The following is a 56,888-nucleotide window of genomic DNA, read 5'->3' as shown; positions in this document are numbered from 1 at the left end:
CCTGCTGGGCCTGATCACCGACCAACTCTTCCGATTCATCCGACTGAAGGTGGCGTCATGGGCGCAGTAGCGATCAAGCAGGAAGAAGCGGCCGTGACCGGTCAGGAACAAGCCAGGCCACCGCGCCTGCGGGTGGAGAACGTCAGCCTGCGCTACCGCACGCCCGAGGGCGGCACCTTCAGCGCGCTGGAGAGCGTCTCCTTCGAAGTGCCGGACCAGCAGTTCGCCGTCATCGTCGGTCCATCGGGCTGCGGCAAGTCGAGCCTGCTCTACCTCACCGCCGGCCTGGCCGAACCCACCGAAGGCGACATCTACGTCGGCGGGCAACTGGTCGACGGCCCGGGCGCCGACCGCGGCATGGTGTTCCAGAGCTACACCCTGTTCCCCTGGCTGACCGTGCGCCAGAACGTCGAGTTCGGCCTCAAGCGTCGCGGCATGCCGGCGGCCGAGCGCCGCGAGATCGTCGACTACTACCTCGACGAAGTCGGCCTGCGCCGCTTCGAGAACAACTATCCCAAGCAGCTTTCCGGCGGAATGATGCAGCGCGTGGCGATCGCCCGCGCGCTGGCCAACGACCCGCAGATCCTGCTGATGGACGAGCCCTTCGGCGCCCTCGACAGCCAGACCCGCATGCAGATGCAGCAACTGCTGCTGCGCGTGTGGGACCACAGCAAGAAGACCGTGGTGTTCGTCACCCACGACATCGACGAGGCCATCCTGCTGGGCGATCGCGTCTACGTCATGGGCGCACGCCCCGGCCGCATCAAGCGCATCCTCGACGTGCCCATCGAGCGCCCGCGCTCGCTGGACATGGTCATGGACCGCCAGTTCATCGAGATGAAGCGCGAGATCCTCGGGCTGCTGCACGACGACCTGGAAGAAGCGCACTGACCTGCCGCCGGCTGGCGCCCCCTGCAGGGCGCCGGCCGATGCGGTGATTCGCTGCAGCACCGTTCGGCCCCCTCTCCCTCGGGAGAGGGTTGGGGTGAGGGGTTCTGCCATTCACGCACGACTCCAAAGGGAGCCCCCATGTCCTCCTCCAACGATTCCACCTACGACTACCTCATCGTCGGCGCCGGTTCTGCCGGCTGCGTGCTGGCCAACCGCCTGAGCGCCGACCCGTCCGTGCGCGTCTGCCTGCTGGAAGCCGGCGGCAGCGATGCCAGCCCACGCGTGCAGACCCCCGCCGGCACCATCACGCTGTACAAGAGCAAGATCTTCAGCTGGAACTTCTATTCCGCGCCGCAGAAGCGCCTGAACAACCGCTCGCTGCACTGCCCGCGCGGCAAGGCCCTGGGCGGCTCCAGCTCGATGAACAGCATGATCTACATCCGTGGCCACGCCTCCGACTACGACCGCTGGGAGCAGGACGGCTGCCCCGGCTGGGGCTGGAAGGATGTACTGCCGTTCTTCAAGAAGTCCGAGCGCAACCTGCTGGGCCAGGACCCGGCGCTGCACGGCACCCTCGGCGAGCTGGTGGTGGACAAGCCGCGTGACCCCAACCCGTTGTCGAACCTGTTCATCAAGGCTGCCGAACACCTCGGCCTGCGCCGCAACGATGACTTCAACGGCCGCGAATTCGAGGGCGTGGGCATCTACAACGTGACCCAGAAGGACGCCAAGCGCCTGAGCAGCTACCGCGCCTTCGTCGCGCCGCTGCAGCGGCCGAACCTCACCGTGCTGACTGGCCGCCAGGTGGGTCGCCTGCTGCTGGAAGGCGAGCGCGTCACCGGCATCGAACTGCGCAGCGGCGAACGCCTGCTGGCGCGCCGCGAAGTGATTCTGTCGGCCGGCTCCCTCGGCTCGCCGCAGATTCTCCTGGCTTCGGGCATCGGTCCGGGCGAGGAATTGAAAGCTGCCGGCATCGCGGTCAAGCACGACCTGCCGGGCGTGGGCAAGAACCTCCAGGACCACCTCGACGGCCTGGTCACCGTGCGTTCGCCCAGCCCGTTGAGCCTGGGTTTCTCCCTGGGTTCGCTGCCGCAGATCCTGCTGTCGCCGTTCAAGTACCTGCTGGCGAAGAAGGGCTGGCTGACCACCAACTACGTCGAGGCCGGTGGCTTCGCCCGCACACCATTGGCCGATTCGCTGGCCGACGTGCAGTTCCACTTCGTCCCCGGTTACCGCAGCCACCGTGGCCGCCTGTTCGAGTGGGGCCATGGCTACGCCGTGCACACCTGCGTATTGCGTCCGAAGAGCATCGGCGAGCTGCGCGTGAAGCCCGGCGGCGACATCGAGATCGACTACAACTTCCTCGCCAACGAGGAAGACGGCCGCGTGCTGGTGGAAGGCGTGAAGCTGGCGCGCAAGATCCTCGCCCAGCCGGAGTTCGACAACATCCGCGGCGCCGAAATGCTCCCCGGCCCGCAGGTGCAGACCGATGAGCAACTGCTCGAGCACCTGCGCGAATACGCCGCCACCGTGTTCCACCCGGTGGGCACCTGCAAGATGGGTGAGGACGCGATGGCGGTGGTCGACCTGCGCCTGCGCGTGCACGGCCTGAAGGGCCTGCGCGTGGTGGACGCGTCGATCATGCCGACGCTGATCAGTGGCAACACCAACGCACCGTGCATCATGCTCGGCGAGCGCGCGGCGGCGATGATCCTGGAAGACAGCCGCATCTCCTCCACCGTTCCCGCCCGCGCCGTCCCCGCCTGACGGCACTTTGTAGGAGCGAGGGGGGCGCCTAGCCCTTGCTCGCGAACCAGCGCGGCTCATGGAGTCGCCGGCTGAATCCGTTCGCGAGCAAGCTCGCTCCTACAGTTCCTGCTTGCTCGATCGTAGGATGGGTGCCATCGGTTGTGCCTATGGATAGCGTTTCCTACAGCCCCAGCTCGCTCAGCGACGGATGCTCATCCGGCCGGCGCCCTTGCGGCCAGCGGAACAGGCGTTCGTCCTCGCTGATCGGCAGGTCATTGATGCTGGCGTGGCGCTCGAACATCAGGCCGTTCTCGTCGAAGGCCCAGTTCTCGTTGCCATAGGAGCGGAACCAGTTGCCCGAATCGTCGTGCCATTCGTAGGCGAAACGCACGGCGATGCGGTTCTCGGTAAACGCCCAGAGTTCCTTGATCAGCCGGTACTGCTGCTCGCGCACCCACTTGGCGGTGAGGAACTGGACGATCTGCTCGCGGCCCTGGACGAAGGTCGCGCGGTTGCGCCAGCGGCTGTCCGCTGTGTAGGCCAGCGACACGCGGTGCGGATCGCGGCTGTTCCAGCCGTCCTCGGCGAGGCGGACTTTCTGGATGGCGGTTTCGCGGGTGAAGGGCGGAAGAGGGGGACGGGCTTCGCTCATGGTGGCCTCCGAAAGGCAGTGGGGTTTGGAGCCTGGTCTCCATACTCCGCCCGAGCTGCCATGGGGTAAATGACGGCGATCCCACAGATATTGCCAATCGCTTTTGCTCTTTGTAGGAGCGAGCTTGCTCGCGAACAGCGTCAACCGGCGGCACTTTGGTTGGGCGGTTCGCGAGCAAGCTCGCTCCTACGGGTTTTCAGGCCTTGGCCACCGCCTTGCGCAACCCCACCCGATCCTGGCTCGGGCATACGCCAAATTTCGCCCGGTAACTGCGCGACAGGTAGGAAGGCGTCTCGAACCCGCAGGCCACGCCGATCTCCAGCACGCTCATGTCGGTCTGGCGCAGCAACTGGCGCGCCTTATCCAGGCGCAGGCCGAGGTAGAAGTTCGATGGCGTGTCGTTGAGGTGCAGGCGGAACAGGCGCTCCAGCTGGCGCCGGGTGACCTGGATGCGTTCGGCCAGCTCCAGCGTCGTCAGCGGTGGCTCGGTGTGGCGCTCCATCTCGCCGATCACCTGCACCAGCTTGCGGTTGGAGACGCCATAACGGCTGGCGACCTGCAGGCGCTGGTGGTCCTGGCGGGGGCGGATGCGCCCGACCACGAACTGCTCCGACACCTGCACGGCCAACTCCGGCCCATGGTCCTGGGCGATCAGGTCGAGCATCAGGTCGATGGACGCGGTGCCGCCGGCGGAGGTGATGCGCGGGCCGTCGATCTCGAACAGCTCCTGGGTCGCCTGCACCTGTGGATAAGTCTCCCGGAAGGCGTCCAGCGCTTCCCAGTGCACCGTGCAGCGCTGGCGCTGCAGCAATCCGGCCTCGGCCAGCGCGAAGCTGCCGGTGTCGATGCCACCCAGCGTCACGCCGTCACGATCCAGCCGTTTGAGCCAATGCAGCAGCGCCGGCGTGCAGGCGCGCAGCGGGTCGAAACCGGCCACCACCAGCAGCGTATCGCCTTCGCGCAGCGCTTCCAGGCCGCTGTCGGCGTTCATCGACATGCCGTTGCTGGCCAGCACCGGGCCGCCGTCCAGGCTCATCAGGTGCCAGCGGTACAGCTCGCCGCGGAAGCGGTTGGCCACCCGCAGCGGCTCGACGGCGGAAACGAAACCCATCACCGAAAAACCGGGCAACAGCAGGAACCAGAAGTCTTGGGACATGGCGGGTACCGTGCGATTGGAGGGCGGCGTAGTGGCAGCCTGCCCATGCTTATGGACCATGGACGTCGCCCTGGCAATCGGGGAGGTCGCTGCTGTGCAAGAGCTGGTCGCCACTGTGCGACTCACCGGGGCGGCGCCTGCGTAATTTGTTCTCCAGCCCCCGTGAGGGCCGCATGACGTACAACAACGATAACCAACGCCGCAAAGGCCTTGAGGGAGAAGTCATGAAGCTATCGATCCGAGCGTTCGGCTGTGCCGCGCTCATGCTCGCCGCCAGCACCACCTGGGCCGCCGAGCCCGCCCAGTGCCAGAACGTACGCATGGGCACGGTGAACTGGACCGACGTGGTGGCCAGCAGCGCCGTGGCCGAAGCCGTGCTCGACGGCCTGGGCTACAAGGTCAAGCAGACCAGCGCCTCGCAGCAGATCATCCTGGCCGGCATGGCCGACAAGCAGCTCGATGTCTTCCTCGGTTACTGGCAGCCGACCATGCAGCCGGTGGCCAAGCCCTACCTCGACAAGCAGCAACTCGACGTGATCACCCCGCCGACACTGCCCGATGCGCAGTCCACCTACGCCGTGCCGACCTACGTCTACGACGGCGGTCTGAAGACCTTCGCCGACATCGCCAAGTTCAAGGACAAGCTGGGCAACAAGATCTACCTGATCGAGCCCGGCAGCGGCTCCAACCGCATCACCGCGAAGATGATCGCCGACGACAAGTTCGGCCTGAAGGGCTTCCAGATCGTCGAATCCAGCGAGGCTGGCATGCTCACCGCGGTCAAGCGCGCCATCAAGCGCAAGCAGTGGGTGGTGTTCTTCGGCTGGAAGCCGCACCCGATGAACCTGCAGATCGACATGAAATACCTCACCGGCAGTGACGACGTATTCGGCCCGAACGAAGGCTCCGCCACCGTCTCGATCATGACCGCCGGCGGCTATCAGGCGCAGTGCGGCAACGTCGCCAAGCTGCTGCACAACCTCAAGTTCAGCAGCCAGCAGGTGAGCCAGGTGATGGTGCCGATCCTCGACCGCAGCCAGCCGGTGGATGCCGCCAAGGCCTGGCTGAAGCAGAACCCCGAGCCGCTCAAGGCCTGGCTCGACGGCGTGACCACCTTCGATGGCAAGGACGGCCTCGCCGCCGTACAGGCCTCGCTCAAATAACCCTCTACCAGCAACTCCCTGCGCGTCGCCTGGCGCGCAGTGGGTTCGTTCGACCTCAAGAAGGACAGCCACCGTGAACTACGAAGTCATTGTCACCTGCGCGGTGACCGGCGCCGGCGACACCGTCGGCAAGCACCCGGCCATTCCCGTCACCCCGAAGGAAATCGCCGCCGCCGCCATCGAGGCTGCCAAGGCCGGCGCCACCGTCGCCCACTGCCACGTCCGCGACCCGCAGACCGGCAAGCCCAGCCGCGACGTGAAGCTCTACCGCGAAGTGGTCGAGCGCATCCGCGAAAGCGACACCGACGTCATCATCAACCTCACCGCCGGCATGGGCGGCGACCTGCAGATCGGCCAGGGCGAACAGCCGCTGGAGTTCGGCGCCGGCACCGACCTGGTCGGCCCGCTGGAGCGCCTGAAGCATGTCGAGGAACTGTTGCCGGAAATCTGCACCCTGGACTGCGGCACCCTGAACTTCGGCGATGGCGACTTCATCTACGTCTCCACCCCGGCCCAACTGCGTGCCGGCGCCAAGCGCATCACCGAACTGGGCGTGAAGGCCGAGCTGGAAATCTTCGACACCGGCCACCTCTGGTTCGCCAGGCAGATGCTCAAGGAAGGCCTGCTGGAAGACCCGCTGATCCAGATCTGCCTCGGCATCCCGTGGGGCGCCCCGGCCGACACGACCACCATGAAGGCCATGGCCGACAACATCCCCGATGGCCTGACCTGGGCCGGCTTCGGCATCGGCCGCTCGCAGATGCCGATGGTCGCCCAGGCCATGCTGCTGGGCGGCAACGTGCGGGTCGGCCTGGAAGACAACATCTGGCTCGACCGCGGCGTGCACGCCACGAACGGCCAACTGGTCGAGCGTGCCATCGAGATCATCGAGCGCCTGGGCGGCCGCGCCCTGACTCCGGCCGAGGGGCGCAGGAAGATGAACCTCAAGCCGCGCTGATTTACGAGCCCCAACACCGTAGGGCGAATAACCCGGAATGGGTTATCCGCCGCCGCACCAAAACGGCGGATAACGCTGCGCGTTGTGCGCCCTACACAACTGATCGCCTGGCACCGACCTTGAACTGACTCTGTAGGAGCGAGCTTGCTCGCGAACCAGCCCCGCTGCGGACTTTGTTCGCGAGCAATAACGAGGGCGTCTCCCTCGCTCCTACAGGCCTACCGAAATCATAGGAGTGTCTTCATGCCCTTCATCACCGACATCAAAACCTTCGCCGCCCTCGGCAGCGGCGTCATCGGCAGCGGCTGGGTCGCCCGCGCCCTGGCCCACGGCCTCGACGTCATCGCGTGGGACCCGGCCCCTGGCGCCGAAGCCGCCCTGCGTGCGCGCATCGCCAATGCCTGGCCGGCGCTGGAAAAGGCCGGCCTTGCCCCCGGCGCCTCGCAGGACCGCCTGCGCTTTGTCGCCACCATCGAGGAATGCGTGCGCGACGCCGACTTCATCCAGGAAAGTGCCCCCGAACGCCTCGACCTGAAATGCGAGCTGCACGCCAAGATCAGCGCTGCCGCCAAGCCCAACGCCCTGATCGGCTCCAGCACCTCGGGCCTGCTGCCCAGCGAGTTCTACGCCGACGCCACGCACCCCGAACGCTGCGTGGTCGGCCACCCGTTCAACCCGGTGTACCTGCTGCCGCTGGTGGAAGTGGTGGGCGGTGCGAAGACCGCACCCGAGGCCGTCCAGGCCGCGATCAAGGTCTACGAATCCCTCGGCATGCGGCCGCTGCATGTGCGCAAGGAAGTCCCCGGCTTCATCGCCGACCGCCTGCTCGAAGCCCTCTGGCGCGAGGCGTTGCACCTGGTCAACGATGGCGTGGCCAGCACCGGCGAGATCGACGACGCAATCCGCTTCGGCGCCGGCTTGCGCTGGTCGTTCATGGGCACCTTCCTCACCTACACCCTGGCTGGCGGCAACGCCGGGATGCGCCACTTCATGGCCCAGTTCGGCCCGGCGCTGCAACTGCCCTGGACCTACCTGCCCGCTCCGGAGCTGACCGACACCCTGATCGACCGCGTGGTGGAGGGCACCAGCGAACAGCAAGGCTCGCGCAGCATCGCCGAGCTGGAACGCTACCGCGACGACTGCCTGCTGGCGGTGCTCGGCGCCATCAAGGACACCAAGTCCAAACACGGCTTCGCCTTCGCCGACTAACCTCTCTGATCACCGCCCACTCGGAACGGCTTCCTCTCTCTTCAGGGGGGGACGCCTAGTTAGAGGGATGGGGAGAGGGGACCTAAATAGAGAGCCGAAAATGCACGCCCTGAAAACCTGGGAAACCCCCATCCTCGCTGAGTGGACCGACTACAACGGCCACCTGCGCGACGCGTTCTACCTGCTGCTGTTCAGCTACGCCACCGACGCCCTGATGGACCACCTGGGCCTCGACGCGGAGCATCGCGCCGCCACCAACGATTCCCTGTTCACCCTCGAAGTGCACCTCAACTATCTGCACGAGGTGAAGGAGGGCGAGCAGGTCGAAGTGCGCACCCAGATGATCGCCCACGACCGCAAGCGCCTGCACGTTTTCCACAGCCTGCACCGTGCGGGTGAAGACCTCGCCCTGGCTGCCAGTGAACAGATGCTGCTGCACGTGAACCTCGACGGCGGTGCACGCTCGGCGCCCTTCGAAGGCGTGGTGCTGGAGCGCGTGCTGGCGCTGGCCGAAGCGCACCGCCCGCTGCCGCGTCCGGACTACGTCGGCCGCGTCATCGGCCTGCCGGGATGAGTGCTCCGTGACGCGGCGCTATCCGCTGTCCGCTGCCATGCAGGCGTTCATCGTGCGCACGCAGTCGATGGCCGTCGATGAGCCCTCGCTCGTCGCCCAGCGCGAAGGCTATGAGCGCATGGCAGAAGCTTTCTGCCCGCCACGCCCGCCGGGGCTGTGCATCAGCGAGGTGCTGCTGGAGGGCCTGCCGGAAATCCGCCTGTACCGGCCCGCTTCGCTGCCGCCGCCAAGCGGCTGGCCCACGGTGCTCTATCTGCACGGTGGCGGCTGGACGCTCGGCAATGCCGGCAGCCATGACGTCATCTGTGCGGAATTGGCCGTACAGCTACAGGCGCTGGTGGTTGCCGTCAGCTACCGACTGGCACCGGAGCATCCCTATCCTGCCGCTCTCCAGGATTGCCTGGCGGTCTGGCGTCGCCTGCGCTCCGGCAGGCTGGGCGAGCCGGTGGACAGCTCGCGTCTGGTGGTGGCCGGCGACAGCGCTGGCGGCAACCTGAGCGCCGCACTCTGCCTCGCCCTGCGCGACGCGGGTGAGCCGCTACCGGGTGCCCAGGCGCTGATCTACCCCGCACTCGGCGACCAGCCGACACCCTCGCGTACGCAATGCGCCGACGCGCCCCTGCTGACCAGCGAGGATGTGGATAACTGTTTGAACGCCTACCTGTCGCGGCCTTCCGATCGCCGCGATCCCCTTGCACTGCCGTTGCTGGCCGAAGACCTGCGCGGCCTGCCGCCGGCCTTCATCGCCGTCGCCGAGTTCGACCCGCTGCGCGACGACGGCGCGCTCTACCGTGATCGCCTGCGGGCCGATGGCGTGGAAGTGGAGTACTTCGCCGGGGCGGGACTGGTACACGGTTGCCTGCGCGCCCACGATGTTGCGGAAGTGGTGCAGCTGCGCACCGCCTTGCTGGGGGCCTTGCGCCGCCACCTGCGCTGAGCGCAAAAAAATCCCCTGCGGCGCCCGACGCGCGGCAGGGGACAAATCGAGCCGAAACAGGCTCTCAGTGTGCGAGGCCCCGCCAGCAATGCCGGTGCCGGCCAGCGGGGTATGCAGCCAGTCTGCGCGCCGTGTCGCCGCCCCGGTTAGCCGAAAACGACCTGTGCTTGCCCGCCGCGGACATTCCGTCGGACAGGTGCTTGCCGCGCCCCGCCGGGCTTACCAGAATCGAGGCAGACCCTGCCGCTCCCAAGGAGACCCGCGATGATGCACGCCGACCTGATCGACCAGGACGATTTCCGCGAACGCCTGCAAGCGCTGGGCTTCGCCGTGCCGCCGGACGTCACCGCGGAGCAGGCCTGCGAATACGCCGTGCGCGGCCTGACGCCGGAACGCTCGCTGGCACTGCGCCGCCTGGTGGAGGAAATGCTCGCCGGCAACGCCACCCTGCTGCCGGCCGTGCGCGAGGCCATCTCTCGCCAGCTGCTGCCGGCGCTGGTACCCAAGGCGTTGTGATCGCCGCTGGCGCCGGCCCTGCCTTCAGGGCTGGTCGGCGGCCACTTCCAGCGGTGACAGCGGGAAGGTGTCGCCAATCGGATCGCCCAGCAGGGCCAGGTAGCGTCGGCCCTGGTCTTCCACCGTGACCTTGCGCCCGCCATCCAGCGGCAGTGTCGGGCACAGCACGCGCAAGCCATTCCCTTCAGGCAACAGCAGGCCGTGGCGTGGCGCGCTTTCCTGCAGTTTGCTGCGCAGGCTGAGGCGGCAGGGGCGCGGCTGCGAGGACAGCCAGGCGCCGCGCAACTCGTAGCGTTCGCCGCCGAGCATGCGGAGGCTTTCCACCTGTGCCAGGTGCCAGGAGCTGCTGGCAGACTGACGGATGCCAAGCAACTCGCCGACGGCGGGCGGTGGCGAGCCCTCCCAGTGGCCAGTGAAGTGCCGGTCGCTGCTACGCGGCTGCGTCAGCGGCCAGACAGGTGGAAGGCTGGCCTTGAGCACCGGGCGGCTGAATTCGATGTCGTGCGGGTGCGCGACCACGTCGTCCAGTCCGCCGCGGCCGCCAGGTTGCTGGGCCCAGACATCGCTCACCTGTTGCTGGCGCTCGAAGTGGCGCGCATCGAGGCGGGTATCGTCAGCGACGCCCAGGTGCGCGAGCAGCGCCGGCAAGCCCCGGCACACGTGCCAGGGCTCGGCACCGGCACTGGCCTGGTTCCAGCAGGCGAGCAGGTGGGCATTCAGGTCAAAGGCTGCGTCGCCCGCACTCGCGGCGGTGAAGCGCTTGAGCATGTCCAGCAGTTCGTCGAGCTCCAGGGCGAGGCCGTGCTCATGGCTGGCAGCGTCGGGGTCGCGGAAGGGGCGGTCGACCTCGCGTTCGAGCCGCCAGTGGCTGCCAGGCTGCTCCGGTCGGATGTGCACGATGGAGGAGAAGACCTGGGTCGATTCGATCAGTGCCGGCAGGTATTGCACTGGTATCTCCTGCGGCCGGGAGCCAACCACGAGCAGGCAGTGCAGATAGCCAGCGGCGATGGTCTGGCTGCGCGGCTCGAACGCTTCGCCGTCGTCGATGGGCAGGTGCTGGACTTCGATTCGCAGGGCACGCCCGTACACCTGGTGCAGCAGGCTCCACAGCCCTGGCGGGGCGGGGTGGTGGTTCTGCAGGCAGTTGAAGTGGATTTCCTGCAGGCTGCGGACCATGCGTTGCATCAGCAGCGCGGCGGTCTTGCGCTCGGCGCGGCGGGTGCGCAGCAGGTGCCAGTAGCCACCGAGCAGCCGGCGGTGCAGGGCGAGGATGAGCTTTTCCGCCTTGTCGGCCCTGGCCTGTTCGAGCGCGCCGGTGTGCTCGCCGAAAAGGTCGGTGAGGTGGCGGCTGACGTCGAAGATTTCCGGGCGCAGGCGTTCGAGTTGGCGCAGCAGCTGAATGCCGGTCAGGCTCGCGTGGTCCTGTTCGATGGCCTTGCGATAGAGCTCCCGCGTTCGCTGGGCCAGGTATTCGAGGGCGGTGTCCATGTGTCCCGAGGTTCCGAAGGATGCTGGCGAACCCTTCGGAGACTGCGAGATTCAGCGCAGTATGAGATTCAGACGAATCTGAATGATGGGGACCAATGCGTCACAGGAATGAAAAAGGGAGGCCATTGGCCTCCCTTTTCGTTTCCCGGCTCCCTGGACTCAGAGCACCCGCACGCTGGCAAAGGTGGATTCGCCCTGGGCTTGGCTGAGCGCCGAGATGGCCGAGGAGTTGGGCATGAGGGCGAGGTCCTGCGGGATCGGCATGACCATGACCGGTTGGCCGATCGGCTGGCCCTGGCGCTCGTCGCGCGGCGGGATGCCGAAGTATTCGCGGTAGCACTTGGAGAAGTGCGGCGTGGAGACGAAGCCGCAGACCGAGGCGACTTCGATGATCGACATCGACGTCTGCTTGAGCAGCTGGCGCGCGCGGATCAGGCGCAGCTTCAGGTAGTAGCGCGACGGTGAGCAGTGCAGGTACTTCTGGAACAGGCGCTCGAGCTGGCGGCGCGAGACGTTGACGTAGACGGCGAGTTCGTCGAGGTCGATGGGCTCCTCGAGGTTGGCTTCCATCAGCGCGACGATTTCCTGCAGCTTGGGCTGGTTGGTGCCGAGCATGTGCTTGAGCGGCACGCGCTGGTGGTCCTGCTCGTTGCGGATGCGCTCGTAGATGAACATCTCGGAGATCGCCGCCGACAGCTCGCGACCGTGCTCGCGGCCGATCAGGTGCAGCATCATGTCCATCGGCGCGGTGCCGCCGGAGGAGGTGAAGCGGTTGCGGTCGATGGAGAACAGGCGGGTGCTCATGGCCACGCGAGGGAAGGCTTCCTGCATGGCGGCCAGGCATTCCCAGTGCACCGAGCAGTCGTAGCCGTCGAGCAGGCCGGCGCGGGCCAGGGCCCAGCTGCCGGTACACACGGCGCCTAGCTTGCGCCCCAGGCGTGCCTGGGCCTGGAGGAAGGTGGTGTGTTCGCGGGTGACGCTGCGCTGGATGCCGACGCCGCCGACCACGATCAGCGTGTCCATCTGCGGGGCGCTGTCGCAGGCCGCGTCAGGGGTGATCTGCAGGCCATCGCTGGCCCAGACCTGGCGGCCGTCGAGGCTCAGGGTGTGCCAGCGGTAGAGTTCGCGTCCGGACAGCTGGTTGGCCATGCGCAGCGGTTCCACCGCCGAGGCCAGGGAGATCAGGGTGAAGTTGTCCAGCAGCAGGAAGCCGATGGACTGCGGAGCTCGGTTTTGCGGCGGAACTCCGGGGTTGAACGCGTTCATTCAGTCACCTCACGCTAGTCACAGTCGCCTCACGGGAGGCGTTTCTTATGCTTGTTCTTCTGTTGGGAACTGCGCCGTGGGTTGGCCCCGGCTGTTCCTCTGATTGCTCGCTTCTACCAATAGCAAGGCAAATGCCGTGCCTAGGTTGAATGGCTGTTCAATTAAAAAAGAAAACGGCATGGGAATGCCGCTTTTGCAGGCCCGGATTGCGACGCCTCGAAGGTCGCAAATACGCATGGATCTTGGGCTGGGGTTTTTGGTAGCACTCACCGGTCACGCGACCGGCGGTGCTGTGCCCGGAACGGTAACGCCCTTTGCTTGTCGGGACGGGCGTTCCGCTTGCGCCATCAGGGGGCGCGCCGGGCCGGGCGTGGTCGATTCGGGGTCAGCACTCGATGATGCTGACGGCCAATCCGCCGCGCGAGGTTTCCTTGTACTTGTCGTGCATGTCGGCGCCGGTGTTGCGCATGGTGCGGATCACCTGGTCGAGGCTGATGAAGTGCTGGCCGTCACCACGCAGGGCCATCTGCGCGGCGTTGATGGCCTTCACCGCGGCGATGGCGTTGCGTTCGATGCAGGGCACCTGGACGAGGCCGCCGACCGGGTCGCAGGTCAGGCCGAGGTTGTGTTCCAGGCCGATCTCGGCGGCGTTCTCCACTTGTTCGGGAGAGGCGCCGAGCACTTCGGCGAGGCCCGCGGCAGCCATGGCACAGGCGGAGCCGACTTCGCCCTGGCAGCCGACTTCGGCGCCGGAGATGGAGGCGTTCTTCTTGCACAGGATGCCGACAGCGGCGGCGGCCAGGAAGTAGCGGGTGACGTCGTCGTCGCTGGCGTCCGGGTTGAAGCGCATGTAGTAGTGCAGCACCGCGGGGATGATGCCGGCCGCGCCGTTGGTGGGCGCGGTGACCATGCGCCCGCCGGCGGCGTTTTCCTCGTTCACCGCAAGGGCGAAGAGGTTGACCCATTCCATGGCCGAGAGCGTCGAGCCGATGACGTTGGGCTTGCCGATGTCCTGCAGGCTGCGGTGCAGGCGTGCGGCGCGGCGCTGCACGTTGAGGCCGCCGGGGAGGATGCCTTCCTGACTCAGGCCGTTGTTCACGCAGTCGCGCATGGCCTGCCAGATGACCTTGAGGCCTTCGCGGATGTCGGTTTCGCTGCGCCACATGCGCTCGTTGGCCATCATCAACTCGGACACGCGCAGGTTGTGGCGGCCACAGAGCATGAGCAGTTCGGCGGCGCTGGCGAAGTCGTAGGGCAGCACGGTGCTGTCGGTGTCGAGGCTGCCGGAGGCGGCCTGTTCCTCGTCGACCACGAAGCCGCCGCCGATGGAGTAGTAGGTGTCGCTGTGCAGCACGTGGTCGCCTTCGATGGCGGTCAGGCGCATGGCGTTGGGGTGGTAGGGCAGGTTCTCTTCGAGCAGGCGCATGTCGCGAATCCAGTCGAAGGGGATTGTTCTTTCGCCGGCCAGCAACAATCCGCCGCTCTTTCGAAGCTCGGCCATGCGCGGTTCGATCTGGCGCGGGTCGATGCGGTCCGGCCATTCGCCCATCAGTCCCATGATCACTGCGCGATCAGTGCCGTGGCCGACGCCCGTGGCGGACAGTGAGCCGTACAGGCGAACTTCCACGCGGCTGGTGCGTTCGAGCATCTGCCGCTCGCGCAGGGCGCCGACGAACAGCGCGGCGGCGCGCATGGGGCCGACCGTGTGCGAACTGGAAGGGCCGATACCGATCTTGAACAGGTCGAACACACTGATTGCCATGCCGGACTCCGGGCGAGCTGCGCATCCTTGAAGGAGCATCTCTTGAAGGGATGAGGAGGCACGTCCCTGTGCCCGCGATGCCCGGCCATGATCGACCCAAGTCCAGCACCGGCTGCGTCCATCGGCGACGCGGCCGTATCCATTAACGCCGCTTGCGCGCCCCGTCGGTGCAGGGCTCGGGAGCGCGTGTTCCGGCGCCGACGAAAGCTTGTCCCATTACGACATGAGCCGCGCGAACCACGACCGGTCGATAGGCGCGGGCGCTCGCGCTGTTCCATGATCCGCCACCGACGAACGGCAGCGTTCGCCCGTATCCACCCCCCTTCTCCGCAGTCAGAGGCTGGCCTCATGAAGAGTCTTGTGTCGTCGCTGTTGGCGTTATCCGTGGTACTACCGGGCGCTGCTCGCGCCGCCGAACCCAAATCCTGCGCCGTGGTGCGCTTCGCCGATGTCGGCTGGACCGACATCACCGTGACCACCGCGGTGACCCGCCTGGTGCTCAGCCACCAGGGCTACCGCACGCAGGTAGTGCGGCTGTCGGTGCCGGACACCTACAAGGCGATGGCGGAGAAGAAGATCGACGTGTTCCTCGGCAACTGGATGCCGAGCATGGCGAACGACATCAAGCCGTTCGCCGACAAGGGCCAGGTGGAAACCGTGGGCGCCAACCTCGAGGGCGCCAAGTACACCCTGGCGGTGCCGCGTTACGCGTACGAGGCCGGGCTGAAGACTTTTGCCGATATCGCAAAATTCAGGGAGCAGCTGGGCGGGCGCATCTACGGCATCGAGCCGGGCAACGATGGCAACCAGCTGATCCAGAAGATGATCAAGGAAAAGGCCTTCGGCCTGGGCGACTTCAAACTGGTGGAATCCAGCGAGGCCGACATGCTGGCCTACGTTAAGCGAGCCGGGGCCTTGAAGCAGCCCATCGTGTTCCTGGGCTGGGAACCGCACCCGATGAATACCCGAATCCAAATGAACTATCTGGAGGGAGGGGATTCCTACTTCGGTCCCAACTATGGCGGTGCGACGGTCTTCACCAACGTCAGAGCAGGCTATCTTCAGGAGTGCCCCAATGTCGCGCGGCTGCTGAAGAACCTGAAATTCGACCTGGCGATGGAGAACCAGTTGATGGATGCGGTGCTCAACGAGCGACGCAATCCCCGCCAGGCCGCCAAGAGTTGGTTGAAAGCCAACCCGCAGGTGCTCGATGGCTGGTTGCAGGGTGTCGCTCCCGGCTCATCGGGCGCGGCGCCAGGGGGCCAGAAAACCGCCGCCATGGATTGATCCGGGCCTCTGGAAGTCGCTGGAACCGGGCCTTTCCACTGGATGCGACATGGCTGGTGCTGAATACGACTTCGCCTGCACTGGATGCGACCCACCCGGTATGCGACGAAATTTTCCTGCTCCATGATCGTTTACGAAATGACAACAAAAGGGCCCACCCCAGGCCCCAACCATAATTCAGACCGCCGCGCCCCACCGTGGGCAGCGCCGGCGCCCCACCCCGCAGAGGAGTACGCTCATGAATGGTTTCAAGTCTTTGCTGCTGGCTGTGTCCATTTGCGCGCCGCTGGCGGTTCAGGCCGCTGAACCTGACTCGTGCGGCACGGTACGTTTCTCCGACGTCGGCTGGACCGACATCACCGTGACCACCGCTACTACCCGACAGGTGCTGGAGTCCCTTGGCTACAAGACCAAGGTGACCATGCTTTCCGTGCCGGTGACCTACAAGTCGCTGGCGAACAAGGATCTGGACGTCTTCCTCGGCAACTGGATGCCGAGCATGGCCAACGACATCAAGCCCTACGCCGACAACGGTTCGGTGGAGACGGTGAAAGCCAACCTCGAGGGCGCCAAGTACACCCTGGCCGTCACCCAGGCGGCCTATGACGGCGGCCTGAAGTCCTTCGCCGACATCGCCAAGTTCGCCGACAAGCTCGACAACAAGATCTACGGCATCGAGCCGGGCAACGACGGCAACCGCCTGGTCCAGGGCATGCTCGACAAGAACCAGTTCGGCCTGGGCAAGTTCAAGCTGGTGGAGTCCAGCGAAGCCGGCATGCTCTCGCAGGTCGGGCGCGCGGACCGGCGCAACCAGTGGATCGTGTTCCTGGGCTGGGAACCGCATCCGATGAACACCCGCTTCAAGATGAAGTACCTCGAAGGTGGCGATGACGTGTTCGGCCCCAACTATGGCGGCGCGACCATCTACACCAACGTGCGCAAGGGCTACGCCCAGGAATGTCCGAACGTCGGCAAGCTGCTGACCAACCTGACCTTCACCCTGGACATGGAGAACAAGCTCATGGACGCCGTGCTCAACGGGGGCAAGAAGCCCGAAGAGGCGGCCAAAGCCTGGTTGAAGGACCATCCGGAACTGCTCGACGCCTGGCTCGCCGGCGTGACTACCCGTGACGGCAAACCGGCCTTGGCGGCAGCCAAGGTGGCATTCGCGAAGTAATTGCCGTTGGCCGATTCCTCAAGCTTCTGATGGGCCCGCATTATGTTTCTGACTGACCACAAGCTACCGCTGGGCGAGCATATCGCCGCCTTCGTCGACTGGCTCACGCAACATGGCGCGTCGGTGTTCGACAAGATTTCCGACACCCTCGAGTTCCTCATCCACGGCGTCACCAACAGCCTGCTCTGGTTCAACCCGCTGGCGCTGATCGCGCTGATGGTCTTCCTGGTGTTCTACATCCAGCGCAGCTGGGGCCTTGCCGTATTCGCCCTGGCTTCGCTGCTGCTGATCCTCAACCTGGGGTACTGGCAGGAGACCATGGAGACCCTGGCGCAGGTGATCTTCGCCACGGTGGTGTGTATCGCCATCGGGGTGCCGCTGGGCATCCTGGCGGCGCACAAGCCCTGGTTCTACACCGGGCTCAGGCCACTGCTGGACCTGATGCAGACGGTACCCACCTTCGTCTACCTGATCCCCACCCTGACCCTGTTCGGCCTGGGTGTGGTTCCGGGCCTGATCTCCACGGTGATCTTCGCCATCGCCGCGCCCATCCGCCTGACCTGCCTGGGCATCCAGGACGTGCCGGCGGAACTGATGGACGCCGGCAAGGCCTTCGGCTGCTCGCGCTGGCAACTGCTGACGCGCATCGAGCTGCCGCATGCCATGCCGAGCATCGGCGCGGGGATCACCCAATGCATCATGTTGTCGCTGTCGATGGTGGTTATCGCCGCGCTGGTGGGTGCTGATGGCCTCGGCAAGCCGGTGGTCAACGCGCTCAACACCGCGGACATTTCCCTCGGCTTCGAGGCCGGTCTGGCCATCGTCCTGCTCGCCATCCTGCTCGACCGGGTGTGCAAGCAACGTTCGCTGCGGGGGAGGTAAGCACTATGTCGGCGATTCGATTCGAACATGTGGATGTGATTTTCGGCACCCACACCAAGGAGGCGCTCAAGCTGCTGGACAAGGGCCTGGGCCGCGAGGAAATCCTCAAGCGCACCGGCCAGGTACTGGGCGTGGAGGATGCCTGCCTGGACGTCAATCGCGGCGAGATCTGCGTGATGATGGGGCTCTCGGGCTCGGGCAAGTCCAGCCTGCTGCGCTGCATCAACGGCCTCAACCGGGTCAGCCGCGGCAAGCTGCTGATCGAGCACGAGGGCCAGCAGGTGGATATCGCCAACTGCTCGCCGGCGACGCTCAAGACCATGCGCACCAAGCGCATCGCCATGGTGTTCCAGAAGTTCGCGTTGATGCCCTGGCTGACCGTGGCCGAGAACATCGGCTTCGGCCTGGAGATGCAGGGCCGCCCGGCCAGCGAACGGAAGAAGGTGATCGACGAGAAGCTGGAGCTGGTCGGCCTGTCGCAGTGGCGCGACAAGCGTCCGGACTCGCTCTCCGGCGGCATGCAGCAGCGCGTCGGCCTGGCCCGTGCGCTGGCCATGGATGGCGACATCCTGCTGATGGACGAACCCTTCTCCGCGCTGGACCCGCTGATTCGCCAGCAATTGCAGGACGAACTGCTGGTGCTGCAACGGCAGCTGCACAAGACCATCGTCTTCGTCAGCCATGACCTGGACGAGGCGCTGAAGATCGGTACGCGCATCGCGATCATGAAGGACGGCCGCATCATCCAGCACGGCAAGCCCGAGGAAATCGTGCTCAGCCCGGCGGACGACTATGTGCGCACCTTCGTTGCCCACACCAACCCGCTCAACGTGCTCTGTGGCTCCAGCCTGATGCGTGGCCTGGACCAGTGCCGACGCCAGGCCGACGAGGTGTGCTTCGACCAGGGCCGCGATTGCTGGCTGGGCCTTACCGAGACCAACCAGATCAAGACCGCGCGCCAGGGCAGCAACATCATCGACCTGCAGCAATGGCGCCCGGGCGACCCGGTGGAGAAGCTCAAGCACGAGCCAACCCTGGTGGACGTCAATATCCGCATGCGCGACGCGCTGCAGATTCGCTACCAGACCGGCCACAAGCTGGTGCTGCAGGAGCAGAGCCGCGTGGTCGGCGTGCTCGGCGACAGCGAGCTGTACCACGCGCTGCTGGGCAAGAACCTGGGCTGATTCTTTCGGCTGAATGAAAACGCCGGCTCCCTGCGAGGGGAGCCGGCGTTTTCGTTGGTGCTCCTACAGGTCCGCGCTGTACCGCGTTTGCAGGATGGGTGGAGCGGAGCGATACCCATGCTGGCGGCGGGAGGGATCGATGGGTATCGCTTCGCTCCACGCCATCCTACGGTTCCCCCCGACTCTCAGTGCTTCAGGTCCGCCAACCCCTTGAGCAGTGCCTCGTGGAAGCGCTTCGGGTCCTGGATCTGCGGCGCGTGGCCCATGTCGTCGAACTCCACCAGGGTGGCGTTGGGGATCGCCTTGGCGGTCGCCTTGCCCAGTTCGGCGTAGTTGCCCAGCTTCGGCTTGAGCTCGGCCGGAGCGATGTCCTTGCCGATGGCGGTGTTGTCCTTGGTGCCGATCAGCAGCAGGGTCGGCATCTTCAGCTGGCCGAATTCGTAGACCACCGGCTGGGTGAAGATCATGTCGTAGAGCAGCGCCGAGTTCCACGCCACGCGCTCATGGCCGGCGCCGTTGAACAGGCCGGCGAGCATGTTCACCCACTTGTCGTACTCCGGCTTCCACTGGCCGGCGTAATAGGTGGCCTGCTCGTACTGGCGGATGCTGTCGGCGCTGGTCTTCAGCTCGCGCTCGTACCACTGGTCCGGGGTGCGGTAGGGGACGCCAAGGGCTTTCCAGTCTTCCAGGCCGATGGGGTTGACCATGGCCAGCTGCTCGACTTGCTGCGGATACATCAGCGCGTAGCGGGCGGCGAGCATGCCGCCGGTGGAGTGGCCCAGCAGGGTGATCTTGCCGATCTTCAGGTGGTCGAGCAGCGCGTGGGTGTTGGTCGCCAGCTGCTGGAAGCTGTACTGGTAGCGCTCGGGCTTGGTGGATTTGCAGAAGCCGATCTGGTCCGGTGCCACCACGCGGTAGCCAGCGTCGCTCAGCGCGGCGATGGTGGTTTCCCAGGTACCGGCGCAGAAATTCTTGCCGTGCAGCAGCACCACGGTGCGGCCGTTGGGCTGTTTCTTTGGCTTCACGTCGATATAGGCCATGTGCATGTGGTGGCCCTGGGACGCGAAGCTGTAGTGGCCGACCGGGTAGGCGTAGTTGAAACGCTCCAGTTCCGGGCCATAGGTGGGTTTGGATTCGGCGGCGTGCAGCGGCAGGGCGGCGGCCAACAGCAAGGCGGGAAGCCAGCGGCGGGGCATCGGGAAGCTCTCCTGGTGGTGGGGCACGGGTCAGACAGCGGAAACCGCCATAGGTTGGCAGATTTCCGGGCGTGTTGCCGCATTGGCGGCACGCCTTTTTGTAGGAGCGAGCTTGCTCGCGAACCTGGTGGGCACGGCGTAAGGTGTTCGCGAGCAAGCTCGCTCCTACAGGCTCGGGTCAGGCCGCGGTAGCGTCGCCGGTCAGCCAGTCGATGAACAGTGAGAACAGCTCCGCCTGGGAGTTGATCTCCAGCTTGGTATAGAGGTGCTTGCGGTGCATGCGCACCGTCTCGGGCGAGATATCCAGCACCCGTGCGCTGGATTTCACCGAGTGGCCGCGCAGTAGCAGGTGGGCAATTTCCCGTTCGCGCTCGGTCAGCCGGTCGGCGCCGAAGTTCATGAAGGCGGCGCGGATATGCCGGTTCAGCGGCGCCTGCTCGTCCGGGTCGTTGACACTCACACCGCGCCCGGCCAGCAGCAGGTCCAGCCCGCCATTGCGCTCGAACTGGCGGAACAGTTCGCGCACCAGCGGCAGCACGGTGGCCAGCAGGTCCAGCTGGGTTTCGCTGAAGCGCGCGCCGCTCCTGCCCTGGTACAGGCACAGCGAGACCTTGCGCGCCTCGCCCAGGTCGATGATGAAGTGGCAGTCCTCGGTGCAGCCGAACTTGAGGTAGTAGGTCTTGTAGTACTCGCTGGCGAAGAAATCGTCCGGGGCGATATCGGCCAGTGGGTAGAAGCCTTCGGTGAGGCCGTCTTCCATGGCCAGGCAGAAGGGGTCGAGCAGGTAGCCGCGGGCGTAGTAGCGGTCGATCAGCGCCTCGTGGTGCTCCGGGTCGATGCCGCGCTGGTACAGCGGTTGCGGCGGCTGGCCGCGCTGTTCCAGGCCGAGCATCACCGATTCCAGTGGTACCAGGCAGCCCAGGGCGTCTGCCAGGCGTTCGACGAAGACGACCTCGCCGACACTGGCCATGACGCGCGCCAGCCCCGCATGCCAGGCATGCAGGGCCAGTGCGTCGGACGTTTCGCTCAGTGCCTGAGATTCGCTCATGCCAGGCAGCATAAAGGGCTGCCGGGGTGTAGGCAAAATCCTAGGATCGATCATCAGTGCCCCGCGTAATCACCGCAGCGCTGGAGGTCAGCGGCGGCCTCCAGGATCGACTCGCGCAGGGTGTCGACGATCTCGTCGACCTGCGCGCGGGTGATGGTCAGCGGCGGCGACATCACGTTCAGGTGCACGATCGGCCGCACCAGCAACCCCTTGGCCTGGGCGCGCAGGTGGATCTTCTCGCCGATGTTCAGCTCCTCGGGGAAGAGCGCCTTGCTGCGCTTGTCGGCGACGAACTCGACGCAGGCCATCAGCTTCTGGCAGCGCACGCTGCCCACCAGCGGCAGGTCGGCCAGTTCCTGCAGACGCTGCTCCAGATAGCCGCCGACATCCTTCACGTGCTCCAGCAGATTCTCACGCTCGATGATCTCGATGTTCTTCAGCGCCGAGACGCAGCTCACCGGGTGCCCGCTGTAGGTGAAGCCGTGGGCGAAGCAACGGCCCTTGTCGGCTTCGCCGATCACCTTCCAGATGCGGTCGGAGAAGATGCACGCACCCAGCGGCAGGTAGCCGGAGGTCAGGCCCTTGGCGGTGGTGATGATGTCCGGCTGCATGCCGAACACGTCCTCGGAGGCGAAGAAGGCGCCGAGGCGGCCGAAGGAGGTCACCACTTCGTCGGCGACGTAGAGCACGTCGTACTTCTGGCACACCTGCCACATGCGCTGGTGGTAGCCCTTGGGCGGGATGATCACGCCGCCCGAGCCCATGATCGGCTCGGCGAAGAAGGCGGCGACCTTGTCTTCACCCAGTTCGAGAATCTTGTCTTCGAATTCCTTCACCAGGAATTCGAGGAAATCGCCCTCGGTCATCCCTTCCGGCGCGCGGTAGGGGTTGGGGCAGGAAATGTGGTGGATGACGTCCTTGAGGAAGTCGAACTCGGCCGGGTGGTCGGCGACCTTGCCGCCCAGCGACATGGTGAGGAAGGTCGAGCCGTGGTAGGCGTTGACCCGGCTGATGATGTGCTTCTTGTCATGCTTGCCGCGGCAGTTCTGGTAGTACTGGATCAGCCGGTAGGCGGTGTCCACGGCGGTGGAGCCGCCGGTAGTGAGGAACACGTGGTCCAGGTCGCCAGGGGCGAGCTGCGCGAGTTTTTCGCAGAGCTGGATGGCGGTGACGTTGGCCATGTCGCAGAAGGGGTTGGAGTAGGCCAGCTGGCGCACCTGCTCGGCGATGGCGTCGGCCATTTCCGCGCGGCCCAGGCCGATGTTGGTGCACCACATGCCGCCTACGGCATCCAGGTAGCGATTGCCCTTGGTGTCGTAGATGTAGGCGCCCTCGCCGGCGGCGATGTTCAGCGCACCGTTGACCCGGTGATCGTCGAACACGTGGTAGCCGTGCATGTAGTGGGCTTTGTCGGCGGCGACCAGCTGCTCGTCGTTGAACTGGGCGAAGAAGGCTGGGGTGGTGGTGGTCATTGTCTGTACCTCGAAATTACGGTTCGTCGTGCGAGTCCTTGCCCTCTCCCTGACCCTCCCCCTGAAGGGAGAGGGGACCGTTCGGAGTACTCGGTGACTACGTCGGTCATTGCGGGCACGCAGTCAGCGACATCACAGGAAGACGACTTCCTTGAACGTGGCTGCGGGCTGCCCCCTCTCCCTTCAGGGAGAGGGCTGGGGAGAGGGGGCTGTGGTCTTGCGCTATCAGGTCCCGGTCTTCACCGCGTTCCAGGTACGGGTGATCAGGCGGGTGGCCTTGGGGTTCTGCACTTTCTGGGTGAACAGGCGGGCGCGGGTCTCCGCGTCGGGGTAGATCGCCGGGTCGTTGCGCACTTCGGCGGCCAGCAGCGGGGTAGCGGCGGCGTTGCTGGAGGCGTAGCGGATGTAGTCGGCGACACCGGCAGCGACCTTGGGCTGCAGCATGTATTCGATGAACTTGTGGGCGTTTTCCACGTGCGGCGCGTCGGCCGGAATGTAGAAGTCGTCGAACCAGATCAGCGAGCCTTCCTTGGGCACGAAGTAGCCCAGCTTGACCTTGGCGCCGGCTTCGTCGGCGCGGGCCTGGGCGGTGGCGTAGTCGCCGGACCAGGTCATCGCCATGCACTGGTCGCCGTTGGCCAGGCCGTTGAGGTAGCTGGTGGAGTCGAACTTGCGGATATACGGGCGGATCGATTGCAGCAGGTCCTGGGCGGCCTTCAGGTCCTCGGGCAGCGCGCTGTTGGGGTCGCGCTTGAGGTAGGCCAGGGCCAGCGGGATCACATCGGTGGGGGAATCGATGATGGTCACCCCGCAATCGGCGAATTTCGACACGATCTTCGGATCGAACAGCATCGCCAGCGAGCCGATGGGCGCATCGGGCATGCGCTGCTTGATCTTGTCGATGTTGTAGGTGATGCCGTTGCTGCCCCAGGTGTAGGGCGCCGAGTACTTCACACCCGGATCGTAGTGGTCCAGGTGCTTGAGCACGTCCGGGTCGAGGTTGTTCCAGCTGGGCAGCTTGGACTTGTCCAGCGGCTGGAAGACGCCGGCCTTGAGCAGCGGCGGCACCAGGGCGGCATTGAGCACCACCAGGTCGTAGCCCGAGCGGCCGGGCAGCAACTTGCCCTGCACGGTCTCGTAGGAATCGAAGGTGTCGTAGACCACCTTGATCCCGGTTTCCTTCTCGAAGTCGGCAACGGTGTGCTCGCCGATGTAGTCGGTCCAGTTGTACAGCCGCAGCGTCTTCGCGCCGGCGGCATCCTCCCCGTGACCCAGTGCCGGCAAGGTCGCCAGCGCCGCGCTGAGTACTGCTGCGAGCGTTTTCTGCATGTCAGTCCCACCTTTGATTTTGTTATGGATTGGAGATATCGCGGATGAAGCCACTCTCGACCAGGGGCGGTGCCCGGACCATTCCCCGAACGGGTAGGTACTGGCGCCTAATCGAACAATCGTTCAGATTGGCCACCTGACACTTTAGGAGCCAGGCATGAACGAGGAAGTCCGCTTTACCCGACTGGAGCCGGAGCAGCGCAAGGCGCTGCTGATCGAGGCGACCCTCGCGTGCCTGAAGCGCCATGGCTTCCAGGGAGCTTCCATTCGCAAGATCTGCGCCGAAGCCGGCGTCTCGGTGGGGCTGATCAACCACCACTACTCGGGCAAGGACGAACTGGTGGCCGAGGCCTACCTGACCGTCACCGGGCGCGTGATGCAGTTGTTGCGCGAAGCCATCGCCGAGGCCGCGCCGGATGCGCGCGCGCGGCTGTCGGCGTTCTTCCGTGCGTCGTTCTGTGCCGAACTGCTCGACCCGCAACTGCTGGATGCGTGGCTCGCGTTCTGGGGTGCGGTGAAGACCGCCGAAGCGATCAACCAGGCGCATGACCATTCCTACGGTGAGTACCGCACCTTGCTGGCGCAGGCGCTGAAGGATCTGGCGCAGGAACAGGCATGGTCCGATTTCGACGCCGACCTCGCCGCCATTGCCCTCAGCGCCTTGCTCGATGGCTTGTGGCTGGAATCCGGGCTGAACCCCAATACCTTCACCCCGGAACAGGGCGTGCAGATCTGCGAGGCCTGGGTAGACGGCCTCCAGCATGGCGGCCGGCAGCGTTTCAGCCGGTCGCCGGCGGCCTGTTGATCGATTGTTCAGCGAGCGGTAACCTGCGGCCATCTGCAGGACCGCTCCTACAGCTCTACCTCCACGCATAACAAGAATTGCCCCGCCACGAGCGGTGGCGTCAGCAGGGTATTGCGATGACTTCCCGTGTACTGATCGTCGACGACGATCCGGTGGTTCGCGAGCTCCTCCAGGCCTACCTGGGCGAGGAGGGCTATGACGTGCTCTGTGCCGGCACCGCCGAACAGGCCGAGGCGAGCCTGGCCGAAGCCGAACAGGGCGGGCAGCCCATCGACCTGGTGATGCTCGACATCCGCTTGCCCGGCAAGGACGGCCTGACCCTGACCCGCGAGCTGCGCGTGCGCTCGGAGGTCGGCATCATCCTGATCACCGGCCGCAACGATGACATCGATCGCATCGTCGGCCTGGAGTGCGGCGCCGATGACTACGTGATCAAGCCGCTCAACCCGCGTGAGCTGGTGTCCCGCGCGAAGAACCTGATCCGCCGCGTGCGCCACGCCCGCCAACCCAACGCCATCTGTGTTCCGGGCGCCCGCCAGCACCACAAGCGCTTCGCCCAGTGGACACTGGACCCCGACCGCCGGCGCCTGATCGACCGCGATGGCAGCGAAACCCCGCTGACCCACGGCGAGTTCCAGCTGCTCGGCGTGTTCCTGCGCAACACCGGCCATACCCTGAGCCGCGACCAGCTGATGGACCAGATCCGCAACCGCGAATGGCTGCCCAACGACCGCTCCATCGACGTGCTGGTCGGCCGCCTGCGTCGCAAGCTGCGCGACGACCCGGCCGAGCCGGAGCTGATCATCACCATCCACGGCGCCGGCTACCTGTTCACCGCCACGCCTGCCGACACCTGAGCCTTACTCCGTGTTTCGAGCGCGTACCGTACGGCTCCCTCTCCCTTCGGAGCGGGGCGCGCAGCCAGGGCTGGGGAGAGGGAAACCCCCGCTCCAATTCCTCCTGTATTTCCTGGCTTTGCTCTTCTGCACGGCAACCCAAGCCGCCCAGCCCATCCGTTACTGCGACTACCCCGTCTACCCGCCCATCTCCTGGAGCGACGGCCACGAAGTACGCGGCCTGGCCCCGCAGACCGTGCGCAGCATCCTCGGCGAACTGGGCTACGAGGTGAAGACCGTGGTGCTGGGCAACTGGAAGCGTTGCCTGCTGGACGCCGCCGAAGGCCGCGTCGACATAGTGCTCGCCTACCAGACCCCGCAGCGCGACGACGGCCTGCTGTTCTCCCGCGTGCCGGTGCTGCGCGAGGAAGTGGCGATCTTCTACAACCGCCGCAAGCCGGTGCGTTTCGACCAGTTGGGCGACCTGGCGAATTACCGCGGCGGGCTGCTCTTCGGCGAGAGCTACGGGTCTGAGTTCGATCGTTTCGTCGCCGAGCACGGCAACGTCGAATGGGTCTCCGACAGCCGGCAGAACTTCGGCAAGCTGATTCGCCAGCGCATCGACTTTATCGCCCACGAGCGCCGCACCGGGACGCTGTTCGTCGAGCAGTTGGCGGGTGGGGAGGACATCGTCGCGCTGTCGAAACCGCTGACCGTGGACTACCTGCGCATCGCCGTCTCTCGCCATTCGCCGCTGGCCGCGCGGATGGACGAGATCGACGCCGTGCTGAAGCGGCGCGTGGACGACGGCAGCATCGCCCGCTGGCTGGACGAGAGCGAGCGCGGTTACCGCGCCATGCTCGCTGGCGACGGGGTGCCGCGTTGAAGCTGCCCGGCGGCCTGGCCCGGCGCCTGCTGCTGCGGGTGCTGCTGTTCAGCCTGTGCTTCACCGTGCTGGCCAGCGCCGTGCAGCTGTACTTCGAGTACCGCCGCGAGATGCGCGACATCGATACACGCCTGGAGCTGATCCGCGTCGGCTACCTCGCCAGCTTCGAGCGCAGCCTGTGGGACCTCAACCAGGAGCAGCTCAACGTGCAGTTGCACGGCCTGGCCGACTTCCCTGACATCGCCCAGGTACGCCTGCGCAGCGCCGACTTCAACCTGGTGCAGGATGCCGACGACACACGCGGGCCGTTCCGTACCGAGCGCTACGCCCTGGCCTTCCAGCCGCCGGACGGCGAGCGTCGCGACCTGGGCGAGCTGGAAGTCAGCATCGACCTGGGCGCCGTCTACCTGCGCCTGCTCCACGGCGGTCTCGCCAGCCTGCTGTGGATGGGCGTATTCCTCTGCGGCCTGGCGGTGGCGCTGAGCTGGCTGTTCCACAGCCTGGTCACCCGGCACCTGCGTGCCATGGCCGATTTCGTCCGCGGCCTGACGGGCGGCGACCTGGGCACCGAGCTGGCGCTGGATAAAAAACGCTCAGGCGAAGAGGACGAAATCGACACCGTGGCCGATGCCCTCGATGGCTTGCGCCGGGCGCTGCGCGCCGAGTTGCGGCGCCGCGAGGCGGATCGCGAAGCGCTGCAGAGCAAGCGTGACGAATTGCAGCGGCGGGTCGAGCGGCGCACCGCCAGCCTGCGCCGCGCCAAGGAGGAGGCCGAGGCCGCCAACCGCGCCAAGAGCCGCTTCCTTGCCACCATGAGCCACGAGATCCGCACGCCGCTCAACGGCATCCTCGGCATGGCCGAACTGCTGCGCGCCGCGCCCCTGGGTGAGCAGGACCGGCGCCGGCTCCAAGCGTTATCCACAGCAGGCGAAGGACTGCTGGCGATCCTCAACGAGGTGCTGCACTTCGCCAAGCTGGAGGACGGCGCCAGCCAGCCGGAGCCGGTGGACTTCTCCCTGCGGCGCCTGCTGGACGACGTGGTGACCCTGCTGGAGCCACGCGCCGACGACAACGGCACTTGCCTGCGCCTGCGTATCGAACCCCAGGTGCAGGACGGGTGCCGGGGTGCCGAGCAGTTCCTGCGCCAGGTGTTGAGCAACCTGCTGGCCAACGCGGTGAAGTTCACCGAGGAGGGCGAGGTGTTGCTGGAAGTCGCACTGCTCGAGGGCGGCGACGCCGGCCAGCGGCTGCGCTTCACGGTGACCGACGACGGTATCGGCATCTCTGCCGAGCAGCAGGAGAAGATCTTCCAGCGCTTCACCCAGGCCAGCGACGAGGTAGCGCGGCGCTACGGTGGCACCGGGCTGGGGCTGGCGATCAGCAAGCGGCTGGTGGAAGCCATGGGCGGCGAGATCGGCGTGGAAAGCCTGGAAGGCGAGGGCAGCACCTTCTGGTTCGAGATCGTGCTGGCGCCGGGCGTGGTCCCGCGCTCCAGCGTGGCCGTCGAACAGGCGCCAGCGCTGGACGTGCTGGTGGTGGAGGACGTCGCCCTCAACCGCGAGGTCGCCCAGGCCCTGCTGGAGCGCGACGGTCACCGCGTGCAACTCGCCGAGGACGCGGCGCCGGCGCTGGCGCTCACCGCCGCGCGGCGCTTCGATCTGATCCTGCTGGACATGCACCTGCCGGGCATGAACGGCCTCGACCTGTGCCGGGCGATCCGTGCTCAACCGGGCGGGTTCAACGTCAGCACACCGATCCACGCCTTCACTGCCAGCGTGCAGCCGGGCATGGTCCGGCGCTATTTCGAGGCCGGTATGCAGGGCGTGCTGGGCAAGCCGCTGCGCCTGGACGACCTGCGCCGTGCGCTGTCCGGCGTGGCCTGGGAGCTGTTGCCGGAGGCTGTGGATAACGGCCCGCTGGATCGCCAGGTACTCGATACCCACCGCCGGTTGCTGGGCGAGCACAAGCTGAATGAACTGCTGGCCAGCCTGTGGAAGTTGCTGGACGAGCAATGGCCGCTGCTACTGGATGCGCTGCGCCAGGATGATGCCGTGGAGGCTGCGAGCTTGGCGCATCGGCTGGCCGGGAGCTGCCGGTCCATGGGGTTGCGCGGGTTGGGGGATTGCCTGGGTGAGCTGGAGGAGGCGGCGTTGGCGGGGGCTTTGCTGGGGGATTGGGCGGAAAAGCTGGAGCGGGAGAGAGCGGTTGTCTTTGAGCTGTTGAAGAGCGATCAGGTTTAGCGTCGGCGTGGTGTCTTGCCCTCACCCCAGCCCTGGCTGCGCGCCCCGCTCCGAAGGGAGAGGGAGCCGTTCGGCGTGTGCGGCTGTTTCAGAGTCAGCCGGCGAGCGCGGATATTCAGGCTCACACAAGACAGTCCCCTCTCCCCTCGGGAGAGGGCTAGGGTGAGGGGATCGCCCCTAGCGCCTTGTCAGCCAGGGAGCGCAGAACACTGTAGGACCGAGGGTGCGCCTAGCCCTTGCTCGCGAACTCGCCCAACACCTTCATCAGCCGGCTGAATCCATTCGCGAGCAAGCTCGCTCCTACGAAGAACAACGTACTGAAAGCCCCGCCCCACGCGCCCCGCACAAAATCCTTACATCTTTCTACAACTTCGATCCGTAGGAACAACGGGGTCTTACATCGCGTTCCAATAATCCGGTGGCATCCGTGCCCGAGCCACGGCCTCTGATTGATTGGAGATAACAATAATGATCCAACGTAGAGTTCCGCTCCGTCGCGCCCGCCGTTTCCCGGAGGTGCGCCATGTCTGAGCCCCATCACGCCACGAACGGCGAAAAAATCCAGCTCACCCGCGCGCTCAAGAGCCGCCACATCTTCATGCTGTCGCTGGGCGGCGTGATCGGCACCGGCCTGTTCATGGGCTCGGGCGTCACCATCAGCTCCGGCGGCCCGATGGGCGCCATCCTCGCCTACCTGGTCGCCGGCCTGCTGATGTACCTGGTGATGGTCTGCCTGGGCGAGCTGTCGGTGCAGATGCCCGTCTCCGGCTCCTTCCAGGCCCACGCCACGCGCTTCATCGGCCCGGCTACCGGGTTCATGATCGGCTGGGTCTACTGGATGAGCTGGGCCTCCACCGTCGGCCTGGAATTCACCGCCGCCGGCATGCTGATGACCCGCTGGTTCCCCGAAGTGCCGATCTGGCTGTGGTCGGGCTTCTTCGTGGTCGTGCTGTTCTCCCTCAACGCCCTGGCCACCCGCGCCTTCGGCGAGGCCGAATACTGGTTCTCCGGGATCAAGGTTGCGGCCATCCTCGGCTTCATCGTGGTCGGCCTGCTGGTGATCTTCGGCGCCATCCCGCTGAACAGCGGCGAGGCCGCGCCGGGGCTGTCCAACCTGGTCGGCGACGGCCTGTTCCCCAACGGCCTGTCCGCTGTGTTCGCGGTGATGATGACGGTGGTCTACGCCTTCCAGGGCTGCGAGATCATGGGCGTCGCCGCCGGCGAGACCGACCAGCCGGAAAAGAGCATCCCGCGCGCCGTGCGCAACGTGGTGTTCCGCGTGCTGATCTTCTACGTGCTGGCGATTGCCGTGCTGTCCTGCATCGTGCCGTGGAAGCAGGCCGGGCTGATGGAAAGCCCGTTCGTGCAGGTGTTCGACATGGTCGGCATTCCCTACGCCGCCGATCTGATGAACTTCGTGATCCTCACCGCGATCCTCTCGGTGGGTAACTCCGGCCTTTACGCGTCGACCCGCATCCTCTGGGCCATGTCCAAGACCGGCATGGCGCCGCGCAAGCTGTCCAAGCTCAGCGCCCGTGGCGTCCCGCTCTACGCGCTGCTGATCAGCCTCGGCTTCGCCCTGCTGTCGCTGCTCACCAGCGTGGTCGCCGCCGACACCCTGTTCATGGTGCTGATGGCGGTGAGCGGAATGGCCGGCACCGTCACCTGGATCGTCATCGCCTACGCCCAGTACCGCTTCCGCCGCGAGCACATGGCCAAGGGCGGCACCGTGGCCGACCTGAAGTACGCAGCGCCCTTGTTCCCGCTGATCCCGCTGGCGTGCATCGCGATCTGCTGCTCGCTGTTCGTGTTCCTCGCCATGGACCCGACCCAGCGCCCGTCGCTGTACTGGGGCTTCGGCTTCATGGGCGCGTGCTATCTCGCCTACTACCTGCTCAAGCGCAAGCGGGGCCAGGTGCTGAGCGAGGAGGCGCTGCCGAGTATCGGTTGAGTCTTCCTGCATCGGAAAAGCCCCGTTTCGCGGGGCTTTTTTTTTGGCTCTTTGTAGGAGCGAGGGGGACGCCTAGTTCTTGCTCGCGAACCCGCCCAACTCCGGAACCGCCGGAAAATCTGTTCGCGAGCAAGCTCGCTCCTACAAGGATTCCACCGCTCCCGGAGGCGCAGGAGCGGACTCTGTCCGCGAAGGCCCGCAGGGCCGTTTGTTCGAAGTTGTAACAAGCTCTCGGGGAAAACCCTGGGGAAACCCCTCAGCCCCCGCGTCGCGCGGCCTTCCCGCCGTTCGGCGGCACGTTACAAGCCACCCATTCGGGTGGATTGCGAGCTTGCTGAACACTTGTTTAGTATTGGCTCCAACGCTTCATCCGCCTCAGCAAACGACTACAAGAACGAGGGCAGCATGACTCAGCCATCCCCGCTCAGCCGGGTCCAGGACGGTATCGCCTGGATCACCCTGAACCGCCCCGAGCAGCGCAACGCGCTCGACGTCCCCACGCTCAAGAACCTGCTGGCCCTGCTTGACGCCTATGAGGCCGATGCGGCCGTGCGCGTCATCGTGCTGACCGGCGAGGGCCGCAGCTTCTGCGCCGGCGCCGACCTCGCCGAATGGGCCGAGGCCGAAGCCCGTGGCGAACTGGAAACCTACGGCTGGACCGAAACCGCCCACGCCCTGATGCGCCGCCTGCACAGCCTGGACAAGCCGACCATCGCCGCCGTCAACGGCACCGCCGTCGGCGCCGGGATGGATCTGACTCTGTGCTGCGACTTCCGCATCGCCGGCGCCTCCGCGCGCTTCAAGGCCGGCTATACCGGCATGGCCTACTGCCCGGACGCTGGCGCCAGCTGGCACCTGCCGCGCCTGATCGGCAGCGAAGCGGCCAAGCGCCTGCTGTTCCTCGATGAACTGTGGAACGCCGAACGCGCGCTGAACGCCGGCCTGGTCGGCGAAGTGGTCGCTGACGATCAATTGCAGGCTCACGTCGGCGAATTCGCCGCACGCCTGGCTGCCGGCCCGACCTACGCCTTCGGCCACACCAAGCGCCTGATCCGCGAAGGCGCCAGCCGCACCCTGGCCCAGCAGCTGGAAGCCGAACAGGCCGCCGGGCTGCTCTGCGGCCGCAGCGAAGATGCCGCCGAGGCGCTGCGCGCCGTGGCCGAGAAACGCTCCCCCCAATTCAAAGGCCGCTGACGGCTGCAGGTGATGTGATGGATTTCCAACTGACACAAGAACAGGAAATGCTCGTCGAGGCGGTCAAGGCTTTCGTTGAGAAAGAGCTGCTGCCCTACGAGGAAGAAGTGGACCGCACCGACGCGGTGTCCCCGGAGCTGGCCGCGAAGATTCGTGGCAAGGCCCTGGCAGCCGGCTTCTATGCCTTCAACATGCCCGAGGAAGTGGGCGGCGGCGGCCTGGATTACCTGTCCCAGGCGTTGGTCGAGCGCGAGCTGTCCAAGGTCTCCTGGGCGCTGCATGTGTTCGTCGCGCGCCCGTCCAAGATCCTTATGGCCTGCAAGGGCGAACAGATCCAGAACTACCTGCTGCCGGTGGTGCAGGGCGAGAAGATCGACTGCTTCGCCCTCACCGAGCCGGGCGCCGGTTCCGACGCCAACTCGATCAAGACGCGCGCCGTGCGTGATGGCGAAGACTTCGTGATCAATGGCTCCAAGCACTTCATCAGCCATGCCGGCCACGCCGACTTCGCCATCGTCTTCGCGGTGACCGACACCTTCGAGCGCAACGGCAAGAAGCGCAACGCCGTGACCGCCTTCCTGGTGGACAAGGGCACCGCCGGCATGACCGTGCGCCGCGGTCCGAAATGCGTGAGCAACAAGGGCTACCACACCTACGAAATCTTCTTCGACGACTGCCGCGTACCGGCCTCCCAGGTCCTGGGCGAAGTCGACAAGGGCTGGGAAGTGGCCAACGCCTGGCTGACCGCCGGCCGTGTGATGGTTGCCGCCAACTGCGTCGGCCAGGCCCAGCGCGCGCTGGACCTGGCGCTGCAATGGTCCGCCGACCGCAAGCAGTTCGGCGCGGCCATCGGCAGCTACCAGGGCATCTCCTTCAAGCTCGCCGACATGGCCACGCAGATCCGCGCCGCCGAACTGATGACCCTGCACACCGCCTGGAAGATGGACCGCGGGACCATGACCGACGGCGAGGCCGGCATGGCCAAGCTGTTCGCCAGCGAAGTGCTGGGCAAGGTTGCCGACGAGACCGTGCAGATCTTCGGCGGCATGGGCCTGATGGACGAAGGCCCGGTGGAACGCATCTGGCGCAACGCGCGCATCGAGCGCATCTGGGAGGGCACCTCGGAAATCCAGCGCCACATCATTTCCCGTGAACTGCTGCGTCCGTTGTTGCGCTGAATCCTTCGCTCCCTCTCCCTCTGGGAGAGGGTTGGGGTGAGGGATCGACATTGCCGAGACAAGACATGAAAAGAGAAAACCTCCAGCGCCTGTTGGCTCCCCGTCACGTCGCCTTTATCGGCGGCCGCAGCATGGCGCGCGCGCTCAAGCGCTGTGCCGAAGGCGGCTTCCCGGGTGCGATGTGGCTGGTCAACCCGCAGTACGACGAACTCGAAGGCGTGCCCTGCGTGCGCAGCGTCACCGACCTGCCGGAAGGCCCGGACGCGGTGTTCGTCGCCACCAACCGCGACCTGACCCTGCAGGCCGTCGCCGAGCTGGCCGCCAAGGATGCCGGCGGCGCCATCTGCTATGCCTCCGGCTTCGCCGAGACCGGCGCCGAAGGCGAAGCGCTGCAGCGCCGCCTGCTCGAATCCGCTGGCGATATGGCCCTGCTCGGCCCCAACTGCTACGGCCTGCTCGACTACCTGCACGGCTCCGCGCTGTGGCCGGTGGCCCACGGCGGGCACATGGTCGAGAAGGGCGTGGCGGTGCTCACCCAGAGCGGCAACTTCGCCTACAACCTGTCCATGAGCGACCGCTCGCTGCCCATCGCCTACATGGCCTCGGTGGGCAACCAGGCGCAGCTGGGCGTGGCCGAACTGATGGACGTGCTGCTCGACGAGCCGCGCGTGACCGCCATCGGCCTGCACCTGGAAGGCCTGAAGAACGTTCCCGGCTTCGCCCGCGCCGCCTTCAAGGCGCTGCAGAAAGGCATCCCGGTGATTGCGCTGAAGACCGGCGTTTCCGAGATCGGTGCCGAGCTCGCGCTCAGCCACACCAGCTCCCTGGCCGGCTCCGATGCGCTGTACGACGCGCTGTTCGACCGCCTTGGCGTGATCCGCGTCAGCGGCCCGGTGAGCTTCATCGAAACCCTGAAGGCCGCCGCCTGCGGCAACCTGCCGGCCGGCCCGAGCCTCGCTGCGCTGGCCTGCTCCGGCGGTGACGCCGGGCTGATCGCCGACTACGCCGAACGCAACGGCCTGAGCCTGCCCAAGCTGGTCGACGCGCAGCGCGCCGAGCTGGTGCAGGTGCTGCCGGACTACGCCAACATCGCCAACCCGCTGGACTTCACCACCGCCATCTGGGGCGACGGCCCGGCGCTGGAGCGCATGCTCGACAGCGCCCTGCAGACTGAAGCCGACGCCGCCCTGCTGGTGCTCGACTACCCCGGCGAAGAAACCGGTGAGCGCCCGCAGTGCGACCTGCTGCTGGAGCTTTACTGCGCCGCGCTGGAGCGCCACGGCAAGGTCGGTTTCATCGCCTCTGCGTTGCCGGAACTGCTGCCCAGGCACGCCCGCGAACTGCTGCACTCCCACGGCGTCGCCGCGCTGCAAGGCGTGGAAGACGGCCTCGCCGCCTGGGGCCGCATCGCCCATTACCGCCAGCGCCGCGAAGCGCTGCTGGCCCGCGGCGAAGCCGCCCTGGTGCCGCTCTGTCCGCAGGCGCTGGAAGGCGAAGGCCGCCTGCTGGACGAGTGGCAATCCAAGCAGGCGCTGAAACCTTTCGGCCTGCCGCTGCCGCGCGCCGCGCTGAGCACGCCGACCCAGGCCCGCGAAGCGGCCGCCGATGTCGGCTTCCCGCTGGCGTTGAAAGTGGTCAGTGCGCAACTGCCGCACAAGACCGAAGCCGGCGGTGTAGCGCTCAACCTGCGCAACGAGGCGGCGCTGGAAGCAGCACTGTTCGACATGCGCGAGAACATCGCCCGCCACGCGCCCAAAGTGCCGTTCGATCAGGTGCTGCTGGAGCGCATGGCCAACCCGCCGCTGGCCGAGCTGATCGTTGGCATCAAGCGCGAGAACGGCTTCGGTCTGGCGCTGGTGCTGGGCGCCGGCGGCATCCTCGTCGAGCTGCTCAAGGACAGCCGCAGCCTGCTGTTGCCGACCACCGACGCAGCGATCCGCGATGCCCTGCTGAGCCTGCGCAGCGCACCGCTGCTCACCGGCTTCCGTGGCCGCGCGCCGGTGAACCTGGAGGCGCTGGTCGAGGCGATCCGTGCGGTGGCCGACTACGCCTGCGAACACGTGGACAACCTGCTGGAACTCGACGTGAACCCGCTGCTGGCAGACGCCGATGGCGCCGTGGCGGTGGATGCGCTGATTCGCGTCGCCGAATGACCGTACCTGTAGGTGCGAGGGGGACGCCTGGTCCTTGCTCGCGAACCTGGCCCCGCACCGGGGTTCGTTCGCGAGCTTGCTCGCTCCTACAAAGAGCAATTCGGTACTTGAAGGACGAATACGAACGCTCCCCTCTCCCGCTTGCGGGAGAGGGGGCAAAAGCGGCGCACGCCGGACACTCGGCGTAGGCCCCCACGAGTAGGGCGAATAACCGCTTGCGGTTATCCGCCGAAGAACAGTTCGGGAGATCGTTCATGCAAAACGACAAAACCCTCACCGGCGGCCAGGCCCTGGTGCGCCTGCTGGCCAACTATGGCGTCGACACCGTGTTCGGCATTCCCGGCGTGCACACCCTGGAGCTGTACCGCGGCCTGCCCGGCAGCGGCATCCGCCATGTGCTGACGCGTCATGAGCAGGGCGCCGGCTTCATGGCCGACGGCTACGCGCGCGTCAGCGGCAAGCCGGGCGTGGCCTTCATCATCACCGGGCCGGGCGTGACCAACGCCGCCACCGCCATCGGCCAGGCCTACGCCGACTCGATCCCGATGCTGGTGATTTCCAGCGTCAACCACACCGCCAGCCTGGGCAAGGGCTGGGGCTGCCTGCACGAGACCCAGGACCAGCGCGCCATGACCGCGCCGATCACTGCATTCTCCGCCGTCGCCCTGAGCGCCGAGGACTTGCCCGAACTGATCGCCCGGGCCTTCGCCGTGTTCGACAGCGAACGCCCGCGCCCGGTGCACATCTCGGTGCCGCTGGACGTGCTCGCCAACCCCGTCGCGCGCGACTGGACCCATGAAGTCGTGCGCCGCGCTGGCCGCGGCCAGCCCAGCGCCGAGGCGCTCCAGCAGGCTGTGGATAAACTCAAGGCGGCCCAGCGCCCGATGATCATCGCCGGCGGCGGCGCGCTGCATGCCGCCGATGCCCTGGCCGCGCTGAGCGAGCGCCTGGCTGCGCCGCTGTTCACCAGCGTCGCTGGCAAGGGCCTGCTGGCACCGGAAGCGCCGCTCTCCGCTGGCGCCACCCTGTGCACCCAGGCCGGTTGGGACATGATCGCCGAGGCCGACGTGGTCCTCGCCATCGGCACCGAGATGGCCGACACCGACTTCTGGCGCGACCGCCTGCCGGTCAACGGCGAGGTGATCCGCGTCGATGTCGATTCGCGCAAGTTCAATGACTTCTACCCGAGCGCCGTGGCGCTACTGGGCGATTCGAAAGCCACCGCCGAAGCCCTGCTCGCTGCACTGCCGAGCGCAGCCCGTGACGCGGCGAAAGCGCAGTCGCGGATCGCCGAACTGCGCGCGCAGATCGACGGCGGCCACGCCCCACTGCAACTTATCCACAAGTCGATTCTGGAGCGCATCGCCAAGGTCCTGCCGGACGACGCCTTCATCGCCAGCGACATGACCCAGCTGGCCTACACCGCCAACTACCTGTACCCGAGCAAGGCCCCGCGCGGTTGGCTGCATCCCACCGGCTACGGCACCCTCGGCTACGGCGTGCCGGCCGGCATCGGCGCCAAGTTCGGTGCGCCTGAGCGCCCCGGCCTGGTGCTGGTGGGCGACGGCGGCTTCCTCTACACCGCGCAGGAACTGGCCACCGCGACGGAAGAACTGGACAGCCCGCTGGTGGTGCTGCTGTGGAACAACGATGCGCTGGGGCAGATCCGCGACGACATGATCGGCCTGGACATCGAGCCCATCGGCGTCCTGCCGCGCAACCCGGACTTCGCCCTGCTCGGCCGCGCCTACGGCTGCGAGATGCGTCAGCCGCAGAGCCTGGACGAACTGGAACGCGACCTGCGCAGCGGCTTCGCCCATCCGGGCGTGACGCTGATCGAGCTGAAACACGCCTGCGCCCAGTAGGACCTGTTGCACCCGCCGGGGCCCCTGGGCCCTGGTGCCTTGAAGGATGAACACCATGCGCTACTCGAACTTCACCCAACGTATCGCCGGCGACGGCGCCGCCGCCTGGGACATCCACTACCGCGCCCTGGCGCGCATGGAGCAGGGCGACGACATCCTGCTGCTGTCGGTGGGCGACCCCGATTTCGATACTCCCGTGCCCATCGTGCAGTCGGCCATCGACAGCCTGCTGGCCGGCAACACCCACTACGCCGACGTGCGCGGCAAGCGCTCGCTGCGCGAGGCCATTGCTCGCCGTCACAGCCAGCGCAGCGGCCAGGCCGTCACCGCCGATGACGTGGTGGTGCTGGCTGGCGCCCAGTGCGCGCTGTATGCCGTGGCGCAGTGCGTGCTCAACCCCGGCGACGAAGTGATTGTCGCCGAGCCGATGTACGTCACCTACGAAGCGGTGTTCGGTGCCTGTGGCGCCAAGGTCATCCCGGTATCGGTGCGTTCCGAGCACGGCTTCCGCGTGCAGGCCGAGGACGTCGCCGCGCTGATCACCCCGCGCACCCGCGCCCTGGCCATCAACAGCCCGCACAACCCCTCCGGCGCCAGCCTGCCGCGCGCCACCTGGGAAAAGCTCGCCGAGCTGTGCGTGAACAATGACCTGTGGATGATCTCCGACGAGGTCTACAGCGAGCTGCTGTTCGACGGCGAACACATCAGCCCCGCGAGCCTGCCGGGCATGGCCGAGCGCACCGCGACCCTCAACAGCCTGTCGAAATCCCACGCCATGACCGGCTGGCGCGTGGGCTGGGTGGTCGGCCCGCGCGAGCTCTGCGCGCACCTGGAAAACCTCGCCCTGTGCATGCTCTACGGCTCGCCGGACTTCATCCAGGACGCCGCCTGCACCGCGCTGGAAGCCAAACTGCCGGAATTGGAAGCCATGCGCGAGGCCTACCGCCAGCGCCGCGACCTGGTGCTCGACTGCCTCGCCGATTGCGTCGGCGTGCGCGCGCTGCGCCCGGATGGCGGCATGTTCGTGATGGTGGATATCCGCGCCACCGGGCTCTCCGCCCAGGACTTCGCCGACGTGCTGCTGGATCGCCACGGCGTCTCCGTGCTGGCCGGCGAAGCCTTCGGCCCCAGCGCCGCGGGGCACATCCGCCTGGGTCTGGTGCTCGGCGCCGAACCGCTGCGCGAAGCCTGCCGCCGCATTGCCCTGTGCGCCGCCGAACTGCTCCAGGAGAAACGTTATGCGTGATCGTTCTCAGCTTTACATCGATGGCGCCTGGGTGGCGCCGCAAGGGCAGGGCGTGGCCGAGGTGCAGAACCCCGCCACCGAGGACTGTGTCGGTCGCGTGCCGCTGGGCGGCGAAGGCGACGTGAACCGCGCGGTGGACGCCGCCCGCCGTGCCTTCCCGGCCTGGTCGCAGACGCCGTCCCACGTGCGCGCCGGCTACATCCGCGCCCTCGCCGAACAACTGAAGAGCCGCGCCGACGAAATGGCCGCGCTGATCACCGCCGAGCTGGGCATGCCGGTGCAGTGGTGCCGCATGGTGCAGGTCGACGGGCCGATCGAGGGCCTGGAAAGCTATGCCGCGATGGCCGCGCACATGGACGAAGTGCGCGAGGTCGGCAACTCGCTGATCGTCAAGGAAGCGGTGGGTGTCTGCGCTTTCATCAACCCCTGGAACTACCCGCTGCACCAGCTGATCGGCAAGCTCGCCCCGGCGCTCGCCGCCGGCTGCACCGTGGTGGTCAAGCCGAGCCAGGACACCCCGCTGCATGCCTTCCTGCTGGCCGACATGGTCCACGCCATCGGCCTGCCAGCCGGTGTGTTCAACCTGGTCAGCGGCCCCGGCTCCAAGGTCGGCGAAGCGCTGGCACGGCATCCGGACGTGGACATGGTCTCGTTCACCGGCTCCACCGGCGCGGGCGTCAAGGTTTCCGAAGCCGCGGCGCCGACGGTCAAGCGCGTGTGCCTGGAGCTGGGCGGCAAGTCGCCGTTCCTGATCACCGCCGATGCCGACCTCGCCGCCGCCGTGCGCCATGGTGTGCAGGACGTGATGATCAACTCCGGGCAGACCTGCACCGCGCTCACGCGCATGCTGCTGCCGGCCCATCGCTATGCCGAAGCCGTGGAAATCGCCCGTGCCGAAACCCTCGCGCTGAAGATGGGCGACCCGCTGGACGCTGACAGCTTCCTCGGCCCGATGTGCTCGGGCGGCCAGCGCCGCACCGTGCTCGACTACCTTCGCGTCGGCCAGGAAGAGGGCGCGCAGCTGGTCTGCGGCGGCGCCGAACGTCCGGCCCATCTGGAGCGCGGGCACTATGTGCAGCCGACGATCTTCGCCGGGGTGAACAACCAGATGCGCATCGCCCGCGAGGAAATCTTCGGCCCGGTGCTGTGCCTGATTCCCTATGCCGATGAAGCGGAAGCCATCGCAATCGCCAACGACTCGCCGTTCGGCCTGTCCAGCGCTGTCTGGGCGGGCGACCGCGAAGATGGCCTGCGCCTCGCCCGGCAGATGCGCGCCGGCCAATGCTTCGTCAACGGCGGTGCCTTCAACTACCGTGCGCCTTTCGGCGGCTACAAGCAGTCCGGCAACGGCCGCGAATGGGGCGAGCAGGGCTTGCACGAGTTCGTCGAGCTCAAGGCCATCCAACTCTGAGCGCCTGAACAGCACCCTCTCCCCAGCCCTCGGCTTTGGCATCCTGCGTCGCTCTACCTCCTGCATCCATGCAGTCGTCTCCCGCTTGCGGGAGAAGGAGCCAAGCGGTTCGGCGCGGCGGCGAAATCTCGCGGTGGCACGGATAGCTCCCCTCTCCCTTCAGGGAGAGGGGCTGGGGGGAGAGGGTAGCCACGAGCGCCGAAGTCAGATCATCAAGGAACTCCCATGAACGTACTGATCGTCCACGCCCACAACGAACCGCAATCCTTCAGCACCGCGCTGTACCAGCTCGCCGAGGAAACCCTCCGCGGCCAGGGCCACGAAGTGCAGGTCTCCGACCTCTACGCGATGAACTGGAACCCGGTGGCCAGCGCCGCCGACTTCGGCGCCCGCGCCAACCCCGAGTACCTGGTCTACGCCCTGGAACAGCGCGAAGGCGCCAAGGCCAAGACCATCGCTGCCGACATCCAGGCCGAGCTGGAAAAGCTGCTCTGGGCCGACCTGGTGATCTTCAACTTCCCGATCTACTGGTTCTCCGCGCCGGCCATCCTCAAGGGCTGGTTTGACCGCGTGCTGGTCTCGGGCATCTGCTACGGCGGCAAGCGCTTCTACGACCAGGGCGGCCTTGCCGGCAAGAAGGCGCTGGTGACCGTGACCCTCGGCGGGCGCGACCACATGTTCGGCGACGGCGCCATCCACGGTCCGCTGGAAGACATGCTGCGGCCGATCCTGCGCGGCACCCTGGCCTACACCGGCATGAGCGTGCTGCCGCCGTTCGTGGCCTGGCACGTGCCCTACATCAGCAACGACGCGCGCCAGGACTTCCTGCGTCAGTACCAGGATCGTCTGCAGAAGCTGGAAAACGACCAACCGCTGGAGTTCGTGCGCCTGGAGCAGTTCGACGAGCGCCTCTACCCGCTGCCGCGCTGAGGGCTTTCCTGTAGGAGCGAGCTTGCTCGCGAACAGATTCCCGGCGACTCCGCAGTGAAGTGTATTCGCGAGCAAGCTCGCTCCTACAAGGGCAGCTAGCGCTGGAGAAACGAAAAAGGGCGGCCATCCGAAGAAGGCCGCCCCTGGAGAAAGAGTCAGTCGCTGCAGCCAGGTATGCGCGGGGGAGAGGGCCGTCGATTGGTGTATCGGCGGCCGTACGATGAGCCTGGTATGCCCAACGTTGCTGCAGCGACTTGTCCGGCACTATACGTGGTAACAATCGCTAAAAAACGACCCTATACTGCGATTCAGTTTTGCGGCGCGGACAATAATTGTCGTCGTTTCCTACAAGACGGATAAGCAGGGGGAAGGATGGACGTACTTCACGCGATGCGGGCTTTCGTCCGGGTGGTGGATGCTGGCAGTTTCACCGCCGCCGCCAACGCCCTGGGGTTGTCCACCGCCCAGGTCTCGCGCGTGGTTTCCGACCTTGAAGCGCAACTTGAAGCCCGCCTCCTGCACCGCACGACAAGGCGCCTGGCGCTGACCGAAACCGGCGAGCGCTACCTGCTGCGCTGCCGGGAAATCCTCGCCGACGTCGAAGAGGCGGAAGCCGAGGCCAGCGGCGCGCACCTCAAGCCGCGCGGCCGGCTGCGCGTGCACTCGCTCACCGGCCTCGGCCAGCAACACCTGATCCCGCTGATCTCGCGCTACTGCGAATCCTTTCCCGAGGTCTACATCGAGCTGACCCTGGCCCAGCGCCAGCCGGACATCCTCGAGGAAGGCCAGGACGTGGTGATCACCCGCGACCGCGAACTGCCCGACTCCGAGTTCGTCGCCCAGACTCTGGGCACCATCTACAGCGTGCTCTGCGCCAGCCCCGAGTACCTCAAGCGGCGCGGCACCCCGACCAGCGTCGCCGACCTGCACCAGCACCAGTGCCTGCGCCTGCAGGACCCGACCTTCCCCGAAGGCTGGGCTTTCGAGGAGGGCAATGAGGAGAGCGTGATCCGCCCGCGCGACACCTTCATGGTCAACGTTGCCGAGGCGCTGACCGGCGCAGCTGCCGCCGGTATGGGCATCTGCCTGCTGCCCAGCTATGTCGCCGCGCCCGCCCTGCGGCGTCGCTCGCTGGTGCGCGTGTTGCCCCGGCACAGCCTGCACGTGAGGCACATCTACGCGCTGTACCCGTCGCGACGCTTCCTCGACGCGAAGATCCGCACCTGGGTCGAGTTCCTCAAGATGGAATTGCCGAAGATGTTCGAAGAGGACGAAGCAGCGCTCAACGATCCCGTCAACTGGGCATAAGGCCATCTCGGACCTTGGGCGCTAGCGCGGCAGATCGTCGCAGCCGCTCTATATCAACGTTCTCGGACGATCGGCGCGGATTGTTGCTTTTTAGGCAATGCTTTGTTGGTTAGCTAGCTATTTTTCTACTCACTGTTGCGCCGTAACCTTTCTTCAACCCCGACCAATCGGGTGTTCAGAAAGGATCACCGTCATGTCCCGTTCGCTTTATGTTGCTGCCCTGCTGTCCGTCTGCTCGCTGTCCTTCACTCAGCTGAGCTTCGCCGAAGAATCGCGCCTGATGACCGACAAGATGGTCAAGGCCAACGAAGCAGTGATCGCCCAGCAGCAGGCCCAGTCCGCCGAGCAGACTGCCAAGGCCGCTGCCAGCAGCAACGCCGATTCCTGATCGGCCGCTTCCCCCGGGAAGTCCGGAGCGTGAGCCGGGCTTCTCAACACCTTGCGCCGCATACGATATGCGGCGTTTTTTTTGCCTGCGTTTCGGCCACCGGAAGGCGACTGTTACAGATGCTGTAACAGTCTTTCGCCGCCAGTGATCTGTATTCCTGTCTGATCGGTCAATATACTTGACCCAACAGCGCGGCTTTCGAGCAGCGCTGTTACCGGCCTCACCGCCGGCAAGCTTCCCGACGCCGATTCTTGATTGCTCCAGATCGACGTCCGTCTCAAGGCCGCTGCTGTCAGCGGCCTTTTTTTATGCGCTGTGGAAAAGCGCCGGCGGGCTGGTAGGCTGGGCACACTCCGCGCCGCAGGCCGGATTCGACAAGGATGCCGAGATGACCAGTGACAATCCCTTTGCGACACCCCAGGCACCGCTCACCGCGCCGTTCGATGCTGTGGCGCCGGTCGGCCGCGAGCCCCTGCAGTTCGTCGCCGCCATGATCGTGGCCGCGGCCGTGGTGTTCTTCGGCAGCAATGCCGTGCAGTGGATACTCAACCTGGGCAGCTACCGCGAACGCCTGCCGCAGTACTTGCCGACCATGCTGGCGAACTGGCTGGGTGGGCTGGTGTTCTATGCCGCAGCGGTCCTGCTGCTGGTGCATTACCAGCGCGAGCGCCACGGTATCGCACGCTTCCAGCCGCTGGCCGGACTGTTGGTAGGCTTCGGCGTGGCCTATCTGATCGCCACCATGGTCGTCAGCACCGCCGTGTCCTACCTGAGCGTGTCCTTCTACCAGTGGGCGTTCGAGCAGGGCTCCCGGACCCTCTGGATAGCCCTGTATGGCCAGGTCAATTCGCTGATCAACCTGGCCCTTGGCTGCCTCCTGCCGCTCTGGCTGGTCCTGCACCTGGCGCGCTCGCGCTGTGAACCGATGGCGCCGGGCCAGGCCGCCACGCTGCCCTCCTGGCATGTGGCGCTGGCGGTTGCGCTGTGCTTCACCGCGGTGATCTACAAGCTGGCCACGGCACTCGGCTACGGAGTGCTCTACCTGTACAGCGGCGCTGACGGCTGGCAGTCAGTATTCATGCTGTCGAGCTGCGTACTGCCTTTCGTCATCGTCATGACGGCCGTGCGGACTCGCCTGCCCGCCCGGCTCTCGCGCTTCGCCGCTGGCCGCGTGCTGGCCTGCGCGCTGGTGCTGCTGGCGTTGTGGATGGTCGCTATCGTGCTGGCGTCGGTCCTGGTGGCCTTCGCCGCCTACAGCTCGCTCAACTCCAGCAACCTGCCGCTCTACCTGCTGCCGCCGGCGATCCTGCTGCTCGCACTGCTCTGGCCGCTGGCGCGCTGGTGTACCGGCTGGTTCTTCGCCGAACAGATGGCTCAGTCCTCGCCCAGGTAGTCCCCACGGCTCAGCCCGTGGCGCTGCATCTTCTCGTTGAGGGTGCGGCGCGGCAGGCCGAGCAGTTCCATCACCGCCTTGATGTCGCCCTTGCACTGGCCCAGCGCCTGGCGGATGCACTGCGCCTCGTAGGCTTCCATGCGCTCGAACAGGCCGTTGCCGGCGGGCGCTTCCGGCAGCTCGGCGCGGTCCAGGCCGAGCACGTGGCGCTCGGCGGCGTTGGCCAGTTCGCGGACGTTGCCCGGCCAGTCGTGGGCGAGCAGGCGGGCCAGTTGGGTTGCCGAAAGCGGCGCAGCTTCGCGGCCGAACTTCTCGCTGGCCAGCAGCGCGTAGTGCTCGAACAGCAGCGGGATGTCCTCGCGGCGTTCGCGCAGGGGCGGCAGGCGCAGCTCGGCGACGTTCAGGCGATAGACGAGGTCCTCGCGGAAGCGCCCGGCGCGGGCCTCTTCCAGCAGGTCCGGCTTGGTGGCGGCGATCACCCGCAGGTCTACCTTGATGCTCTGGTTCGAACCCAGGCGTTCCAGCTGCTGTTCCTGCAGCACGCGCAGCAGCTTCACCTGTTGGGCCAGCGGCATGCTTTCGATCTCGTCGAGGAACAGGCTGCCGCCGTTGGAATGCTCCAGCTTGCCGATGCGCTTGCCCTGGGCGCCGGTGAAGGCACCGCTTTCGTGGCCGAACAGTTCGGTCTCGAACAACTGCTCGGGAATCGCCGCGCAGTTCAGCGCGACGAAGGGCTTGCCGGCGCGCGGGCCGAAGTCGTGCAGGCAACGCGCGACCAGTTCCTTGCCACTACCGGTGTCGCCACGAATCAGCACGTTCACCGGCGTACCGGCCAGCGCCATGATCTGCCGGCGCAGGGTTTCCATCGGTCGCGAGACGCCCAGCAGGCGCGATTCGATCTGGTCCTTGAGTGCCGCCTGTTCGCGCAGCTGGCGGTTCTCCTGCACCAGCCGGCGTTTCTCCAAGGCGCGGCGCAGGCTGTCGAGCAGGCGTTCGGGGGTGAAGGGTTTCTCGATGAAGTCGTAGGCGCCCTGGCGCATCGCCTGCACCGCCATGGGCACGTCGCCGTGGCCGGTGACCATGATCACCGGCAGGTCGCGGTCGAGCTGCTGCAGGCGCTCGAGCAGGGCCAGGCCGTCGGTGCCGGGCATGCGTACATCGCTGATGACCACGCCGGGCAGCTCGCGGGCGACGCTTTTCAGGCACTCGTCGGCGCTGCTGCACAGGCGCACTTCGAAACCGGAGAGTTGCAGCCATTGCTGCACGGCGTCGCGGATGGCGGCTTCGTCGTCGACGAAGAGAATGGTCTCGCTCATGGTCTGGATTCTTCGCTGGCGGCCGGCAGGCTGAGCCGGAATACGGCGCCGCCGGAGGGCTGGTTGGCGGCGCCGAGGCGCCCGCCGAGTTCGTGGACGATGCCGTAGGATACCGCCAGCCCCAGGCCCAGTCCTTCGCCCACCGGCTTGGTGGTGAAGAAGGGGTCGAAGACGCTGGCCAGGTGCGCCTCATCGATGCCCGGTCCGTTGTCGGCGACTTCCAGGCACCAGTGCTCGCCGTCGCGGCGCAGGGTCAGTTCGATGCGTGGCTGGGCGCTGTTGGCCACTGCGTCCAGGGCGTTGCGGATCAGGTTGACCAACACCTGCTCCAGGCGGATCGCGTCGCCCAGCACCCAGGCCGGTGACTCCAGCGCCTGGCGGATGTCCACGCCTTCGGTACGGATGCGCACGGCCAGCAGCTGCAGCGCCTGCTCGACCACGTGGCCCAGTTCGATGCGTTCGCGCAGGCCGCCGGGGGTCTTGCGGGCGAAGGTCTTCAGGTGCCCGGTGAGCGCGGCCATACGCTCAAGCAGTTCGTCCACGCGCACCAGCGCGGCGCGGGCGTCATCCTGGCGGCCGGCGTCCAGCAGCAGGCGCACGCTGGCCAGTTGCATGCGCTGGGCGGTGAGCGGCTGGTTGATTTCGTGGGCCAGCGCGGCGGACATCTGCCCCAGCGCCGCCAGCTTGGCCGCTTGCACCAGGCCGTCCTGGGCAGTGCGCAGGGCGGCGGTGCGCTGCTCGACCAGGCGCTCCAGTTCTTCCTGGTTGCGCTGGCGCAGGCGGGCCAGGCGCCGTCGCTGCTGCAGCCAGAGGACTAGGAATACCAGTGCCATCCACGCACCGGCGGCGGCCAGGCGGGCGCTGGTGACGTCCGACTGCACTCCGCGGGTGTCGCGCAGCAGGTGCAGGGTCCAGTCTTCTTCCGGCAGGCCGACCGATTGCCAGAGGTAGTCGCCGCTGATTTCCTGGCCGTCGACACGCACCATGCGCGCATGCTCGCCGAGGCTTTCCAGCGTCCGGTGCGGCAACGCGCTGAGCGGCTGCCTGTGGTACTGGCGGGTATCGGCCAGTTCCGCGCGGGCCACTGCGTCCAGCGGCATCAGCTCGCGGTAGCGCCAGCGCGGGTGATTGGCGAGGAACACCACGCCCTTGCTGTCGCTCACCAGCACCACGTCCGGGGTCTGGCTCCACTGCCGTTCGAGGTCGGGAAACTCCAGCTTGACCACGATGGCGCCGAGGAAGGTGCCCGCGTCGTCACGCAGTGCGTTGGACAGGAAGTAACCGGGAATGCCGGTGGTCACGCCGACCGCGTAGAAGCGCCCGGCGCCCTGGGCGATGGTCTGGCGAAAGTACGGCCGAAAGCTGTAGTTGTGGCCGACGTAGCTGGTCGGCAGGTTCCAGTTGCTGGCGGCCACGGCGAGGCCGCTGCGGTCCAGCAGCTCCAGCGTCGACGAGCGTGCCGCGCCGTTGATTTCCTGCAGCTTGAGGTTGATCCGGTGCTGCACTTCCTCTGTCAGCGGGCCACGCATGGCCGCGCGCAGTTCCGGGTCCAGCGCCAGCACGGAGGGAATGCTGCGGAAGCGCTCGATCAGGGTATGCAGGGAACTGGCGTAGAGGCCCAACTGCTCATGGGCGGTTTCCGCCTCGGCCAGCAGCGCGCGGTGCCGCGCCTTCTCGCCCGCCCAGAACACCGACAGCACCAGCCCGGCCAGCAGGAACAGGCAGATCAGCAGCAGGCGAAGAGGGCGGGTAGGCGACATGTTCGACGGTGTTCGACCAAGGGTCGGCGACAATAGCATGACCGCGCGCTGGTCCGGCGCCCCGCTGCCTCGCTAAACTGCCGCATCCCGATGGAGAGCTTCGATGCAGTTGTCGTCCTGGACCCACGAAGGGTCCGCCGGTTTCACCCTGCGCGGCTGGCGCAGCGAGCCCAGTGGCAAGCCGCTGCTGCACTTCCTGCATGGCAATGGCTTCTGTGGCCGTGCCTACGAGCCGATGCTGAAAGTCCTGGTGGAGGATTTCGACCTCTGGCTGTGCGACGTCCAGGGCCACGGCGACAGTGACCACGGCGGGCGTTTCCATGGCTGGAACCGCAATGCCGAGATGGCGGTGGAGGCCTTCCAGGCCGGCAACAAAGCCTTTGGCGACGTGCCGCACTACGCCGCCGGGCACAGTTTTGGTGGCGTGCTCACCAGCCTGATCCTCGGTCGTCATCCCGAGCTGTTCCGCCGCGCGGTGCTGCTCGACCCGGTGCTCTTTACCCCGGCGATGATCGGCGTGATGGCGCTCTCCGAAGTACTCGGCCTGCACAAGCGCCGCACCATGGTGCAGAAGGCGCGCTCGCGGCGCAGCCAGTGGCCGGACCGCGAGGCGGCCTACGCCGGCTTGCACGGCCGCGGTATCTTCAAGGGCTGGACCGACGCTGCGCTCCAGGCCTACGTGGAGAACGCGATGAAGCGCACCGAAGCAGGTGTCGAACTGAAATGCCGGCCCAGCCGCGAGGCGGAGATCTTCAGTTCCTTCCCCAAGCGGCTGTGGCCGTCGCTGGGCAAGGTAGTGACGCCGACCCAGGTGTTGTTCGGCGAGCGCACCTACCCGTTCGTGCCCAAGTCGGTGGCACGCTGGTGCGCTTCGAACACGGTGGTGAGTGGCCAGTGCGTCGACGGTGGCCACTGCTTCATGCAGGAGTTTCCCGAAGACAGCGCCGAGCGCGTGTCGCGCTTCCTGCTGGGCCACGAATGAACGACCCGGCCCGCGAATCCGTCTGGCTGGCGCTGTCCGAGCTGTGGCTGGATACCGAGCTGGACGACAGCGGCCGGGCCGCCATCGCTCGGACCCTGGCAATCAGCGGCTACCCGCCGGAAGAACTGGAGGCGATTTATCGCCTGGAAGTGGCGCCGGTGGTTTGGGGCAATAGCTGGGTGACGGCGGGGGTGTGGGACGGCTTCGATCCCGACTGGCTGTTCGAGGGCTGCCGGCGCAACCAGATGCGGCGCTATTCACTCTGGCATCGCGGGCGCTGCCGGCTGCTGCGCAAGGCCATGACGGCGGCGGTGGAAGAGGACTGGCGGAAGATCCGCGCGCAGCTCTAGTCGCCGACCTTCTTGCCCTGGTGCGCGCGGCGCCATTCGTCCAGGCGCACCACTTCTGCCTTGGCGCGCGGCGGTGCAGGGGTATCGTCGAAGACCGCGTCGACTATCTCTTCGTCCACCGGCTGGGCGGCGGGATGGAAGGTGGCAACCGGCGAGACCGGCATGCGCGGCTCGGGCTCCATGCGGAACGGCGCCAGCTCGACGCGGCCCAGGTGCTGGCCGAACATGGCGATAGTGCCGGCGTAGCGTTCCTGGCCGGTGGCGGTGAACTCGAAGGCGTATTCGCGGGCCAGGCGCAGGTTGCCCCGGCCGTCGCGCTGGAAGCGGAAGCGCTGCAGGGCCATGGCGTCATCGAGCAGTTCCACGCCCTCGCGCGCGCAGTGCTGCTTGGCCAGGGCCAGCGCACGCTCGCGGATGCCATGGGCGCGCCACCACCAGGCGGCGCCCGCGACAACCAGCATGAAAATGAAAAGATTGCCCAGGTCCACTTCGGCTTCCTCGGAATCGGCGCATCAGCTTACTCACTCCGCCGCCGGGCGGCGAGAGGGGGATGTTCACAGCGTGTGAATTGCGCCCCATACTGCCCCATTCTGTAGCAGGACACCGTTATGTCGCGCACTCCCCACGTTCTCGCCATCCAGTCCCACGTCGTCTTCGGCCACGCCGGCAACAGCGCCGCCGAGTTCCCCATGCGACGCGTCGGGGTGAACGTCTGGCCGCTGAACACCGTGCAGTTCTCCAACCATACCCAGTATGGCCACTGGACGGGCCAGGTGCTGCCGCCGGAGCAGATTCCGGCGCTGGTGGACGGCATCGCTGCCATTGGCGAGCTGGGCAATTGCGATGCCGTGCTGTCGGGCTACCTGGGCAGTGCGGCGCAGGGCCGTTCGATCCTCGAAGTGGTGCGCCGTATCCGCGAGGTGAACCCGCGTGCGGTGTACCTGTGCGACCCGGTGATGGGCCATCCGGAAAAGGGCTGCATCGTCGCCCCGGAAGTCGGTGAGTTCCTGCTCCACGAGGCCGCCGCGGTGGCTGACTACCTGTGCCCGAACCAGCTGGAGCTGGACAGCTTCTGCGACCGCCAGCCGACCTCCCTGGAAGACTGCGCGGCGATGGCCCGTGGCCTCCTCGTGCGCGGCCCGAAGGCGATCCTGGTGAAGCACCTGAACTACCCCGGCAAGCCGGCGGATGCCTTCGAGATGCTGCTGGTGACCCTCGACGAGACCTGGCACCTGCGCCGCCCGCTGCTGGCCTTCCCGCGCCAGCCGGTCGGCGTGGGCGACCTGACTTCCGGGCTGTTCCTCGCACGCCTGCTGCTGGGCGATGACCTGCGCACAGCCTTCGAATTCTGCGCCGCCGCCGTGCACGAAGTGTTGCTGGAGACCCAGGCCTGCGGCAGCTACGAGCTGGAGCTGGTGCGCGCCCAGGACCGCATCGCCCATCCGCGGGTGAAGTTCGAGGCGGTGAAGTTGGGGTGATTCTCCGACTTCCCTTGCCGGAACAACGCTCTTTGCCTGTTACCTGGTGCTGGGGATTTCCCTCTCCCTAACCCTCTCCCTGAAGGGAGAGGGGACTGTCCTGAGCTGCAGAACAGCCAGAAGCTTGCCGGCTGACTCTGTCGACCTGCCGGACGCCGGACGGCTCCCTCTCCCTTCAGGGAGAGGGCTGGGGAGAGGGCAGGCCACTGCGCCGGAACCTGAGCTGTAGGAGCGAGGGGGACGCCATCGTTATTGCTCGCGAACAGATTTCCCGGCAGCTCTGGCGCTGGGCGGTTCGCGAGCAAGCTCGCTCCTACACAATCCCGCCTGCCGCCTGCCGCCTGCCGCCTGCCGCCTGCCGCCTGCCGCCTCAGAGCATGTACTTGCCCAGCAGCAAGCCGCCTACCACCATCGCGGTGAGCAGGCCGAACGCCAGCCCCAGGCGTTTCTCGATGGCCTCGCGCAGCGCCGGGCCGGCCCAGAACAGCAGGGCGCAGGTCGCCGCGAAACGCAGGGTACGCGCCACCACGCTCAAGGCGATGAACAGCACCAGATCGAGCTGGGTCACCCCGCTGGTGAGGGTGATCAGCTTGTAGGGCAGCGGGGTGAAGCCGCCGCCCAGCAGCACCATCAGCCAGCCGAGCTCGTTGTAGCGCTCGGCGACCTCGGCAAAGTTCTCCTGCAGCCCGTAGAAGGCGAGGATCGCCTGGCCCACCGTTTCGAACAGCAGCAGACCGATGAAGTAGCCGGCGATGCCGCCCAGCACCGAGCTGACGATGCAGATCGCCGCATAGCGCCAGGCCTTGGCGCGGTTGGCCAGCACCATCGGCACCAGCAGCGCATCCGGCGGGATGGGGAAGAACGAACTCTCGGCGAAGGTCACTCCGCCCAGTGCCAGCTCCGCCCGCGGATGGCCCGCCAGGCGCATGGTCCAGTCGTACAGCCGGCGCAGCATGGCGTCAGGCCGACTGCGGCAGGTGGTCGTCGCCCGGCGCCGCGGCGGCGTCCTCGCGTTCGACCCGCTCGACCATGCCGCGGGCGATCTCGCGCTCGCCCATGATCACCAGGCTGGCGCCGTTCTGCTCCAGGTAATCCACCTCGGCGTCGAAGTGGGCACGGGCGATGATGTCCAGGCTCGGGTTGATCGCCCGCGCGTGGCTGGCAATGGTCCCGGCCTCGAAACCGTTGGGAATGGCGATCAGCAGCCAGCGCGCCGAAGTGATGTTGGCCTGGGTCAGCACATCGGGATTGGCGGCATTGCCCACCACCACGCAGAGGCCGTGCTCGCGCAGTTCGGCGGCCTTCTCGCGCTTGTCCTCGATGACCACCACCGGCACCTTGTCCTTGCGCAGCCGCTCGCTCACCAGCGCGCCGACGCGGCCGTGGCCAATGAGGATCGCGTGGTTGTGCTCCAGCACCGGCGGCGGCAGGTCCTGGGGCTCCACCTGGACCACGCCGGGCTCGCTCTCGGCCTTCTGCTCCTGGCGCGCCTGCAGGCGGTCGATGGCGATGAACAGCAGCGGGTTGACCAGGATCGACAGGATCGCACCGGCCAGCACCAGGTCGCGACCGGCTTCGGGCAGCAGGTTCAGGGTGACGCCCAGGCCAACCAGGATGAAGGAGAACTCGCCGATTTGCGCCAGGCTGGCGGCGATGGTCAGCGCGGTGCTGTTGGGGTGGCCGAACATGCGCACGATGACGTAGGCCGCCACCGACTTGCCGAAGACGATCACCAGGAAGGTCGCCAGCACCGGCAGCGGCTCCTGGATCAGAATCGCCGGGTTGAACAGCATGCCCACCGAGACGAAGAACAGCACGGCGAAGGCGTCGCGCAGCGGCAGCGAGTTCTCGGCGGCCTCGTGGCTCAGCTCGGACTCGTTGAGGATCATCCCGGCAAAGAACGCGCCCAGGGCGAAGGACACACCGAAGATCACCGCCGAGCCGTAGGCGATGCCCAGCGCGATCGCCAGCACAGCGAGGGTGAACAGCTCGCGCGAGCCGGTCTTGGCGACGCGCTCCAGCACCCAGGGCACGAAGCGGCGGCCGCCGACGATCATCACCGCGACGAAGGCCGCGACCTTGCCCAGGGTCAGCAGGATCGGCATCAGCAGGCCGCCGTCGCCACCGTCGGAGGTGCCGCCCAGGGAGCCGGCCAGCGCCGGCAACAGGACCAGGGTGAGGACCATCGCCAGGTCCTCTACGATCAGCCAGCCGATGGCGATGCGCCCGCGCTTGGTGTCGATCAGCTGGCGCTGCTCCAGCGCGCGCAGCAGCACGACGGTACTGGCCACCGACAGCGCCAGGCCGAAGACCAGCCCGCCGCCGAAGTTCCAGCCCATCATCCACGCAAGACCCAGGCCGAGCAGGGTGGCGACGCCGATCTGCACCACCGCACCGGGGATGGCGATGGCTTTCACCGACAGCAGGTCCTTGAGCGAGAAGTGCAGGCCGACGCCGAACATCAGCAGGATCACGCCCAGTTCGGCGATCTCCACGGACAGCGCCTGGTCCGCGACGTAGCCGGGGGTGAACGGCCCGGCCAGCACGCCGGCGAGCAGGTAGCCCACCAGCGGCGAGATACGCAGGCGGTTGGCCAGGGCGCCGAGGACGAAGGCCAGCACGAAGCCGACGGCGAGGGTGGTCAGTAACGGGGTGTGATGCATGGTCTGGGCTCCGGGCACTCAGGGAGCGGCCGGACTGCGTATCAGCACCAGGCCGCTCGACGGTGGGTCACGGGGGCAAACCCGCGTGTGAAAAGTTTAGGCGTAGTAATGAATTCCTACCTTGCTTTCACGCAAGGGTAACCTGTTGACGCATTGGGAAATTTCCACGACACGCGGGATTTCTTTTCAGGAAATGTCGCGAACGTCCGTCATTCGTCGCGAAGCTCCTTGTAGCGCTGTTCCAGTTCCTGGCGAATTTGCCGACGCTGTTGCGCCTGGGCGAAGCGACGTTTTTCGTCCTTGGTCTGCGGGTCGAGTTGCGGCACGACGATCGGCGTGCGCTCGTCGTCCAGCGCCACCATGGTGAAGAAGCAGCTGTTGGTGTGGCGCACGGACTTCTCGCGGATGTTCTCGGTCACTACTTTCACGCCGATCTCCATGGAGGTGCGGCCGGTGTAGTTCACCGAGGCGAGGAAGGTAACCAGTTCGCCGACGTGGATCGGCTGGCGGAAGATCACCTGGTCCACCGACAGGGTCACTACGTAGTAGCCGGCGTAACGGCTGGCGCAGGCGTAGGCGACCTCGTCGAGGTACTTGAGCAGGGTGCCACCGTGGACATTGCCGGAGAAGTTGGCCATGTCGGGGGTCATCAGGACGGTCATGCTGAGCTGGTGGTTGCCAGGTTCCATGGAATTCTCGGGCAATTGTCTGGGAAAAAGGAAAGGGCCTCACTCTGGACAACCCGAGCGCGGCTGGCGACACAGTTTTTTCTATATCCCTGATTGGCCAGCGGCGCCAGTGGACCATTCGCCAGCGGTGTATCTGCCGTTCGAACAACGTCCTGAACGAAAACGGGCGACCCCTGGCCGCCCGTTCACGTCGCTGCGCTTCAGCGCCCGGCCGAGAGGCCGAAGTCGATGGCCAGGTCCGCACCGGTGATGGCTTCGGATTCCGGCTTGCAGAGGTACCAGACCAGCTCGGCGACTTCCTCCGGGCGGATGAAGCGTGCCACCTTGCCCTGTGGATAATCCTTCAGCAGCTCGCGCTTGTAGGCCGCCGGGTTGCCCTGGCCGTAGCGTTCGGCCTGGTAGTCGAGCATCGGCGTGGCGATGTCGGCCGGCGAGATGGCGTTGACCCGCACGCCGGATTCGGCGAGTTCCAGGGCCAGCGTGCGGGTGAGCATGGTCAGCGCCGCCTTGCTCGCACAGTAGGCAGCGGAACCGCGATAAGCCTGGCGGCCGGAGTCGCTGGAAATATTGACGATGCTGCCGTGGTTTTCCTTGAGGTAGGGCGTCGCGGCCTGGCACATGTAGAAAGCTGCCTTGAGGTTGACCCCCATGACCAGGTCGAAGTCGTCCTCGTTGAAGTCCTCCACCGGGCCTTCGCGCCAGACGCCGGCGGCGTTCACCAGGGCGTCGAGGCGGCCGGTGCGGGCGAGGATGTCGGACATCAGGCTGTGGCAGTTGTCCGCTCGTCGCAGGTCGCCGACGGCGGTGGCGTCCAGCGGTACTTGCGCGTTCAGCGCATGCAGGCCGGCTTTATCCACATCGGTGGCGGCGATGCGCCAGTGGCTTTGGGCGAAACGTTTGGCGATGGCTTTTCCGAGGCCACCGGCAGCGCCGGTGATCAGTACGACGGGAGTGCTCATTGTCTACGGGTTCTCCCTGCCTGAGAGAGGACGGCGGCCGGCAGGCAGACCGGCGGGCGCCGCATCGATCGCAGAGCGCTCAGGCGCTCCGTGCAACTACAGACCAAGAAAAGACCAGAATCTTCACTCTGGCAGGGTAAATTTTTCGTAAGACTTTCGCGTGTCAGCGGGTGAGCTGATTGTTGGGCGCAAAATGGCGGATAACGCTTCGCGTTATGCGCCCTACGGGAGCCCAGGGGACATCTTACGTAGGGCGAATAACCGTTCACGGTTATCCGCCGTTTCGGTCAGTCGTTCAGGCGTGATGCAGGTACCAGCGCCAATCCTGCTCGCCGACCTCGCCCATGAACTGGCGGAACTCTTCCCACTTGATCGCCAGGAACACCTTGAGGAATTCCTCGCCCAGCGCCTCGCGGGCCCAGGTGGAGGCTTCCAGTGCGCGCAGCGCAGTGAGCCAGTCGGTGGGGAGGAATTCGGTGGCTTGCTCGTAGCCGTTGCCGACGATGGGCGCGCCCGGGTCGATCTGCTCGCGGATGCCTTCATGGATCGCCGCGAGGATCGCCGCCGCCGCGAGATAGGGGTTGGCGTCGGCGCCGCAGATGCGGTGCTCGATGTGCCGGCTCTTCGCCGGGCCGCCAGGCACGCGGAACGACACGGTGCGGTTGTTCACGCCCCAGCTCTTGGCCAGCGGCGCATAGCTGTTGGCCTGGAAGCGGCGGAAGGAGTTGGCGTTGGGGCAGAAGATCGCCAGGGAGTCCAGCAGGCGCGCCATCATGCCGCCGATGGAGTGGCGCAGCAGCGGGGTGCCGTGAATGTCTTCGCTGGCGTAGAGGTTGTTGCCCTCGGCATCCGCCAGGCTGACGTGCAGGTGCATGCCGGAGCCGGCGCGGTCGCCGAACGGCTTGGCCATGAAGCAGGCCTGCAGTCCGTGCTTGTTCGCCACGCCCTTCACCAGGCGCTTGTAGCGCACGCCTTCGTCGATGGCCTGCATGACGTCGAAACGGTGTTCCAGGGTCAGCTCGACCTGGCCCGGGGCGTATTCGGAAATCGCCGTGCGTACCGGCAGGCCCTGCACTTCACACGCGGCGTAGAGGTCGTCGAGGAACGGCTGCAGTTGTTCCAGCTCGTAGACGCCATAGACCTGCGGCGCTTCCGGACGGATGCCGTTCATTTGCAGCGCCGGCTGCGGGCGGCCGTTGGCGTCGCGTTGCTTGTCCAGCAGGTAGAACTCCAGCTCCACCGCCATCACCGGGTGGAAGCCGTCGGCCTTCAGCCGGTCGACTACGCGGCTCAACGCCTGGCGTGGATCGGCCGGGGTGGCCGGCAGGCCCTGGGTCGGGTGCATGCTCACCTGCAGCTGGCCGGTGGGCGAGCTGCGCCAGGGTTGCAGGGTCAGGCTGCCGGGCAGCGGGTAGGTCCAGCAGTCGGCGTCGGCTACTTCCCAGACCAGCCCGGTGCCTTCGACGTCCTCGCCCTGCACGGTCAGCGCGAGGATCGAGCTGGGCAGCGGGCGGCCGTTGTCGTAGATCGCCAGTAGCTCGTCGCGGTGCAGCAGCTTGCCGCGCGGGATGCCGTTGGAGTCGATGATGAAGAGTTCGATGCTGCGCACGTCCGGGTGGGCGGCGAGGAAGGCTTCGGCTTCCTTTCGATCGGCGAATTGCATGGTGGTCCTCGGTGGGCGCGGGGCGCGCCGCAGAATGCTTGTCGTAGGAGCGAGCTTGCTCGCGAACGCTCTTTGGCAAATCCGCTGCGGGGCGGGTTCGCGAGCAAGCTCGCTCCTACAGGGGGAGTTTCAATCAGGCCTCACGCGCGCCGGGAATGGCCAGCAGCTCGGTGATGCCGGCATCGAGGGTCGTGATCAGGCGATCCACGTCCGCTGCGGTGGTGTCCGGGCAGCACAGGGTCATGTTGTGGAACGGCGTGATCAGAATGCCGCGGTTGATCAAGTACAGGTGCAGGGCCATCTGCAGCTCGTCATGGAACGCCGCTTCGGCTTCGGCGCCGGTGCGCGGGGAGACGGGGCAGAACTGAAATTCGCTGCGCGCGCCCAGCTCGGTCACCGACCACTTCAGGCCGTGCTTGGCGATCAGTGCGCGGAAGCCGTCGGCCAGGCGCTTGGCCAGCGGCAGCATGTGGTCGTAGGCCGCCTGGGTCATCACCTGTTCCAGGTTGGCGCGCATGCAGTGCATGGCCAGGGCGTTGGCCGAGAGCGTGGTGCCCATGCCGCTATGGCCGTGACCGTGGCTGTCTTCCTGGGCGCTCTGGCGCGAGGCGGCCATGCGGTCGGCCATCTCCGCGCTGCAACCGAAGATGCCGCAGGGCACACCGCCGGCGATCGGCTTGCCGACCACGAAGAAGTCCGGGTCGAGGTTCCACAGCTGGGTGCAGCCGCCGATATTGGTGGAGATGGTGTGGGTTTCGTCGATGATCAGCAGCGAACCGTACTTGCGCGTCAGTTCGCGGCACTTCTGCATGAAGCCCGGGTCGGGCAGGACCATGCCGATGTTGGTCATCGCCGGCTCGCACAGCAGGGCGCAGACGTCGCCCTGGGCCAGCGCGGCTTCCAGAGCCTCGACGTCGTTGAAGGGGATAGAACGGCTGTGCTGGGTCAGGTCGTAGGCCTGGCCGACCAGGCCGGAGCGGTGCACGGTTTCGCCGTCGCGGTAACGCACCATCACGTCGTCCACGGTGCCGTGGTAGCAGCCGTCGAACACCAGCAGGGTATTGCGCTTGGTCACTGCGCGGGCCCAGCGCAGCACGTAGCGGTTGGAGTCGGTGGCGGTAGCGGTTACCTGCCAGTAGGGCAGGCCGAAGCGCGCGGCGAGCAACTCGCCGCAGACCACCGCGTCTTCGCCGGGGAGCATGGTGGTCAGGCCACGGGCGCCCTGTTCGGCAAGGGCGCGGGCGATCGGCGCCGGCGAGTGGCCGAACATGCTGCCGGTATCGCCGAGGCAGAAGTCCACGTAGTCATGGCCGTCCACGTCGTAGAAGCGGGCGCCCTGGGCGCGTTC

The 56,888-nt window shown here is 66.5% G+C and carries 49 protein-coding genes (2 of these 49 cut by a window edge); 31 read left to right on the top strand and 18 right to left on the bottom strand.

Annotated elements, in window-relative coordinates:
• The 3 genes from RS899_RS26620 to RS899_RS26610 all read left to right on the top strand — a co-directional run.
• On the top strand, positions 1 to 70 hold the final stretch of the coding sequence (locus tag RS899_RS26620) for an ABC transporter permease (RefSeq protein ID WP_024764976.1). Its footprint begins 737 nt before the window's first position; the window shows 70 of its 807 coding nt (coding positions 738-807); the start codon falls outside the window, past its left edge; its stop codon occupies positions 68 to 70.
• On the top strand, positions 58 to 891 hold the full coding sequence (locus RS899_RS26615; RefSeq protein ID WP_024764975.1) for an ABC transporter ATP-binding protein: 834 nt from the start codon (positions 58 to 60) through the stop codon (positions 889 to 891). Before RS899_RS26620 ends, RS899_RS26615 begins: the two co-directional genes overlap by 13 nt.
• A 138-nt stretch (positions 892 to 1,029) precedes the next feature.
• Complete coding sequence (locus RS899_RS26610) at positions 1,030 to 2,658, top strand: GMC family oxidoreductase (protein ID WP_226045689.1); 1,629 nt, start codon at positions 1,030 to 1,032, stop codon at positions 2,656 to 2,658.
• Positions 2,659 to 2,821: 163 nt separating this feature from the next.
• Here RS899_RS26610 and RS899_RS26605 read toward each other — a convergent pair whose 3' ends face one another.
• Both RS899_RS26605 and RS899_RS26600 read right to left on the bottom strand, forming a co-directional pair.
• Positions 2,822 to 3,292 carry a DUF1348 family protein gene (locus RS899_RS26605; protein WP_226045688.1) on the bottom strand — a complete coding sequence of 157 codons (471 nt, stop codon included), beginning with the start codon at positions 3,290 to 3,292 and terminating at the stop codon, positions 2,822 to 2,824.
• Positions 3,293 to 3,488: 196 nt separating this feature from the next.
• Positions 3,489 to 4,448 (bottom strand): GlxA family transcriptional regulator, encoded by a 960-nt coding sequence (locus RS899_RS26600; protein ID WP_226045687.1) that lies wholly within the window; start codon positions 4,446 to 4,448, stop codon positions 3,489 to 3,491.
• A 224-nt stretch (positions 4,449 to 4,672) separates the two neighbouring features.
• Here RS899_RS26600 and RS899_RS26595 point away from each other — a divergent pair, with 224 nt between their 5' ends.
• From RS899_RS26595 to RS899_RS26570, 6 genes are all read left to right on the top strand, one after another.
• The gene (locus RS899_RS26595) at positions 4,673 to 5,611 is read left to right on the top strand and encodes a choline ABC transporter substrate-binding protein (RefSeq protein WP_169935355.1); all 939 of its coding nucleotides are present in this window, start codon (positions 4,673 to 4,675) and stop codon (positions 5,609 to 5,611) included.
• 73 nt (positions 5,612 to 5,684) lie between these two features.
• Positions 5,685 to 6,569 carry a 3-keto-5-aminohexanoate cleavage protein gene (locus RS899_RS26590; protein WP_054907620.1) on the top strand — a complete coding sequence of 295 codons (885 nt, stop codon included), beginning with the start codon at positions 5,685 to 5,687 and terminating at the stop codon, positions 6,567 to 6,569.
• Positions 6,570 to 6,812: 243 nt separating this feature from the next.
• Positions 6,813 to 7,778, top strand: a complete 966-nt coding sequence (locus RS899_RS26585; RefSeq protein ID WP_315808435.1) for an L-carnitine dehydrogenase — start codon at positions 6,813 to 6,815, stop codon at positions 7,776 to 7,778.
• 100 nt (positions 7,779 to 7,878) lie between these two features.
• Positions 7,879 to 8,352, top strand: a complete 474-nt coding sequence (locus tag RS899_RS26580; protein WP_233296831.1) for a thioesterase family protein — start codon at positions 7,879 to 7,881, stop codon at positions 8,350 to 8,352.
• Positions 8,353 to 8,359: 7 nt separating this feature from the next.
• The gene (locus RS899_RS26575; protein WP_233296830.1) at positions 8,360 to 9,289 is read left to right on the top strand and encodes an alpha/beta hydrolase; all 930 of its coding nucleotides are present in this window, start codon (positions 8,360 to 8,362) and stop codon (positions 9,287 to 9,289) included.
• 264 nt (positions 9,290 to 9,553) lie between these two features.
• Positions 9,554 to 9,805 (top strand): hypothetical protein, encoded by a 252-nt coding sequence (locus RS899_RS26570; RefSeq protein WP_024766693.1) that lies wholly within the window; start codon positions 9,554 to 9,556, stop codon positions 9,803 to 9,805.
• Positions 9,806 to 9,829: 24 nt separating this feature from the next.
• Here RS899_RS26570 and RS899_RS26565 read toward each other — a convergent pair whose 3' ends face one another.
• The 3 genes from RS899_RS26565 to RS899_RS26555 form a co-directional block, all read right to left on the bottom strand.
• Positions 9,830 to 11,293: a hypothetical protein gene (locus tag RS899_RS26565; protein ID WP_315808434.1), complete on the bottom strand. Its 1,464-nt coding sequence runs from the start codon at positions 11,291 to 11,293 to the stop codon at positions 9,830 to 9,832.
• Positions 11,294 to 11,452: 159 nt separating this feature from the next.
• Positions 11,453 to 12,559 (bottom strand): GlxA family transcriptional regulator, encoded by a 1,107-nt coding sequence (locus tag RS899_RS26560; protein ID WP_024766695.1) that lies wholly within the window; start codon positions 12,557 to 12,559, stop codon positions 11,453 to 11,455.
• A 385-nt stretch (positions 12,560 to 12,944) separates the two neighbouring features.
• The gene (locus RS899_RS26555) at positions 12,945 to 14,321 is read right to left on the bottom strand and encodes an L-serine ammonia-lyase (RefSeq protein WP_054907624.1); all 1,377 of its coding nucleotides are present in this window, start codon (positions 14,319 to 14,321) and stop codon (positions 12,945 to 12,947) included.
• Positions 14,322 to 14,669: 348 nt separating this feature from the next.
• Here RS899_RS26555 and RS899_RS26550 point away from each other — a divergent pair, with 348 nt between their 5' ends.
• The 4 genes from RS899_RS26550 (at position 14,670) to choV (ending at position 18,851) form a co-directional block, all read left to right on the top strand.
• A complete protein-coding gene (locus tag RS899_RS26550) occupies positions 14,670 to 15,608 on the top strand; it encodes a choline ABC transporter substrate-binding protein (RefSeq protein WP_315808433.1) in 939 nt (312 codons plus the stop codon).
• 238 nt (positions 15,609 to 15,846) lie between these two features.
• Positions 15,847 to 16,785 carry a choline ABC transporter substrate-binding protein gene (locus RS899_RS26545; RefSeq protein ID WP_054907626.1) on the top strand — a complete coding sequence of 313 codons (939 nt, stop codon included), beginning with the start codon at positions 15,847 to 15,849 and terminating at the stop codon, positions 16,783 to 16,785.
• Between the two features lie 42 nt (positions 16,786 to 16,827).
• Entirely contained in the window at positions 16,828 to 17,667 is an 840-nt protein-coding gene (choW, locus tag RS899_RS26540; RefSeq protein ID WP_038803445.1) for a choline ABC transporter permease subunit, read from the top strand.
• Between the two features lie 5 nt (positions 17,668 to 17,672).
• On the top strand, positions 17,673 to 18,851 hold the full coding sequence (gene choV / locus RS899_RS26535) for a choline ABC transporter ATP-binding protein (protein ID WP_054907627.1): 1,179 nt from the start codon (positions 17,673 to 17,675) through the stop codon (positions 18,849 to 18,851).
• Positions 18,852 to 19,036: 185 nt separating this feature from the next.
• On the opposite strand, the gene RS899_RS26530 is transcribed toward choV, so the two are convergent.
• The 4 genes from RS899_RS26530 to RS899_RS26515 all read right to left on the bottom strand — a co-directional run bounded on the left by RS899_RS26530 (position 19,037) and on the right by RS899_RS26515 (position 23,896).
• Positions 19,037 to 20,047: an alpha/beta fold hydrolase gene (locus RS899_RS26530; protein ID WP_193452919.1), complete on the bottom strand. Its 1,011-nt coding sequence runs from the start codon at positions 20,045 to 20,047 to the stop codon at positions 19,037 to 19,039.
• 178 nt (positions 20,048 to 20,225) lie between these two features.
• The gene (locus tag RS899_RS26525; protein WP_315808432.1) at positions 20,226 to 21,095 is read right to left on the bottom strand and encodes a helix-turn-helix transcriptional regulator; all 870 of its coding nucleotides are present in this window, start codon (positions 21,093 to 21,095) and stop codon (positions 20,226 to 20,228) included.
• Positions 21,096 to 21,148: 53 nt separating this feature from the next.
• Positions 21,149 to 22,567, bottom strand: coding sequence for an aminotransferase (locus tag RS899_RS26520; RefSeq protein ID WP_315808431.1), 1,419 nt, complete (start codon positions 22,565 to 22,567; stop codon positions 21,149 to 21,151).
• Positions 22,568 to 22,792: 225 nt separating this feature from the next.
• The gene (locus RS899_RS26515) at positions 22,793 to 23,896 is read right to left on the bottom strand and encodes a polyamine ABC transporter substrate-binding protein (RefSeq protein ID WP_054907630.1); all 1,104 of its coding nucleotides are present in this window, start codon (positions 23,894 to 23,896) and stop codon (positions 22,793 to 22,795) included.
• Positions 23,897 to 24,053: 157 nt separating this feature from the next.
• Between RS899_RS26515 and RS899_RS26510 the strand changes: the two genes are divergently transcribed.
• The 15 genes from RS899_RS26510 (at position 24,054) to RS899_RS26440 (ending at position 43,680) form a co-directional block, all read left to right on the top strand.
• Positions 24,054 to 24,701, top strand: a complete 648-nt coding sequence (locus RS899_RS26510; RefSeq protein WP_037013083.1) for a TetR family transcriptional regulator C-terminal domain-containing protein — start codon at positions 24,054 to 24,056, stop codon at positions 24,699 to 24,701.
• Positions 24,702 to 24,811: 110 nt separating this feature from the next.
• Positions 24,812 to 25,558 carry a response regulator gene (locus RS899_RS26505; RefSeq protein ID WP_139093107.1) on the top strand — a complete coding sequence of 249 codons (747 nt, stop codon included), beginning with the start codon at positions 24,812 to 24,814 and terminating at the stop codon, positions 25,556 to 25,558.
• A 103-nt stretch (positions 25,559 to 25,661) separates the two neighbouring features.
• Positions 25,662 to 26,423, top strand: a complete 762-nt coding sequence (locus RS899_RS26500) for a substrate-binding periplasmic protein (RefSeq protein WP_409978096.1) — start codon at positions 25,662 to 25,664, stop codon at positions 26,421 to 26,423.
• On the top strand, positions 26,420 to 28,663 hold the full coding sequence (locus tag RS899_RS26495) for an ATP-binding protein (RefSeq protein WP_315808430.1): 2,244 nt from the start codon (positions 26,420 to 26,422) through the stop codon (positions 28,661 to 28,663). The genes RS899_RS26500 and RS899_RS26495 overlap by 4 nt, the downstream gene beginning before the upstream one ends.
• Positions 28,664 to 29,186: 523 nt before the next feature.
• A complete protein-coding gene (locus RS899_RS26490; protein ID WP_054910340.1) occupies positions 29,187 to 30,614 on the top strand; it encodes an amino acid permease in 1,428 nt (475 codons plus the stop codon).
• Positions 30,615 to 31,019: 405 nt separating this feature from the next.
• The gene (locus tag RS899_RS26485; protein WP_236173629.1) at positions 31,020 to 31,808 is read left to right on the top strand and encodes an enoyl-CoA hydratase/isomerase family protein; all 789 of its coding nucleotides are present in this window, start codon (positions 31,020 to 31,022) and stop codon (positions 31,806 to 31,808) included.
• Positions 31,809 to 31,825: 17 nt separating this feature from the next.
• The gene (locus RS899_RS26480; protein WP_315808429.1) at positions 31,826 to 32,986 is read left to right on the top strand and encodes an acyl-CoA dehydrogenase family protein; all 1,161 of its coding nucleotides are present in this window, start codon (positions 31,826 to 31,828) and stop codon (positions 32,984 to 32,986) included.
• A gap of 65 nt (positions 32,987 to 33,051) precedes the next feature.
• Positions 33,052 to 35,139: an acetate--CoA ligase family protein gene (locus RS899_RS26475; protein WP_315808428.1), complete on the top strand. Its 2,088-nt coding sequence runs from the start codon at positions 33,052 to 33,054 to the stop codon at positions 35,137 to 35,139.
• 254 nt (positions 35,140 to 35,393) lie between these two features.
• A complete protein-coding gene (locus RS899_RS26470; protein WP_315808427.1) occupies positions 35,394 to 37,004 on the top strand; it encodes a 5-guanidino-2-oxopentanoate decarboxylase in 1,611 nt (536 codons plus the stop codon).
• 55 nt (positions 37,005 to 37,059) lie between these two features.
• Positions 37,060 to 38,250 (top strand): pyridoxal phosphate-dependent aminotransferase, encoded by a 1,191-nt coding sequence (locus tag RS899_RS26465; RefSeq protein ID WP_315808426.1) that lies wholly within the window; start codon positions 37,060 to 37,062, stop codon positions 38,248 to 38,250.
• Entirely contained in the window at positions 38,243 to 39,661 is a 1,419-nt protein-coding gene (locus RS899_RS26460; protein WP_315808425.1) for an aldehyde dehydrogenase family protein, read from the top strand. The genes RS899_RS26465 and RS899_RS26460 overlap by 8 nt, the downstream gene beginning before the upstream one ends.
• A gap of 225 nt (positions 39,662 to 39,886) precedes the next feature.
• On the top strand, positions 39,887 to 40,591 hold the full coding sequence (locus RS899_RS26455) for an NAD(P)H-dependent oxidoreductase (protein WP_315808424.1): 705 nt from the start codon (positions 39,887 to 39,889) through the stop codon (positions 40,589 to 40,591).
• Positions 40,592 to 40,963: 372 nt separating this feature from the next.
• On the top strand, positions 40,964 to 41,899 hold the full coding sequence (locus tag RS899_RS26450; protein WP_037007681.1) for a LysR family transcriptional regulator: 936 nt from the start codon (positions 40,964 to 40,966) through the stop codon (positions 41,897 to 41,899).
• Between the two features lie 193 nt (positions 41,900 to 42,092).
• Entirely contained in the window at positions 42,093 to 42,287 is a 195-nt protein-coding gene (locus RS899_RS26445; protein ID WP_024766827.1) for a hypothetical protein, read from the top strand.
• Between the two features lie 388 nt (positions 42,288 to 42,675).
• Positions 42,676 to 43,680 (top strand): hypothetical protein, encoded by a 1,005-nt coding sequence (locus tag RS899_RS26440; RefSeq protein ID WP_315808423.1) that lies wholly within the window; start codon positions 42,676 to 42,678, stop codon positions 43,678 to 43,680.
• On the opposite strand, the gene RS899_RS26435 is transcribed toward RS899_RS26440, so the two are convergent.
• Positions 43,662 to 44,996 (bottom strand): sigma-54 dependent transcriptional regulator, encoded by a 1,335-nt coding sequence (locus tag RS899_RS26435; RefSeq protein WP_315808422.1) that lies wholly within the window; start codon positions 44,994 to 44,996, stop codon positions 43,662 to 43,664. The genes RS899_RS26440 and RS899_RS26435 overlap by 19 nt on opposite strands.
• Entirely contained in the window at positions 44,993 to 46,756 is a 1,764-nt protein-coding gene (locus RS899_RS26430; RefSeq protein ID WP_315808421.1) for a sensor histidine kinase, read from the bottom strand. Before RS899_RS26430 ends, RS899_RS26435 begins: the two co-directional genes overlap by 4 nt.
• Before the next feature lie 103 nt (positions 46,757 to 46,859).
• Here RS899_RS26430 and RS899_RS26425 point away from each other — a divergent pair, with 103 nt between their 5' ends.
• Both RS899_RS26425 and RS899_RS26420 read left to right on the top strand, forming a co-directional pair.
• Positions 46,860 to 47,738 carry an alpha/beta hydrolase gene (locus tag RS899_RS26425; protein ID WP_315808420.1) on the top strand — a complete coding sequence of 293 codons (879 nt, stop codon included), beginning with the start codon at positions 46,860 to 46,862 and terminating at the stop codon, positions 47,736 to 47,738.
• Entirely contained in the window at positions 47,735 to 48,088 is a 354-nt protein-coding gene (locus RS899_RS26420) for a DUF7079 family protein (RefSeq protein WP_315808419.1), read from the top strand. The genes RS899_RS26425 and RS899_RS26420 overlap by 4 nt, the downstream gene beginning before the upstream one ends.
• On the opposite strand, the gene RS899_RS26415 is transcribed toward RS899_RS26420, so the two are convergent.
• Complete coding sequence (locus RS899_RS26415) at positions 48,085 to 48,549, bottom strand: DUF3301 domain-containing protein (RefSeq protein ID WP_267918924.1); 465 nt, start codon at positions 48,547 to 48,549, stop codon at positions 48,085 to 48,087. The genes RS899_RS26420 and RS899_RS26415 overlap by 4 nt on opposite strands.
• Before the next feature lie 147 nt (positions 48,550 to 48,696).
• Here RS899_RS26415 and pdxY point away from each other — a divergent pair, with 147 nt between their 5' ends.
• Positions 48,697 to 49,566: a pyridoxal kinase PdxY gene (pdxY, locus tag RS899_RS26410; protein ID WP_054910327.1), complete on the top strand. Its 870-nt coding sequence runs from the start codon at positions 48,697 to 48,699 to the stop codon at positions 49,564 to 49,566.
• Positions 49,567 to 49,936: 370 nt separating this feature from the next.
• On the opposite strand, the gene RS899_RS26405 is transcribed toward pdxY, so the two are convergent.
• From RS899_RS26405 to RS899_RS26380, 6 genes are all read right to left on the bottom strand, one after another.
• Positions 49,937 to 50,521, bottom strand: a complete 585-nt coding sequence (locus RS899_RS26405) for a YqaA family protein (protein ID WP_024766834.1) — start codon at positions 50,519 to 50,521, stop codon at positions 49,937 to 49,939.
• Positions 50,522 to 50,525: 4 nt separating this feature from the next.
• A complete protein-coding gene (ybaL, locus tag RS899_RS26400; RefSeq protein WP_054910326.1) occupies positions 50,526 to 52,229 on the bottom strand; it encodes a YbaL family putative K(+) efflux transporter in 1,704 nt (567 codons plus the stop codon).
• 209 nt (positions 52,230 to 52,438) lie between these two features.
• The gene (locus tag RS899_RS26395; protein ID WP_054910325.1) at positions 52,439 to 52,918 is read right to left on the bottom strand and encodes an acyl-CoA thioesterase; all 480 of its coding nucleotides are present in this window, start codon (positions 52,916 to 52,918) and stop codon (positions 52,439 to 52,441) included.
• 200 nt (positions 52,919 to 53,118) lie between these two features.
• Entirely contained in the window at positions 53,119 to 53,877 is a 759-nt protein-coding gene (locus tag RS899_RS26390; protein WP_054910324.1) for an SDR family NAD(P)-dependent oxidoreductase, read from the bottom strand.
• A gap of 295 nt (positions 53,878 to 54,172) precedes the next feature.
• Positions 54,173 to 55,540, bottom strand: a complete 1,368-nt coding sequence (locus tag RS899_RS26385) for a glutamine synthetase family protein (protein WP_315808418.1) — start codon at positions 55,538 to 55,540, stop codon at positions 54,173 to 54,175.
• Positions 55,541 to 55,673: 133 nt separating this feature from the next.
• Positions 55,674 to 56,888 carry the 3' portion of an aspartate aminotransferase family protein gene (locus RS899_RS26380; RefSeq protein WP_315808417.1) on the bottom strand. 180 nt of this gene lie beyond the right edge of the window, so the window shows 1,215 of its 1,395 coding nt (coding positions 181-1,395); the start codon falls outside the window, past its right edge; it ends in the stop codon at positions 55,674 to 55,676.

This window comes from Pseudomonas sp. C9-3, from assembly GCF_032392015.1.
Taxonomy (GTDB): domain Bacteria; phylum Pseudomonadota; class Gammaproteobacteria; order Pseudomonadales; family Pseudomonadaceae; genus Pseudomonas; species Pseudomonas nitroreducens.
Note: the sequence above shows the minus strand (reverse complement) of the source record. Positions and strands in the feature narration are given on the sequence as shown.

Excerpts from the sequence above, each read along its gene's own strand:
- RS899_RS26565 (WP_315808434.1), bottom strand. The coding sequence starts at position 11,293 with ATGGACACCGCCCTCGAATACCTGGCCCAGCGAACGCGGGAGCTCTAT.
- RS899_RS26525 (WP_315808432.1), bottom strand. The coding sequence starts at position 21,095 with ATGAGCGAATCTCAGGCACTGAGCGAAACGTCCGACGCACTGGCCCTG.
- RS899_RS26605 (WP_226045688.1), bottom strand. The coding sequence starts at position 3,292 with ATGAGCGAAGCCCGTCCCCCTCTTCCGCCCTTCACCCGCGAAACCGCC.
- RS899_RS26615 (WP_024764975.1), top strand. The coding sequence starts at position 58 with ATGGGCGCAGTAGCGATCAAGCAGGAAGAAGCGGCCGTGACCGGTCAG.
- RS899_RS26475 (WP_315808428.1), top strand. The coding sequence starts at position 33,052 with ATGAAAAGAGAAAACCTCCAGCGCCTGTTGGCTCCCCGTCACGTCGCC.
- RS899_RS26520 (WP_315808431.1), bottom strand. The coding sequence starts at position 22,567 with ATGACCACCACCACCCCAGCCTTCTTCGCCCAGTTCAACGACGAGCAG.
- ybaL (WP_054910326.1), bottom strand. The coding sequence starts at position 52,229 with ATGCATCACACCCCGTTACTGACCACCCTCGCCGTCGGCTTCGTGCTG.
- RS899_RS26420 (WP_315808419.1), top strand. The coding sequence starts at position 47,735 with ATGAACGACCCGGCCCGCGAATCCGTCTGGCTGGCGCTGTCCGAGCTG.
- RS899_RS26405 (WP_024766834.1), bottom strand. The coding sequence starts at position 50,521 with ATGCTGCGCCGGCTGTACGACTGGACCATGCGCCTGGCGGGCCATCCG.
- RS899_RS26415 (WP_267918924.1), bottom strand. The coding sequence starts at position 48,549 with ATGCTGGTTGTCGCGGGCGCCGCCTGGTGGTGGCGCGCCCATGGCATC.
- RS899_RS26610 (WP_226045689.1), top strand. The coding sequence starts at position 1,030 with ATGTCCTCCTCCAACGATTCCACCTACGACTACCTCATCGTCGGCGCC.
- RS899_RS26440 (WP_315808423.1), top strand. The coding sequence starts at position 42,676 with ATGACCAGTGACAATCCCTTTGCGACACCCCAGGCACCGCTCACCGCG.
- RS899_RS26385 (WP_315808418.1), bottom strand. The coding sequence starts at position 55,540 with ATGCAATTCGCCGATCGAAAGGAAGCCGAAGCCTTCCTCGCCGCCCAC.
- RS899_RS26390 (WP_054910324.1), bottom strand. The coding sequence starts at position 53,877 with ATGAGCACTCCCGTCGTACTGATCACCGGCGCTGCCGGTGGCCTCGGA.
- pdxY (WP_054910327.1), top strand. The coding sequence starts at position 48,697 with ATGTCGCGCACTCCCCACGTTCTCGCCATCCAGTCCCACGTCGTCTTC.
- RS899_RS26435 (WP_315808422.1), bottom strand. The coding sequence starts at position 44,996 with ATGAGCGAGACCATTCTCTTCGTCGACGACGAAGCCGCCATCCGCGAC.
- RS899_RS26465 (WP_315808426.1), top strand. The coding sequence starts at position 37,060 with ATGCGCTACTCGAACTTCACCCAACGTATCGCCGGCGACGGCGCCGCC.
- RS899_RS26445 (WP_024766827.1), top strand. The coding sequence starts at position 42,093 with ATGTCCCGTTCGCTTTATGTTGCTGCCCTGCTGTCCGTCTGCTCGCTG.
- RS899_RS26585 (WP_315808435.1), top strand. The coding sequence starts at position 6,813 with ATGCCCTTCATCACCGACATCAAAACCTTCGCCGCCCTCGGCAGCGGC.
- RS899_RS26460 (WP_315808425.1), top strand. The coding sequence starts at position 38,243 with ATGCGTGATCGTTCTCAGCTTTACATCGATGGCGCCTGGGTGGCGCCG.
- RS899_RS26555 (WP_054907624.1), bottom strand. The coding sequence starts at position 14,321 with ATGGCAATCAGTGTGTTCGACCTGTTCAAGATCGGTATCGGCCCTTCC.
- RS899_RS26430 (WP_315808421.1), bottom strand. The coding sequence starts at position 46,756 with ATGTCGCCTACCCGCCCTCTTCGCCTGCTGCTGATCTGCCTGTTCCTG.
- RS899_RS26560 (WP_024766695.1), bottom strand. The coding sequence starts at position 12,559 with ATGAACGCGTTCAACCCCGGAGTTCCGCCGCAAAACCGAGCTCCGCAG.
- RS899_RS26550 (WP_315808433.1), top strand. The coding sequence starts at position 14,670 with ATGAAGAGTCTTGTGTCGTCGCTGTTGGCGTTATCCGTGGTACTACCG.
- RS899_RS26490 (WP_054910340.1), top strand. The coding sequence starts at position 29,187 with ATGTCTGAGCCCCATCACGCCACGAACGGCGAAAAAATCCAGCTCACC.
- RS899_RS26395 (WP_054910325.1), bottom strand. The coding sequence starts at position 52,918 with ATGGAACCTGGCAACCACCAGCTCAGCATGACCGTCCTGATGACCCCC.
- choW (WP_038803445.1), top strand. The coding sequence starts at position 16,828 with ATGTTTCTGACTGACCACAAGCTACCGCTGGGCGAGCATATCGCCGCC.
- RS899_RS26425 (WP_315808420.1), top strand. The coding sequence starts at position 46,860 with ATGCAGTTGTCGTCCTGGACCCACGAAGGGTCCGCCGGTTTCACCCTG.
- RS899_RS26450 (WP_037007681.1), top strand. The coding sequence starts at position 40,964 with ATGGACGTACTTCACGCGATGCGGGCTTTCGTCCGGGTGGTGGATGCT.
- choV (WP_054907627.1), top strand. The coding sequence starts at position 17,673 with ATGTCGGCGATTCGATTCGAACATGTGGATGTGATTTTCGGCACCCAC.
- RS899_RS26545 (WP_054907626.1), top strand. The coding sequence starts at position 15,847 with ATGAATGGTTTCAAGTCTTTGCTGCTGGCTGTGTCCATTTGCGCGCCG.
- RS899_RS26455 (WP_315808424.1), top strand. The coding sequence starts at position 39,887 with ATGAACGTACTGATCGTCCACGCCCACAACGAACCGCAATCCTTCAGC.
- RS899_RS26530 (WP_193452919.1), bottom strand. The coding sequence starts at position 20,047 with ATGCCCCGCCGCTGGCTTCCCGCCTTGCTGTTGGCCGCCGCCCTGCCG.
- RS899_RS26515 (WP_054907630.1), bottom strand. The coding sequence starts at position 23,896 with ATGCAGAAAACGCTCGCAGCAGTACTCAGCGCGGCGCTGGCGACCTTG.
- RS899_RS26510 (WP_037013083.1), top strand. The coding sequence starts at position 24,054 with ATGAACGAGGAAGTCCGCTTTACCCGACTGGAGCCGGAGCAGCGCAAG.
- RS899_RS26595 (WP_169935355.1), top strand. The coding sequence starts at position 4,673 with ATGAAGCTATCGATCCGAGCGTTCGGCTGTGCCGCGCTCATGCTCGCC.
- RS899_RS26470 (WP_315808427.1), top strand. The coding sequence starts at position 35,394 with ATGCAAAACGACAAAACCCTCACCGGCGGCCAGGCCCTGGTGCGCCTG.
- RS899_RS26570 (WP_024766693.1), top strand. The coding sequence starts at position 9,554 with ATGATGCACGCCGACCTGATCGACCAGGACGATTTCCGCGAACGCCTG.
- RS899_RS26580 (WP_233296831.1), top strand. The coding sequence starts at position 7,879 with ATGCACGCCCTGAAAACCTGGGAAACCCCCATCCTCGCTGAGTGGACC.
- RS899_RS26600 (WP_226045687.1), bottom strand. The coding sequence starts at position 4,448 with ATGTCCCAAGACTTCTGGTTCCTGCTGTTGCCCGGTTTTTCGGTGATG.
- RS899_RS26485 (WP_236173629.1), top strand. The coding sequence starts at position 31,020 with ATGACTCAGCCATCCCCGCTCAGCCGGGTCCAGGACGGTATCGCCTGG.
- RS899_RS26480 (WP_315808429.1), top strand. The coding sequence starts at position 31,826 with ATGGATTTCCAACTGACACAAGAACAGGAAATGCTCGTCGAGGCGGTC.